49 protein-coding genes and 4 pseudogenes are annotated in these 43,816 nt (G+C 35.7%); 2 read left to right on the top strand and 51 right to left on the bottom strand.

The features are described 5' to 3' along the window. Positions 1-274 precede the first annotated feature (274 nt). The 4 genes and pseudogenes from ESP02_RS06120 to ESP02_RS13305 form a co-directional block, all read right to left on the bottom strand. A pseudogene (locus ESP02_RS06120) lies at positions 275-496 on the bottom strand (DUF2786 domain-containing protein); the annotation flags it as partial. 9 nt (positions 497-505) lie between these two features. Further along, on the bottom strand, positions 506-712 hold the full coding sequence (locus ESP02_RS06115; protein ID WP_002311003.1) for a hypothetical protein: 207 nt from the start codon (positions 710-712) through the stop codon (positions 506-508). Between the two features lie 41 nt (positions 713-753). Further along, positions 754-1,149: a hypothetical protein gene (locus ESP02_RS06110; RefSeq protein WP_002293546.1), complete on the bottom strand. Its 396-nt coding sequence runs from the start codon at positions 1,147-1,149 to the stop codon at positions 754-756. A 74-nt stretch (positions 1,150-1,223) separates the two neighbouring features. Continuing rightward, positions 1,224-1,394 (bottom strand): hypothetical protein, encoded by a 171-nt coding sequence (locus ESP02_RS13305; RefSeq protein ID WP_002330428.1) that lies wholly within the window; start codon positions 1,392-1,394, stop codon positions 1,224-1,226. Positions 1,395-1,491: 97 nt separating this feature from the next. Here ESP02_RS13305 and ESP02_RS13590 point away from each other — a divergent pair, with 97 nt between their 5' ends. Continuing rightward, positions 1,492-1,719, top strand: a complete 228-nt coding sequence (locus tag ESP02_RS13590; RefSeq protein WP_306173746.1) for a hypothetical protein — start codon at positions 1,492-1,494, stop codon at positions 1,717-1,719. A gap of 110 nt (positions 1,720-1,829) precedes the next feature. Here ESP02_RS13590 and ESP02_RS06100 read toward each other — a convergent pair whose 3' ends face one another. The 5 genes from ESP02_RS06100 to ESP02_RS06085 form a co-directional block, all read right to left on the bottom strand. Beyond that, on the bottom strand, positions 1,830-2,102 hold the full coding sequence (locus ESP02_RS06100; RefSeq protein WP_002300801.1) for a hypothetical protein: 273 nt from the start codon (positions 2,100-2,102) through the stop codon (positions 1,830-1,832). Between the two features lie 21 nt (positions 2,103-2,123). Beyond that, the gene (locus ESP02_RS13300; protein ID WP_002330429.1) at positions 2,124-2,267 is read right to left on the bottom strand and encodes a hypothetical protein; all 144 of its coding nucleotides are present in this window, start codon (positions 2,265-2,267) and stop codon (positions 2,124-2,126) included. 15 nt (positions 2,268-2,282) lie between these two features. Further along, positions 2,283-2,534: a hypothetical protein gene (locus ESP02_RS06095; RefSeq protein WP_002311001.1), complete on the bottom strand. Its 252-nt coding sequence runs from the start codon at positions 2,532-2,534 to the stop codon at positions 2,283-2,285. Continuing rightward, positions 2,534-2,740, bottom strand: a complete 207-nt coding sequence (locus ESP02_RS06090; protein WP_002330430.1) for a hypothetical protein — start codon at positions 2,738-2,740, stop codon at positions 2,534-2,536. The genes ESP02_RS06095 and ESP02_RS06090 overlap by 1 nt, the downstream gene beginning before the upstream one ends. A gap of 448 nt (positions 2,741-3,188) precedes the next feature. Next, complete coding sequence (locus ESP02_RS06085) at positions 3,189-3,449, bottom strand: hypothetical protein (RefSeq protein WP_002295623.1); 261 nt, start codon at positions 3,447-3,449, stop codon at positions 3,189-3,191. A gap of 173 nt (positions 3,450-3,622) precedes the next feature. On the opposite strand from ESP02_RS06085, the gene ESP02_RS13465 reads away from it, so the two are divergent. Next, complete coding sequence (locus tag ESP02_RS13465; protein WP_008274030.1) at positions 3,623-3,727, top strand: putative holin-like toxin; 105 nt, start codon at positions 3,623-3,625, stop codon at positions 3,725-3,727. Between the two features lie 140 nt (positions 3,728-3,867). On the opposite strand, the gene ssb is transcribed toward ESP02_RS13465, so the two are convergent. From ssb to ESP02_RS05885, 42 genes and pseudogenes are all read right to left on the bottom strand, one after another. After that, the gene (gene ssb, locus ESP02_RS06075) at positions 3,868-4,353 is read right to left on the bottom strand and encodes a single-stranded DNA-binding protein (RefSeq protein ID WP_002310999.1); all 486 of its coding nucleotides are present in this window, start codon (positions 4,351-4,353) and stop codon (positions 3,868-3,870) included. A gap of 2 nt (positions 4,354-4,355) precedes the next feature. Further along, positions 4,356-5,255, bottom strand: coding sequence for a nucleotidyl transferase AbiEii/AbiGii toxin family protein (locus ESP02_RS06070; RefSeq protein ID WP_002310998.1), 900 nt, complete (start codon positions 5,253-5,255; stop codon positions 4,356-4,358). Between the two features lie 12 nt (positions 5,256-5,267). Next, the gene (locus ESP02_RS06065) at positions 5,268-5,861 is read right to left on the bottom strand and encodes a type IV toxin-antitoxin system AbiEi family antitoxin domain-containing protein (protein WP_002310996.1); all 594 of its coding nucleotides are present in this window, start codon (positions 5,859-5,861) and stop codon (positions 5,268-5,270) included. A gap of 74 nt (positions 5,862-5,935) precedes the next feature. Then, positions 5,936-6,085: a hypothetical protein gene (locus ESP02_RS13295; protein WP_002295632.1), complete on the bottom strand. Its 150-nt coding sequence runs from the start codon at positions 6,083-6,085 to the stop codon at positions 5,936-5,938. Positions 6,086-6,100: 15 nt separating this feature from the next. Continuing rightward, positions 6,101-8,305, bottom strand: a complete 2,205-nt coding sequence (gene topB, locus ESP02_RS06060; protein WP_024634928.1) for a type IA DNA topoisomerase — start codon at positions 8,303-8,305, stop codon at positions 6,101-6,103. Between the two features lie 10 nt (positions 8,306-8,315). Continuing rightward, positions 8,316-9,776 (bottom strand): toprim domain-containing protein, encoded by a 1,461-nt coding sequence (locus ESP02_RS06055; protein ID WP_002336698.1) that lies wholly within the window; start codon positions 9,774-9,776, stop codon positions 8,316-8,318. 60 nt (positions 9,777-9,836) lie between these two features. Continuing rightward, positions 9,837-12,209 carry an ArdC-like ssDNA-binding domain-containing protein gene (locus ESP02_RS06050; protein WP_002310993.1) on the bottom strand — a complete coding sequence of 791 codons (2,373 nt, stop codon included), beginning with the start codon at positions 12,207-12,209 and terminating at the stop codon, positions 9,837-9,839. A gap of 12 nt (positions 12,210-12,221) precedes the next feature. Beyond that, positions 12,222-12,416, bottom strand: coding sequence for a hypothetical protein (locus ESP02_RS06045; RefSeq protein ID WP_002293517.1), 195 nt, complete (start codon positions 12,414-12,416; stop codon positions 12,222-12,224). 145 nt (positions 12,417-12,561) lie between these two features. Beyond that, the gene (locus tag ESP02_RS06040; protein WP_002310991.1) at positions 12,562-12,897 is read right to left on the bottom strand and encodes a hypothetical protein; all 336 of its coding nucleotides are present in this window, start codon (positions 12,895-12,897) and stop codon (positions 12,562-12,564) included. Between the two features lie 11 nt (positions 12,898-12,908). Then, the gene (gene mobP2 / locus ESP02_RS06035; RefSeq protein WP_040118399.1) at positions 12,909-14,501 is read right to left on the bottom strand and encodes a MobP2 family relaxase; all 1,593 of its coding nucleotides are present in this window, start codon (positions 14,499-14,501) and stop codon (positions 12,909-12,911) included. 18 nt (positions 14,502-14,519) lie between these two features. Then, positions 14,520-14,942: a hypothetical protein gene (locus tag ESP02_RS06030; protein WP_002310988.1), complete on the bottom strand. Its 423-nt coding sequence runs from the start codon at positions 14,940-14,942 to the stop codon at positions 14,520-14,522. A gap of 1 nt (position 14,943) precedes the next feature. Beyond that, positions 14,944-15,240 carry a hypothetical protein gene (locus tag ESP02_RS06025; protein WP_002293513.1) on the bottom strand — a complete coding sequence of 99 codons (297 nt, stop codon included), beginning with the start codon at positions 15,238-15,240 and terminating at the stop codon, positions 14,944-14,946. Between the two features lie 297 nt (positions 15,241-15,537). Further along, positions 15,538-15,726: a hypothetical protein gene (locus ESP02_RS06020; protein ID WP_040118398.1), complete on the bottom strand. Its 189-nt coding sequence runs from the start codon at positions 15,724-15,726 to the stop codon at positions 15,538-15,540. A 17-nt stretch (positions 15,727-15,743) separates the two neighbouring features. After that, positions 15,744-15,974: a hypothetical protein gene (locus ESP02_RS06015; protein WP_002304981.1), complete on the bottom strand. Its 231-nt coding sequence runs from the start codon at positions 15,972-15,974 to the stop codon at positions 15,744-15,746. 22 nt (positions 15,975-15,996) lie between these two features. Further along, on the bottom strand, positions 15,997-16,803 hold the full coding sequence (locus ESP02_RS06010) for a hypothetical protein (protein WP_040118397.1): 807 nt from the start codon (positions 16,801-16,803) through the stop codon (positions 15,997-15,999). Positions 16,804-16,813: 10 nt separating this feature from the next. After that, positions 16,814-17,458, bottom strand: a complete 645-nt coding sequence (locus tag ESP02_RS06005) for a hypothetical protein (protein ID WP_002325549.1) — start codon at positions 17,456-17,458, stop codon at positions 16,814-16,816. A 15-nt stretch (positions 17,459-17,473) separates the two neighbouring features. After that, on the bottom strand, positions 17,474-18,679 hold the full coding sequence (locus tag ESP02_RS06000) for a glucosaminidase domain-containing protein (RefSeq protein WP_040118396.1): 1,206 nt from the start codon (positions 18,677-18,679) through the stop codon (positions 17,474-17,476). Continuing rightward, positions 18,679-20,703: a VirB4 family type IV secretion system protein gene (locus ESP02_RS05995; RefSeq protein ID WP_002314418.1), complete on the bottom strand. Its 2,025-nt coding sequence runs from the start codon at positions 20,701-20,703 to the stop codon at positions 18,679-18,681. The genes ESP02_RS06000 and ESP02_RS05995 overlap by 1 nt, the downstream gene beginning before the upstream one ends. Next, entirely contained in the window at positions 20,703-20,876 is a 174-nt protein-coding gene (locus tag ESP02_RS13290; RefSeq protein ID WP_002314417.1) for a hypothetical protein, read from the bottom strand. The genes ESP02_RS05995 and ESP02_RS13290 overlap by 1 nt, the downstream gene beginning before the upstream one ends. A gap of 123 nt (positions 20,877-20,999) precedes the next feature. Continuing rightward, a complete protein-coding gene (locus tag ESP02_RS05990; protein WP_010728919.1) occupies positions 21,000-21,650 on the bottom strand; it encodes a hypothetical protein in 651 nt (216 codons plus the stop codon). 280 nt (positions 21,651-21,930) lie between these two features. Continuing rightward, complete coding sequence (locus ESP02_RS05985) at positions 21,931-22,179, bottom strand: hypothetical protein (protein ID WP_002332281.1); 249 nt, start codon at positions 22,177-22,179, stop codon at positions 21,931-21,933. 59 nt (positions 22,180-22,238) lie between these two features. Then, the gene (locus ESP02_RS05980; protein WP_002307538.1) at positions 22,239-22,832 is read right to left on the bottom strand and encodes a hypothetical protein; all 594 of its coding nucleotides are present in this window, start codon (positions 22,830-22,832) and stop codon (positions 22,239-22,241) included. Next, the gene (locus ESP02_RS05975) at positions 22,833-23,165 is read right to left on the bottom strand and encodes a hypothetical protein (RefSeq protein WP_002295656.1); all 333 of its coding nucleotides are present in this window, start codon (positions 23,163-23,165) and stop codon (positions 22,833-22,835) included. It abuts the gene before it with no gap. A gap of 51 nt (positions 23,166-23,216) precedes the next feature. Further along, complete coding sequence (locus tag ESP02_RS05970; protein WP_040118395.1) at positions 23,217-25,613, bottom strand: pLS20_p028 family conjugation system transmembrane protein; 2,397 nt, start codon at positions 25,611-25,613, stop codon at positions 23,217-23,219. Beyond that, positions 25,610-28,219, bottom strand: a complete 2,610-nt coding sequence (locus ESP02_RS05965; RefSeq protein WP_040118394.1) for a VirD4-like conjugal transfer protein, CD1115 family — start codon at positions 28,217-28,219, stop codon at positions 25,610-25,612. The genes ESP02_RS05970 and ESP02_RS05965 overlap by 4 nt, the downstream gene beginning before the upstream one ends. Further along, positions 28,219-30,282, bottom strand: a complete 2,064-nt coding sequence (locus ESP02_RS05960) for a hypothetical protein (RefSeq protein WP_040118393.1) — start codon at positions 30,280-30,282, stop codon at positions 28,219-28,221. The genes ESP02_RS05965 and ESP02_RS05960 overlap by 1 nt, the downstream gene beginning before the upstream one ends. Before the next feature lie 69 nt (positions 30,283-30,351). Then, a complete protein-coding gene (locus ESP02_RS05955; RefSeq protein ID WP_002295662.1) occupies positions 30,352-30,654 on the bottom strand; it encodes a hypothetical protein in 303 nt (100 codons plus the stop codon). 17 nt (positions 30,655-30,671) lie between these two features. Next, positions 30,672-30,914: a DUF5415 family protein gene (locus ESP02_RS05950; RefSeq protein ID WP_002305229.1), complete on the bottom strand. Its 243-nt coding sequence runs from the start codon at positions 30,912-30,914 to the stop codon at positions 30,672-30,674. Further along, complete coding sequence (locus ESP02_RS05945; RefSeq protein ID WP_002310966.1) at positions 30,911-31,375, bottom strand: hypothetical protein; 465 nt, start codon at positions 31,373-31,375, stop codon at positions 30,911-30,913. Before ESP02_RS05945 ends, ESP02_RS05950 begins: the two co-directional genes overlap by 4 nt. Positions 31,376-31,401: 26 nt before the next feature. Further along, the gene (locus ESP02_RS05940) at positions 31,402-33,492 is read right to left on the bottom strand and encodes an isopeptide-forming domain-containing fimbrial protein (RefSeq protein WP_002314406.1); all 2,091 of its coding nucleotides are present in this window, start codon (positions 33,490-33,492) and stop codon (positions 31,402-31,404) included. Beyond that, positions 33,489-33,749: a hypothetical protein gene (locus ESP02_RS05935; RefSeq protein ID WP_002314405.1), complete on the bottom strand. Its 261-nt coding sequence runs from the start codon at positions 33,747-33,749 to the stop codon at positions 33,489-33,491. Before ESP02_RS05935 ends, ESP02_RS05940 begins: the two co-directional genes overlap by 4 nt. A gap of 12 nt (positions 33,750-33,761) precedes the next feature. After that, complete coding sequence (locus tag ESP02_RS05930; protein WP_002320589.1) at positions 33,762-34,517, bottom strand: pilin N-terminal domain-containing protein; 756 nt, start codon at positions 34,515-34,517, stop codon at positions 33,762-33,764. 15 nt (positions 34,518-34,532) lie between these two features. Next, positions 34,533-35,285: a class C sortase gene (locus ESP02_RS05925; protein WP_040118392.1), complete on the bottom strand. Its 753-nt coding sequence runs from the start codon at positions 35,283-35,285 to the stop codon at positions 34,533-34,535. Next, the gene (locus tag ESP02_RS05920) at positions 35,282-37,276 is read right to left on the bottom strand and encodes a pilin N-terminal domain-containing protein (RefSeq protein WP_040118391.1); all 1,995 of its coding nucleotides are present in this window, start codon (positions 37,274-37,276) and stop codon (positions 35,282-35,284) included. The genes ESP02_RS05925 and ESP02_RS05920 overlap by 4 nt, the downstream gene beginning before the upstream one ends. Positions 37,277-37,328: 52 nt before the next feature. After that, positions 37,329-38,000, bottom strand: coding sequence for a class A sortase (locus ESP02_RS05915; protein ID WP_040118390.1), 672 nt, complete (start codon positions 37,998-38,000; stop codon positions 37,329-37,331). Between the two features lie 81 nt (positions 38,001-38,081). Then, positions 38,082-38,731: pseudogene (locus ESP02_RS13285) on the bottom strand (EpaQ family protein). A gap of 354 nt (positions 38,732-39,085) precedes the next feature. After that, positions 39,086-39,324: pseudogene (locus ESP02_RS05905) on the bottom strand (hypothetical protein). A gap of 65 nt (positions 39,325-39,389) precedes the next feature. Further along, the gene (locus ESP02_RS05900; RefSeq protein WP_002316050.1) at positions 39,390-39,629 is read right to left on the bottom strand and encodes a hypothetical protein; all 240 of its coding nucleotides are present in this window, start codon (positions 39,627-39,629) and stop codon (positions 39,390-39,392) included. 25 nt (positions 39,630-39,654) lie between these two features. Next, complete coding sequence (locus ESP02_RS13460; RefSeq protein WP_002293478.1) at positions 39,655-39,777, bottom strand: hypothetical protein; 123 nt, start codon at positions 39,775-39,777, stop codon at positions 39,655-39,657. Between the two features lie 18 nt (positions 39,778-39,795). Further along, positions 39,796-40,137 (bottom strand): annotated as a pseudogene (locus ESP02_RS13455) (DUF5406 family protein). A gap of 618 nt (positions 40,138-40,755) precedes the next feature. Continuing rightward, positions 40,756-41,088, bottom strand: coding sequence for a type IV conjugative transfer system protein TraE (gene traE / locus ESP02_RS05890; RefSeq protein WP_002322486.1), 333 nt, complete (start codon positions 41,086-41,088; stop codon positions 40,756-40,758). A gap of 824 nt (positions 41,089-41,912) precedes the next feature. Further along, on the bottom strand, positions 41,913-42,953 hold the full coding sequence (locus tag ESP02_RS05885; RefSeq protein ID WP_146926015.1) for a replication initiator protein A: 1,041 nt from the start codon (positions 42,951-42,953) through the stop codon (positions 41,913-41,915). Positions 42,954-43,816 lie beyond the last annotated feature (863 nt).

Raw genomic sequence — 43,816 nt, 5'->3', positions numbered from 1 at the left:
TCTAATTTTCAGAACATTTTTGCAAAATTTTCATAAATAGTATCTTTAGTGTCATAATCGTCACCAATATTCTGTAAGATCAATCAAATTTTATCTCACTAATAATAATAGTCTTAATAAATAAAAAATGGTCTTCACTTTTCGGAATATTTATTATAAAAGGAGCTTGCTATAAAAAAGAGAAAAATTAAAACACAATAAAACATGTACAAACATATCAAAAAAGGCCAGTCGACAAACCTGTTAACTAGCCTTTTTTATCTTAATTTCTAAATAAACGATACAGCCATTTTTGCGGACGTCCACGATAGATCACGTGCGTTTCTACTGCTTCTATCCGTTGCTGCTCATGATAATTGAAAATCTCATCTTCAGTAAGATCATAGTCCATCATCAATTGCTGGGCTTTGGCTAATGCGCTCATTGATTCCTCATCATTTACATCCGCCGCAAGCGCCAGTAATTTTTGAATCTTTTCTTTTCTCTTGTCTGCCATTTTCTACTCCTAAAGGTAAGTGTATGTTAAGTCTACTTCTTTTTTCTGAACGCTACTTTCCAGTGTTGCTAGTTCTTTTTGTGCTTTTTTCGTTCGTTTTAGTCCTTCTTTATACACCGTTGAAGTCTTATTATGACCTAACAATTCCAACTGTTCTAAGTCTTCCTCTAATTTCTCTACCCACATTCGCTTATGGTCTAATAAATTGTATTTCATGGTGATCTTCCTTTCTTCCTTTACTTGCACTAGCACTCTGTCTATAAAGCCAGTTCCCATGCCAGGTTTTTATCCTCATAGAATTTTGGATCGATATATCGGGTTAACTTATCGCATTCAAGCGTAAAGCTTTCTTCCTCGAATACAATAGAGATATTGTCCAATACAGTTCCTTCAAAGGCTAGCGCACCTAATTCTGTATGATTGTTTACCCAAACGACTTTTTCTTCAGTAATTCTAATTCCAAAGTAATCACGTACCCCATCGTAGCCACAAAGGCAAATGACCTTTGCTTGGTCAAAAAAGTAAGGCATTTTAAAGTAACGATCATCTACTACCGAAATTTCAGATCGTTCAAATTCTACAACACCATCTTCAGTTGCGGTTAACTGTGTTAAAATATCTGCTAACGATAGTTTAGTTTGTTTTTTCTTCATCTTATTTCCACCTTTTCCATTGTCTAAAAGTGATATCACTTTTAGGTTTTAGTATAAAAAGTGACGTCACTTTCTTAGTGCTGGTACCTCAAATCCTGCTTTTTCTTGGCAATCAATAAATCTAACGCAATACACATAATCCTGGATTCACTTTTGTCGTACTTCTGCTTTAGTTGCTGCAATTCTTTTTGTCTCTTTTCATCTAATGTCACGGGTAACCGTTTATTTCCTATTGCAATTGGCATTGGTACTCTCTCCTTTCATCGAAATAACCCCATGAAAAATATGGCTGCAATCATCTTGAATAGTAGACTCACGAGGACTAATACAAACCGCCAAAAGATCAAACAAAACACCAGTATTACCAAAAATACAGCGAGGTTTAACTGTACAGCTGCACTATCTCGCATAAGTATTTCGCCAACAAACAGTACTAACAATAAGGGAATAATCTTGTTCAAATGGATCACCTTCTTTCTCTTAAGTTATCGGGCTTTGCCCGTTTATTTCGCACCACCTAAGCGGCGGGGGCGGTTGGTGCGAAATAAGAACCATTCCCTTAGTTACTAGGCTTTTTTTGTCCTTATTTCACACATTCTCACTTTTCGGTATAAATGATTATTGACCTTTTTTTCTTTCAAATCGTTGATATGGAATCCGTTGTTAGTTGATAAATCACCTTATTCATTTTCGTTGTCTTCCTTTTTCATGGTGTAATATGCGCCATACTTATTGATATTTTCAAAATAATCTAACCATTCACTTGAAACAGTCTTGGCTTTTTTCGTTTCGATAAATTTCGCATACGTTAGTTCTAAAGCTTGGTATTCAGAAGGTTTAATAGTGCTTGGTTTGACACCTACTTCCAAGCATAGTAAGGCTTGGAAAAACCATTTTGCATTTTGCTTTTTCAGTTCTTCCAGTGTTCGATAGTACGTCGCAATAAGATTCATTTCGACACCTGATTCAATCATTTATTCCACAGCTACCGACAATTTTTCTTTATAATGTTTTTTTGGAACACGTGTTTCGTTGTATAGGAACGTCATATCCTCCATTTTTTGTGCCATTTTATCCAAAGGTAATTTGACAAATTCGTCATAGTAATTTTGAGCCATATTTTTTTCTCCTTTTTAGTTCTCTAATTTGGTTAACCAATATTCGTTTTCATAAGTTTCCAATTTTTCTTGATAATGCAGTTCACATCCTGCAATCTTCACTAAGTCTTCAAATAGCATAGTCGGTGCATCCTCTACTAAAGGGGTTTCTATCGTCCAGTACCGCGGAATAAGTAAAGCTTCTGCTACTTTTTCAGAAATGACTTCTTTGTCCACCAAAATTTGAACGACTTCTTTTACAGTCAATAATTTGTGTTGTGTTTTCATCAGCGTTTCTTTCCTTTCTCCTCAATCAAAATATAATCGCCATAAGACAAGGTATATTTTTTCCCGCATGTTGGACATTGATACAAACAATAGCTTTTGATACATTTCGCTCTTTCTCCACAATCGCATTCGACAGTATGTGGTGCATGATAGTTTGGGAATAATTCGCTGAAGGGAACACCCCAATAATCAAATTTCTTTCGCATGATTGATTCTGCCTCCTCTTAGGAAAGGTTTTACTTCCTTTCGTTAGTTCTTTCTTTATTGATTTGTTGGCCAGAATGAATCAACGAAAAGCGACAAGGACAAGGGCGCGCAGCGTGCCATTTACCCTTGTCCTTGTCGCTTTTTGGTGATAAAAGGCAACTTGTTGCCGGTCTGGCAAATCAATAAAGAGATAGCGAACAGGAACGAACCTTTTGGTGAGAGGAAGCTTTTCCTATTTTGTCTTACAAAGCAAGACCCCTTATCTTAGTGAACGTGCAACGTTCACTTCCTTTCTTCTCGAACGGCGGTGGCGGTTGGAGTGAGAGAAAGGTTTTTCAATTGAGAAGGCGCTTGTGCCTTCCTAAATAGGCCTTTCCCTTTCTTCCTGTTTCTATGTAAAACAAAAAGAGCTGCAGTCCTACATTAGGATTGCAGCTCTTCTTTTATTTATATGCCCATTGATCGCGTAAAATGATCAGGGTTTCTAATTTGCATCGATTCAATGACTAATTGATTCCGTTTATTGAAATGACCTGTGACGGCAATATTGTATTTTCCATCATCCATAATTAACAATTTATCGATAATTTCAATATCTGCAACTACACAATTAATCGATTCATGAATTGTTTGTAAAGTAAAGCGAACCAATAATGGTTGTGTTTTTATTACTCGGATTTTATCAAGCAAACCAACATATTTGTTCATCACGATCACCTCGCTAAAATTATAGCAAAAACAGTTAAAATTGAGAATTTTTATTCGATTTTAGATATGCTATAATGATCAAGACAGTAAAGTTTGTGACGGTGGCTATCCGATTGAAAGTGAGGTGGTGCGTATGTGCGTACTTCCAAAATCTTACAGAAAGGAGAAGCCTTTTGCCTGTTGAAACGGCGCTAGGATTAATGATTAGTTTCGGTTCTTTGATCGCAACAATCATTTTTGGAATCTTAGCAGTTGTAAACAACAATCAAAAAAAATAACCGTCAGCTTTAGCCGGTCGACGATTATTTTTCAAAAATAATATTAAGCTGGTCACCGTCTTAAACGGTGCTGTTAGGGGAGTTGTTAGCGCAACTCCTCTTTTCGTATCCATTATAACAACTTTATTGATCTTTTACAATCAGAATGGTAAATCATCATCACTAATATCGATTGATTGTCCGCCAAATGGATTTTGTGAAGCGTTCAATCCATTGTTGTTAGGCGTAGCTACATCCCGTTGTTCAAAGGTGGTAGGGCTTGGACTGCTGGACGATTGATCAGCGTGCGCACGGCTCTCTGTCGTTGCTTTACTTTCTAATAGTTGAAAGTTATCAGCTACAACTTCTGTCACATACACACGTTGTCCTTGTTGGTTATCGTAGGTTCGGGTTTGAATCCGTCCGACAACGCCAATCAAGCTGCCTTTTTTAGCTAATGTCGCCATCGTTTCTGCTGGTTTGCGCCAAATCACACAGTTGACAAAATCGGCTTCTCGATTGCCGTTTTGATTCGTGAAATTACGATTAACGGCTAAGGTAAAAGTGGCCACTGCTGTGCCACTTGCGGTATAACGTAAATCTGGATCTTTGGTTAACCGTCCTACTAAAGTTACATTATTAATCATCTTTATCTCTCCGTTTCTTGATTCATTTGTTGTGATCTTTTAAACTGCCTTTTTCTTTCTTGATTTTCAATTTTGATCACACTTTTCATTAGGTGATCAATTTCGTTGACTGTATCTGCAAATGAAATGGAATTCGCAAACGTGTTAACTGAGCGATATTTTTCCCACTGCTTTTCCAAATAGTCGTTTCCCCTGATCTTATCCATTTCTCTTTCATAATAAAAGGATAAAGGCTTTGTATCTCCACGTTTTGTAAATGTATTTCGAACACTTTTGTATAACTCTTTCGTATCAATATTTTCTAGTTTCGGAATGGTAAATAAGTCGTAGTAATCTTTTGCTCTCGAATTATCTGTGCCAAAGCTGAACGTAGCACTTAGCTTTTCTGCAATAATTTGTTCTGTTGGATAAGCTGGAATCTCCACTTTTTTATCTTCAAACATTAATTGGTGATAGTGTGTATCTACTTCAGGATAAATAGAATCTCCTGTTGTCACGTCCATTTTAAACGGTACACGTACTTTCTCTAAATTAGCCACCAATTTAATTTGAAATCCAGGATAAAAATCGGCTTCTCTTGTTTCCTTCATTCCTTGAATAGAGAAAACAATGCCTTCTTTTGTGGGTTTTCTAGTTAAATCATTAAAAATGCTCTTCAATTTTTCTTCAGTTAATTTGCTATTTCTAAATGTCGTATCGATATCAATTGTTGTCCTTCTATCGATTCCATATTTTGATCCTAATAAAAAGCCGCCTTTCAAAATGAAGTCATTTTTGTACTTTGATTCAGAAATTTGTTCAATTAGACGATCCATCATAAAATGCCGTTGCACTAACTGTGCATTTAATCCTGTACTCTTTGCTAAATTTCTTGTTTTTGCTGCAAATTGTGTCGGTGTCATCTTTTTCCTCCATCAATATAAGCTTTGCATGTGGTATTTCATTTCTTTTTCTACATGTAGTTTTGTCATGTAATCTCTTAATTTACTTGGATCTCTCAATGGGTCTTCCATGTACTCTTTTAATGCTTCTAATTTCATTTCATATTCAATTTCATATCTCGGATTCCAAATATCACAAAGTGTACGCTCTTTATCATACATAGTAATAGGATTTCCTTGAAAGGAAGTTCCCTCTACTTTTCCTAGTTCATAAACTTCTTTCTTCACGAAATGAAATTGTAACTGCTGCTCTTTTGTAATTGAACGATCAACGTTATAGCCATGGGGAAAAGTTAAGTGAATGAATTTCGGCATATTCGTAGAAAGCTGGTAAATATCTAAAGTCGTTTCATGAGAGAAGATTCCCCTGGAAAATCGTTGCTGAAGCCAAAATAAATCATCTATTCCATGACCATCCTCTACATAATAACCACGATCAACTTTGATCAATTTTCCTTGATTCACCAATCTTTGTACAGTGGTTGCTGCGATTCCTAATTTTCTGGCTTCCTTCATAGATAAATTTCCATCGCGAATAGCCAACAATTCTTTCAGTTTCTTTTGCATTTACTTCCCCCCTTTCGTTACAAATACACTACATTAAATGTATCATGATAGTGTATTTGTAACAAGGTTAATGTCTATCGATCTAATTCAATTTCTTTTTGAATCCGCTGCTGGTTCTTTAATTGCTGCAGTCTTCGTTTGCTGGCACGCATTTTTTCCTGTTCTGAACGAATTTTGGCTTTTTGATTTTCGATTTCTTGTTGTTTGTGTGTTGTATTACGCATAAGATTAACCCTCCATTATTTTGTCGTGCGTCGTGTTCTTTTCTTGAAGTTCGTTTTTTTCTTTTCAGAAAATTCAAAGCCTGTAGTGAAGTCTTCTTTTAAAACAATCGTTGCTTCAAACGAACCCTTCTGACCTTTTAACCCTTTCACTGGTTGGCTTGTTCGGCTATTTTGAATAATCTCCTTCAGCTGTGTCGCTGTGAGTTTCTTTTTGGCAATCGTTGTCCATAATTTAAAATCACAGACTTCAGACGTACATGCTGCCACCTTTTGATAAAGTATGACTTCTTGTTCCTGGCATTTTGGACAAATTCCTAAATGACGCGCGGCTTCTTGCTTTTCACTGGCTGCTTTCACTTCTTGTAACGTCGATCCAAAATCAGTGGATTGGATTTGCCCTGGTACGACTTCCAATAAGTGAGAGACAAATTTTTGGATATTAGCTAGAAAAGTGGTTTGTGTTCCTTTTCGTTCTCCAATCTTTAATAAGTAGCTTTCCCATTTGGCGGTCATTTCGGCGCTCGTAAGCAGCGGCTCTTTTTCCACGGCTTGGCAAAGCAAAATCCCTTTATTCGTCACCACGAGCTTATTTTTCTCTACCTTGATATATTCCTTTTGTTTCAAGATTTCAATAATATTTGCCCGTGTCGCTTCTGTACCGATTCCTTCTACTTCTTTCAATATAGATTGCGCTTCTTCACTATCCACGGTTTTCCCAGCTGTTTTCATTGCAGTGATCAACGTGCCTTCGGTATAAGGTTTTGGTGGCTTTGTTTCTTTTTCAAGGACTTGTAGATCTACCGTCACCATTTCTCCTTTTGTCACTTTAGGAAGTAGCGGCTCTTCTTCCTTCTCTTTTCCGTCGCTCTCTTTTCCAAATAACTTCTTCCAACCTAGATCTACCGGCACTTTTCCGATTGCTTTTAACTGAAGCTGCTGAACTTGCGTCAAGATCGTTGTTTCTTCATAGGTATATTTTTCCGCAAACATGGCCACCGTTGTTTTTAACACTTGTTCATAAATGGCCTGCTGCAGTGGACTTAATTGTTCAAAAGCCGCTGCCGTCATGACCGTTTTTGTAGGAATGATCGCGTAATGTTCCTGGACTTTCTTATTATTCACATATCGACTATTAGGTGTATGAATAGGAGTAGGAATGGCTTCGGCCTTTAAAAAGTGTTTGTATTCGTCTAAGTGATCCAACAGATACGCATACTCCCCTTCTGTAATATAAGGGGTATCTGTTCGTGGGTAGCTTAGATATTTCCCTTCATACAACCCTTGCATAGCCTCCAAAGTGTCTTTGGCACTAGCTTTCATAAGCTGATTCATTTTAGACTGAAGGCTGGATAGAGAAAAAAGACGTGGACTTGCCGCGCTTTTTTTCTCGGTTTCAACTTGGTGGATCGTACCTGGCTGTTTTCCCAATTGAACCCCCTTTTCTTTTAAATAATCTTCAAATGCTTCTTGCGTCGCTTGGGTTTCATTCGGATCAAGCTTCGCATCAAATGCGCCATTTTGAGCGATTACTTGGGCTTTTCCTTCAAAATATGGTTCTTTTTGGAAGTTTCTAATCTTTTCCTGTAATTGATAAATCATGTAAAGCGTTGGGGTTTGGACTCTGCCTAAGGAAAAACTTCCTGGTATGCCTTTTTGCTGCAAGAGTAAACTATACAGTGGGCTACCGTTCATGCCGATCAACCAATCGGCGATCTGGCGTGCTTGTGCTTCTTCAAATTTTGGGTAGGTCTCTTCTGCATCTCGTAACTGCTGGAATCCTTGATAAATGGCTTCTTTTTCTAAGGAGTTGATCCAAAGTCTTTTAAAGGTCTTTCCATGATCGGCGCCTGCTTGTTGAATGATCGTCCAAGCGATCAGTTCCCCTTCACGATCGCTATCTGTCGCAATAATAATGGTATCGGCCGATTGAAGTTGCTGTTTCACCACGTTGAATTGCTTTTTCTTATCTTTAGGAACATGATAGTGATAATGTGTAGGGAAAATAGGCAAATGCTCTAATGACCATTGTTTCCAATTTTCATCGTACATATCGGGCGAATCTAACTCGACTAAATGACCAAAACCATACGTGATCACAGTTTCACCAGGAAACAATCGATCTTGGATTTCAAAATACCCGTCTTTTCGAGTGGATTTAAAGAAGCTATCGGAATAAGCTTTCGCTTGTGACGGCTTTTCTGCTAAAATAACGGTTTTCATCATGACGATTTCACTCCCTTTCTTGTTGTCTGCCTTGTTGAAACAACATCGCACGTTTTTGCTTTCTGATCTCTTGTTGGTGGATTTCATGCTTCAATTGATCATTCCAATCCTTTTTTACTTCAGGTACAAATTCATGTTCATGATTTTTATAGCCTTTGTAGTATTGTTCTGCTTTATAAGAGAAAAGAATCTGAGCATTAATATCCCCTTTTTCTTGATAAAAACGATCAAAATCGTACGTACCATCCACGCGTTCACAACCTTTTAATTCTTTTGCGACTTCTCTACAAATATCTTTCAAATTAATAGCTTCTATTGAATCGTTAACAGAAAGCTGCTGACCAAAAGACGCATTTACTTTGTGAGCGGAAACCAGTTGGTCCGTTAATTGCAGATTGTTTTCTGTCTTGTGTATGGCCATAATTGCTTCAGGTTCAACTTTCATTTCTTTTGCAACTTCTTCATAAATGACTTTGTATTCTTTTGGCACTTGCCAATCATTAGCGATTCCTCGTTCACAACGTACTTTCTGATTCGTAAATGGATCAACTGCGCCCATTAATTGTTCTTTTTCGTAGAAAATATGTCCTGCACGGTCATTATCCACACAAATCTCAATGGATTGAGGAAAGGCTTGTTTCTTTCTCAATTCAGATACTGCCTCACCAAAATAATGACTGATCACATGGTGTTTTAATCCTTCCATAGAGACTAACCACGTATCGTTTAACTGATCACGATTCAGTGCAGCATAGCTAAGTAAATCAATACTACTCTCAAAAAATTTTAACTGTTTAGGGTCACCGATCTTTAGGTTAAATCCATGATTCGCTGTCGAATTTTTATCTATATGCTTATATGTGCCTCTCTCACCAAAACGTTCATAATCAATGAATGTTCCTTGATAACTCGCCCCTACTGTCTCTTTTGTCTGTGGATCTTTCCATAAAAAGGCGACCGCATGATCCAAACGATCGTCTCGAACTAAGAAATTTTGCCGTTCATGTTTTGGCTTTAGTTCGGCGATCAATCCTTCTTTTTCTGCATAATCAATCAACCAATCGGGCAGTTTTCGTTCTTCCTTCAAATAATTCCTTCCTTTTTCTGTGAGTGGTTGATAATCAACGGGGTGATCTTTGTACTTTTCTGTCTCAAAATGAAGATTTTCTACTCGTTCTGTTTTGTCTTCATTCTTTAGAATAAAATCTGTGGCTGCTTTAAATTGTTGCTTAGAGTCTTGAATCTCTTTGTCTATGAAAAAAAGTTTAGCTAATTCAATAATGTCGCCACTAATATTTTGACTGTTCCAATAAAAACGTTGTTTTCTTCGATCAAAAACAAATGAATCATGGTCTTCTAAGCGATAGTCTCGTCCTTTATTGACTACAGCCATTCCATTGTTTCGAGCAAAATCCACTATATCGATCTGTTTACATCGATCAATAAGACTCATTTTTTTCTCGGTCATTTTCAAACCTCCCAAAAGAAAAAAGACTATCCGTTTTTCAGATAGTCTTTTTTACTTATTTTATACACGTTCTTTTTGTGACAATTGTTGTTCATAATAGATTTCATTTTTTCGTTTGGCCACTTCTGACACTGTTTCAAGTGAAAATCGGAATGGATTTCCTAGCGCAAATTCTTCTGAAGGTAACGCCGTTTGGATCTCTTTTCCATAACTTTTTCCTTTTAAAATCACTTGATTATGCTGCGGATCTTCAATAAACGCCGCATCCTTCAAATGTAACGTTCGACCCGTATCTTCTTCCATTACTTTCCCGTCTTTCTTGTCGATCCAAAGTGAACCAACGGGCACAATATTCTTATTCTCTGGCGTTTCTAAAGTATTTTTATGCTCCTGCTTCACTTCTGCTGGCTGGATCTCTGGTTCTCTTTCTCTGTATTGATTGATTTCATTAGAAATGGTTTGAATGAATTCATTTGCGACACGACTGACATCATTCATGATTTTCCCACGTTCCGCAGCTTCCTTATCATCCAACGTCTGACCATTCTTCGTCCATGTCGCAATATAAGGAATAGCTTTCTCCGAGGTGTCCATCCCAAAATGCTTGCACACAATATAGGAGGTCATTTCTGCCTGTAGTTCTTTAGTTGCGGTATCTAATTCTGAAAATTTGTGCATTCTAGCATGGGCTAATTCGTGAATACTTGTGGCTAAATGCTGCGTAGGAGTATTTCGAGTATTCATGACGATTTCTTCTTCGCCAGTAAATTCGTTACGAACGTACGCCCCACGTGCTTGTCCTAATTCTCTTTGATAGACTTCACTTTCTGTCATATCTCGAATTTGAATTCCAATATTTTTGGCTACCGCTTGAATCCCAACTTGAAGTTCTGTCTGCCCTGTTTTATCCAATTGAAAATCAAAGACGCGGTTCGGGAAGATTTTCGGATAGTCTTCAGGCTTCAATTGTGTTTGTGTGATATCAAACACTTTTTCAATCGTGTAGTAAGGTTTTTTGATCACTTCGATTTGACCACTTTCGATTCGTTTTTTATCTTCTGGTGTAGCTTCTGTTTCTCGAACAAAGCCACGTCCTTTCTCATAAAATCCTTTGACCGTTTTTCTGACAAAGATCTTGTTCCCTTGTTCCCCTTTTTTGATATAGATTCCTTCTTTTTTCAACGCGGCACGACCTAAACAAGCCGTTGCACCTGGAAATTGTTCCTCAATCAATAATTGATTTCTAAAGGATCGTTCTGGAAAACGAGACATAAAGTTCAAAAGTTCTTTGACGTCTTCAGGAGAATGGGTATGCTTTTTCACCGCATCCAGTGCCTGTTGCGAAAGGGATTTAACTTCTTGTTTAATCTCTTCTGCCGTTCGTTTTTGATAGCCCTTTTGTTTTGTTTTTGTTTCTTTCGACTGCATTTCTTCTTTCGAAACAGGTTCATTTTTGACCGATTGTTTTTGTTCCTTCTCAGGTACTTGTTCGCACAATTTTGCTAACTCTAAATAGATGGGTTGATTACTGTTGACGCCATCCCCTAGATCCATTCGGATCTGATCGACTACTTCTCCGTTCTTCACTTCTTCAAAATAGAATTTATAATAACCTGCTTCTGCGGCGTATTGGTTATCCAACGTTTTGAGTTGATCGATCAATTCGAATGTTACGATCTCCCCACCATAACTTTTCAATCCTTTTTCTGGATCATTTTCGTTGAATTCTACTCGATAGAAATGATCGATTTCTTTCTCTTTCACAGAATCAATTGGTCTAGCCTCTTCAAGTAATTCACGAACAGCTGCCTTTTCTTCTTCCGACGTGGCTTGGTATTTTTTTGACGCTTCAAATTCGCCGTTTTCATTGAGTTCTAAAGCGACTTTTCGATAGCCTTTCAGAAAATAGATAGTTGGATTCTTTTTCCATTGCGTCACTCGTCCGCTGTCAATGATCGCTTGTACTTCAGGAAGAATATTTTCTTTTCCTTTCTCTGATTTTTCTTTCAGCTGTTCTAATGTTTCCAATTTTCGTTGGTATTTTCGGATCGTAGCGGCTGAAAAAGTCGATTCACCTTTTTCAAAGCGTTCGATTTCTTCTTTGATTCTTGGAATATTTTCGATTGTCATATCCAGGCCGCCGTACTTGTTATAGCCCATTTCCTTTAGCTCTTCTTGTCTTTCAAGTTTTTCTACCTGTTTTTCTTGTTGCTTGATCTCTTCTCTCAGACTATGCACTTTGTTTTCTAAACGTTCTTGTTGCCTAAACCAAGAATGCCCATTTCTCTTATCGTTCATTGGCTGACCGTTTGTCTTTCTCTGGTGTTCAAACATCTTCTCAATTTGTTCGTTTAATTCATTTTGCAATCGTGCTAATTTTCTTTTGGATTTTCCCAAACGACTATTGTCTAGTGGTTCTTTTTCTTCTGCCATGTCCGTTTCCTCCTAAACAAATGGATAATTTTCTACTGCATCAACGAACGTTTTTGTAATCAGATTTAACGCTAAAATATCGCCACTTCGATAAGCTTTTGCCGCTTTGTCTGTGACGACAAAAGATCTACCTGTTTGAATTTCTGTCACAAAAACGAGATTGTCTCTGCTTTTTTCAACAACAACTCCAATAGTTGAATAAGCCATTTCTTCTTCCTCCCTTCTCTTTCTTTTGATATAATGTAGTCGGAAATCGCACCACTCATTGAATTGGCGGAAAACAATTCATTGAAAAAAAGAGTCTTGGACAATTACGTTCAGGACTCTTTTACTTCTTTTATTCACTTAACAACTAACATTCTGTGAGTGAAATAGACTCTTCAATGCTTTTACACGGGAAGTTATTGATCCCCTCCTCATTCATTTCCCAAGTAGTATAATAAGGCGCTAACTTGCCTTCATATTCTTGAATGATAAAATATTTTTCACCCTTCACATGATTACAACAGTACACACCAGTAGCTGGGTACTCAACGACTAAAAATTGATTTGGATCAAACTGTTCGTTTCTCAACATTTCTCTTATCTGAAACAAATGCTCTTTTTCTAAACAATCGGGAAGTTGTTCGATTCGTTCTTCTCTTAATGATCCTTCTATAACTTTCCATTGATCTAAATATTGTTTCATTGCTATTCCTCCTACTGTCTTTCTTGTTCCATTTGAATTCTTCGTTGTTGCTCTTCGTATGCTTTACTTGCGTGGTATTTTTCTTCATGGGCATTAATCGTTCGATTTAATTGACGCAAACTCCGTTGCGTGACAACTCTTTGTTGGAATTGTTTCCTTCGCTTCATGAATTCTTCGTAACTATACTTGTATTCATTTGTTGGCAACTGTTTAAGTGTTCGGAAGGATCGTTCATTGTAAATAGATTGCATCTGATCGACACCTTCTATTAATGGTTTTATTTGACTATCTTGTCTCTTCAGTTCTGTTAGGATGGCATTTCCTGTGCGCTTTTTTAAATCAAAGAGGGCGTTTTTTTCTGCATCCTTTGATTCTCTTTTGCTTTCCCCATAAAGATTTTTTGCTTCTTCTTTCAATGCTTTTGAAATCTGTATATATTCTTGATATTCAGGTTCTTTTGTTAAAACATATTTGGTTAACTCATCTAGTTTCTCTCTTGTGTATGGTGAAAGTTTGGTTCGTTTTTCATCCCCGTAATTCCATTCTGAACGTTTGTCAGGTAGGGTTTTATATACTTCATTTAATAAGTTCATTGCGTGTCGATCGTAACGCGCTGGCTCTTTTACCACTTTTGTTAAGGTGTTACGCAAATCACTTTTCCGCGTCAATAAATTTCGTTTCTCCATACCAATCATTCGATCCTTTTCATAAGAAAAACGTTCTAACTCATGTACATAATTGGTCTTCATTGCGTCTAATGTTGCTTGTCTTCTCTTACCTTTCGGTACGATATAACTCACACCATTTTCAACCTCCGTGTAAGGTTTACGCGTATTTTCTTTTTCAACAACTGCAAAATGAATATGGATATGTTTGGTATTACGGTGAATCGTTGCCATCCAGTAGCCTGTTTCGTTCAGTTGCTCTTTCTCGAATAATGTCTCCATCATTTTTCTTCCAGCTGCTTTTAATCCTTCTTCATCTAAAGTATCTGTTTTGGGATCGTACAATCCTATTTTTTCAAGATACGAATTATCATGAGAGACAACATCTTGATAAATGATTGAGCCTTTTTGTTGTCCTCTTTGGAAGATTTGCTTAATCTCCTTCAGATCACTTCCTTTCACTTCGTCTGAAGCCATAGAAAAAACTCCAGGAAGGTTTCCTGAAGCTTTTTTGTGTGGCTCTGTTTGATATTTTTTTATTGCTTGGTTCAAGCGTTGGTATTCTTTTTGTTCACTTTGCGTCAGTTCTTTCTTTTGTTCTAACGCATAGTGACGGGTCATATAAGAAAGATATTTGGTAAAATCTTGTTCCTCTAACTTGTCAAAGTTGATTCCATTTCCCATCAAAGATTGAGCTTCATTCGACGTTTCGCTGAATTCTTTATCCGTCTTACTCTCCGAAAAAGTTTCTCCTTCAGGAATATAAAAATCCTCTAAAGCATTCTTGATTCGTTGCAGTTCCTGTTCTTCTTCAGGCGTACGTCGTTCCATTTCTTCCAGCGCTTTTTCTCTTGTCATATAATCAATGTATGTTGAAAAAGATTTTTTATTGGGCAAGGTAAATTGACAAGTGAGAATGACTGCAGGCGATTTATTCATCATGTTCCCCTTCTACTTTTATCTTTTTAGAATCTTCGTTGGATCAAATGGATCTACTCTGGCATGAACAGATTCATTCACAGGTTTCTTCAACTGAGGGGAATATTTTTTGGTTTGATTAGATTTAATTTTTCCTTCCACACGTTCTTTTGCTTCTTGGTAAACCGTTGAATTTGTACCAATTAGTATTCCTGTATCTTTCAAATGAAGATCTGCAAACTCTGAAACCATTTCGGTTAAAATAGAAATTTCTTTACTCATTCCATTCAACTTTGCTTGATTGGAATTTACTTTTTTCTCCATTTCTGGATCATAATTCATACATAGAAACCGAACGGCTTCACTATAGTTTTTAACTTCTGCATGAGTAGAAATAATCTCATCCAACACATCGATATGTGTTTGGTGAAAGTAAATGTGTTTGTCTATAACCTTTGCCATATCAAAGTTCACTTCCTCTATTTTGCTCGATCAAGATTTCTAAAATACGATTGTTTTGGCTAACATATTCTTCTAATATCTTTGTGTTATAGCTTTGAATTTCTGAAAACTTTTCTAATAACTGATCAAACTTTTCTTTTTTATATTCCATCAAAGGACGATCAAAATCATTTTCTATTAGTAATTTTAAATAATCGTTACGACTCCATTTATTACCCGTACGGTTACTTAGTTCGTCACATCTTCGATCAATTTCTCTTACGATTTTCTCATCCACATTTCTTATTCTTACTTCCATATTAATTCCTCCAATTTAAAAAGGATAGCGAAAAGGAGCCTATCCTTTTTACTATCCTACTACCCTCCTTTTACTATCCTTCACTATCCTTTCACTATCCTATTTTTAAATATTTTGTTCCCACATTTATTTTTGAGAAACGTAATAGGCACAGCCTATTGGAACACTTTTTTTAAAAAGTGTTCCCACGTTTCCTTATGCTCTTTAAAAATTAAGGTTATTTGTGTATTTAGACAATAAAAAATCCTTCTAACTTTGTCGATCAGAAGGAAATATTTTGTCATATGAAAAATGAATTTAAGAAAAAGTGTATGCTATAATTGATACGCTTTCTTCCTGTTTGGTTGAAATCTTCAGCCAGAAACGAATCAAGAATGCTTTGATGTTTGTGTTAGAATCGTGGTTAATGTTTTCTCCCATCTCATTAACAGCTATACCTAAGGTGATATAGCTGATCCATAAACATTTTTGATATACTTTTTTCACATAAAATCCTCCTGTTTTTATTTTCTTTCAGCCGTAAAATATTTTTTAGCAGCTAAATACAAAGCTTCAAATGATCTGAATTTTAAGGTATCTAAACTCTTTCTACCATTCTTCAACTCAGATATTGTTGTGTTAGATAAATTCACTTCTTGACATATTTCTTTAGCTTTTACAACTTTGAGATAGGCTTTAATCAATACTTTCTGCTCAGCGAAAGTATCTTTGCCGACCAAGTTCGCTCGCTTCATTTCTTTTACTCCACCTATTCTTCTAAATATTTTCTTTTGTCATACGATCAATTTTTTCTTGAAGTTTTTGAATGATCTCTTCTTGATCTTTCATTTGCGTTTTCGATGTTTCAATTTCTTGCTGGTAACTATTAATCTTATTTTCAGTATTTTCCTGATCGTCTGCAACTTGATAAGGCAATTGATCTTTTAGTTTCTTCACTAATTCTTCATTCAAATCAATGGTTGCTTGGAAGGATTCAATTTGTTTTTGTGCTGCTTTTTGTTCTTTCTTGTATCCTTTCACTTTGTAATTCATCGCATGTTGTTCATAATCTTCATCTTTCACTTGATCTTTAACCTTATCTTCGTGAACGTAATAAATCAGATCTTGTGGTTCTTGCATATCCACTTTTGGATCAATTTTTTCAGGAATAATGGTTAAACGCATGGCAATATATTCTTCTGGTACATGCGATAGCTTCACTGCAAAATAATCATCAGACACCTTAATCACTTTGGCTTTTATTGCTTGATAATCTCCTTTAGCTGTCTTTACTTCTACGCGATAATTAAGATTAGCCAGTTCTTTTAATGAGCTTTGATCTTCATCGTCAATCGCAAATTCAAAAACTAATTGCTGGTTCGCTCCTTTTTCTTTTGAAACCATCGTCAGTTCCTTCGTGTTTAAAAATGCGTTCGTGCTTACTTCATCTGGTATGTCTACCTTTTTATGTGTGTAAATCGGACTAGCAAGAATCAAAAAGCCGAGAATCATAAAGATTCCCAGCCATCTAAGATAACTTTTTCGTTTTTTGAAACGTTGTCTTGCTCCTCTTTTCTTACTCATTTTCTTCCTCCTAACGAGTGAAATAACTAAAGTCTGTGACTTTCCATTGACCATCTACTTGTTTTTCAGTGACAGTTAATCCACCTTTTATTTTTTGCGGTTTGACATCTTTAAATTGAGGATTGCCGATTGTATAATCAACAAATACCACAAAATTTTGTTCCTCTTTTACACTGCTTGTTTGAGCGTAAGTTTGCACGTCACCTAATGTAAAAGAGTAACTTCCGTAATCATCATGTTGGTGATCATCGTCTGCAGGACTTAATTTGTCGATCACTTCTTGGGTTGCGACATCTTTTAGTTTTTCCGTTAATTCATTTCTGCTTAATGATTTATCAATGGCCAATTGACCGAACTCTTCTGCCGTCTTTCTTTGTGCTTCAGTGACTTCCTCTTTTGCTTTTGTGCCATCTTGTTGCTTCAGCTGATCGATTTCTTGGTTTTTCTCATTGATGGTTTGATTTAACTTGTCGATCTTCACCTGTGCCTCAGAGGAATTTTTTTTGAGCTTCTCAGACGCGTTTTTAGCCACTTCTTCAATTTTAAAGGTATTTGTCTCTTGTTCTTCTTTAAGCTGCCAAAACAACGCGATATTGCCGATTAAACTAACGCTAATTGCAGCTGTTAAGACGATTTTTAAAGTTTTATTTTCCATATTTTTTCTCCTGATCTATTTTTTGCTGCTATTCAAAAATGGTAATGGATCAATCCATGTACCATCATCTGTGAATGCGTGTCCTTGTGCTTGACGCCAATCCATGCGAGTGAACCCTAAATGCAAGTGTGCTGTATCTCGTATCCCGATTACTTGACCAACTTTTACTTGATCGCCTACCTTCACACGAGAATTTCCTGTACTATTCGCAAATTCTTGATACACCATATTCAAATCGTCGTAATTAATCACGATCACACATGCACCTAAACCTGAAATACCAGGATTACCAACGTACACGACTTTTCCTCCATGCACCGCGTGAATTTCACTTCCTGGATGATCGACTGAACCAAAATCTAATCCGTCATGGAAACCATTTGGTCGGAACTCTCCCCATGGATTCGTTCCAAATAATTGCCCACCGCTAAAGGAACTTTTATCTAAACTGCTGCCAGGGAATGGATTCGTCCATTCACCAGTAATTGTGCCATTGTTATTGTTACCTTCACCCCAATGTTTGATCGCGAATTCATCATATTCGGTTAACTTATTAGAAGTAATAATTGACATACACCCTGTATAATACGGACTATCTTCAGTAATTCCTGCAGCGGCATAACCACCTCGTCCTAAGATCAATAAGCTTGCGCCAGGGCTTTTATTTCCTACACATGCATTAAAATTTGATTGTGTGGCTACCATAAAGCCGTAATAGGAGAATGCAGCTTTTGAGTTGGGAAACTTCATGTACCAGCTCCCTTCAATGCCACCAATTCCTCGTGCAGTTCCTTTAGGAAACAAACAACCATCAAACCAAGTAATCCCAAAATAGTTGAGATCATTTCTTGCGGACGCCGACGTACCAAACGCTGATTCATAACCGTATTGCGAAAGAATCACACTTGGTAATAATTTATATTTCACTGCTGCACCTACAGCATATTGCGCAATTTCATCAGAAAAAGGGCCTCTTCCTTTGATTTCTTTATAAATGGGTAATCCTTCCGAATATTCTCCTGTAAAAGCTTCGCCACCACTGCTTGAATCTGAATCCGAATTATCAATCGATCCCGCGGCAAGTATTAGAAATAGGGTCACAAACACAGTGATCAAAATAGTCATCAAACCTGCAGAAGTACCAAACAACCACAAAAATAAGCGCCGCTTTGCACGACGCTTAACATACTGCTTGATTAAACTTTCATTTTGGTTTTCCATTATTTTCCTCCATCAAACAATTTTAATTGACGTTTGTTCGGACTAAAATGAACACGAATGGTTTCTTTTGAGCCAAAGTTGATCACAGCGTCTCCTTGATTTTGTTGAGGAATGGATTCTAATTCTGAGTTCGTCATTGATTTACCCACTAGTCCTTCTATATGACGTAAAATAGATTCATCCATACGCATGAAAATCTTCGTAGAAGAAAATTCAAAGACTTTCTTCAGTTTCGAAAAGTTATCAGAAGACATATTTTCTGGTACCATTTCTTGTGGGGATTGTGTCGCTAAAACAGTCATTGCTTCTACTTTACGCATTTCTCGTTGAAAGTTTGTGACATAATTTACCGTTTCAATGAAATCTGGATTAATCGCATTATGGCACTCATCAATCATGGCCAAGAAGCGTTTGAAGTCTTGTTCTTCCATTTGTTTTTCTTTAATTAAGCGCCGTTGTCTTCGTCCTTGAATCAATGCCTGATTCCAAATCAACGTCATGGCCATGTACATCTGACATTGTTGTACCCCACGATCTAAACCTGTAATAGAGTCAATATCAAAAAAGACCAACTGTTGTTGGTCAAGGTGTCGAATCGTACTATGACCATCAAAAATCATGCCATACGTCTCACATAAGGATTCTACGATGGATTCCATTTCTTCTTTTCGATTCTTTTTCTCTTGGGAAGCACCTGGTAATTCCAGTTGTCCTAAAAAGTCTAAAAATTCTTTGAACGTCGGATAAGCTTCTGGATCTTTACCTGTGACTTGCGTCTCCGTATTTGACCGCGAATTTGAGGAAGTAAAGCCGCGTGGTACTGTTCCATATTCTTCATAAAAACGATTTAAGTAGGTCTTAAATTCTGCTTTCATCGTTCCTTTTAGCTGAGGACTCACTAACTGTACCTGATAGACCACTTTGTCTAAGTGTGTTTGATAGGACGCTGCTTCATTGATCTTCAAATCTTTGACTGATCCATCGTCATATAAACTGGATGCTTCATCATACGTCCGTGTGGCAAATATCTCTAAAGGATTGATCATTCCGTCAGATCCGTCTAAACGCACCATAATACCGTTATATTCCTTTAAGAAAGGAATAAAGTCTTTTCCCTTTTCAAAGCCCCAAATAAAGTCTCCTGCAGCTAAATGGGCTTCCGCGATCATTTTAAGAACGGTCGATTTACCAGCTCCCATCATTCCTAGAAGCAAGGTATTAGTAGACAACCGTACACTATTTTTATACGTCGCATTCCAGACAAATGGGCCGCCTGTCATGGTTTCCCCATATTGTGTACCTCCTGGATCTTTTAGCGTTTGGTGGTGGAACGGGAAACCTCCGCCAATGTTTAACGATGGTAGTGATTGCCCTTTGATATTTCCGAACCATTCAGCTTGTTCATCGAACATGGTAAACATCGATTGCCAATCTCGTTTGGTTTTATGCAGATAAGTCACCGCACGATAATCCATCCCTTTGAGATTTTCGATCAGTTCCTGCGCTCGTTCATCTACTTCTTGAATCGTGTTTCCGTAAACATGTACTCTCACTTTGACTTGTTTAGAAATTTCCCCATTAGAAGTCAATTTTCGGGCATATTCCGCTAGTTCCAGGTATTCTTCCGCGCTTTTATTTCGGTCAGTCGCTTTTCGTTCATTATCTGATCGATCATTTAATTCATCTAATGCGCGATTGATTTGATCAATCACTTTTTGCTTTTCATCTGTGCTAACATCGAGTGTGGCCACTGTATGAGGATTGTTCATGAGATTGGCCAACCAAAAAAGAGTAGGATTTTTTGTGTAGTGATAAACTGTCACACACCGTGAATAACCATTTCCATAGGTCACATACTCTTCATCGAAATTTAATCCACCTTGTGGCATCACTTGTTTTAAAAAATCTAAATCATACCCTTTGGATTTTAAAATTTCGATTTCCCGATTTCCTAGTTGTTTTAACGGATCAAGTACCTTTTGATTATCCTGTGGTGCAAAAACTGATTTGATTGTCTCTAGCATCAACGTTCACCTCGTTTGGATGGATTCATTCTTAAATTCACAGTGTTTCCTCTTCCTAATTTGCCTAGAATGAATACGTGTGGATATTTTTTATCCAATTCTTCTTTTGAATCGACTACTCCCCCACTAAATTTACAGTCTATTACATCTAACCATTGAAAATGATTATTCATCTACTTGCTTCCTCCATTCTTATTCATCACCTATCTAAATAGGCTGGGCAATGAACGCCTAAATCAATAAAAAAGAAGCCTATTTAAAATAGACTTCGCTGACTTCTTTTTACGAGTGATTATTTATTTTGAGATATACAAATGAATCATATTCTTTGCCAATTTTAATAACTCTTGATTTCGATTGTCTTCATATTTTTTAGATGAAGCTAAATTTGAAAAGTACACTGATTCAATAGGCAAAGTTTTACTGAATATTATGTCATCTTCTTCCAATCGATTCTCTCTAAAAACTAAAAAATCCATCGTTTCATGTATTTCTTCTTCTACAACGCATTTTTCGTGGTTTAAAAAGGTAAAATACAGTGTAACAAACATTCCTTCCTGATTCTTTATTTGAACGTAATCAGAAGAAAAAGATGCAGGTACGAATTGAACTTCTGGACAATTTTCTTGAATTACCTGATGAAGCTCACTATTTTTTTGAATCATCCTTCCAAATAGAGGAATCGCAGGACTACATTGTCCAAAAATCCATGGAAGATTGTTTAAAGTTGCTTCCTTGTATAACCACCCTTCGTTTTTTAAGTAAGTGATAAGCATCTCTTTTGCTAATTTTTTGTTGATAAGAAGACCAGTTTGTTTTTTTAATATATAAATAATACGATCAAACTGTTCTTCTAATGTTAAAAGAATACGATTTGCTAGTGGGCTACTTGTACTTCTTCTTCCAGACGTTTTTTTCCACTTAGAGTTAGAAAATGGACATTCCAAATAGTCTTCTTCTGAATACTTAGCTAAATATGGAATTGTACCTTTATGATGCTTGCCATATGGTTTTCTTCCAGATTCCCGTGTTTCTTTATATAATCCAATAATTTGAATTGGATTATCGCACTCCGGACAAACGGCATAATAAGAATCCCTTCCTTCTCTTTCTAGTACGTACGGTCTTCTTTTTTTGTTTGTTTTTCATAGTTAGCAGGCGTTATCCTATACACTTTACTAAATCCTACTTTAGTTTTAAAAGAATCCATTCGATCTCCCTTTCCCATCAAATTTGACGAATTTGAAGCCACCAATCATCTGACAAAGGCGGAACATACCCTTCTTTTTCTGCAATTGCTAAACACTTTAAAACAGTTGATAATCCTAAAGAAAATTCATGATATTTATCTTTCATCATAAACATCAATTCCTCCACACATTCTTCACCTTGTGTATGATCCTCTACTTGCCACATTCCTTTTTCAATTTTAGGCATTGCTTTGTTATGATAGCTATTATTCATTTTATCTGACATGTTTTCCTCCATTTTATCACATCCATATAATTGTTGTTATTTTTATATTCAGTCAACTACTACTCATCATTCATATTGTTCATTCGATAAAGAATCTTGATCAATTCTTTTTTGTAGAGCGGTTTTAACCCTAAAATGCCACTGGATCGCATTAATTGACGGTTTCTGGTTTGTAAATCCTTGATTGTCTTTCCTTCAATGATGAAAAAGAAGCTTAAGTCAGGACGTTCCTGTTCTGCTCGTTTCAATTCCTGGATTTCCTCTACTAATTTCTTTTCATATTTTCTTAATCGCTGTAGATTTCTTCCTAAGGATTGTTCCATACGATTCTTATCTAATAACTGCCGCTTTTGTACGATTTGCTCCGTTAGATCCGTTTCTGTGGTCAAACTAACTAACTTAATTGTTGGCACATACGTACGCATGACGGTGGTCAACTGATTCATTCGTTCCAGTTTCTCTTGTTCATTTAATCCCTCCACGTCAGTGGAAACTACACGATAATAACGTTGAAAATGATCTTCTTTAGTAACTAAGACCCCCTCTTCTGTACAGGATTTATAAGGAAATAAATCCAAGATCGATCGTTCTTCTGGTTTTCCAAACTGAAAAATGGATTTCTTATCAACAGAGTTTTGTCCTTTGACTCGCATTTATTCATCCTCCTTATACGTACCATGATAATTTCGGTTAGGATCTAGGGCATGGTAATGGTTCTTGTCCGTAAAAAAAATAGATTCGATAATCGCAAAAATCTGGCGTTGACCTGGGTTATTATAGGGTCGCCAAACAATCACTAGAGCTATCGCAATCCATAAGCCATAATTCAAGAGTGCAAAAAAGAGTGGTAAGTGGACAAGATTATTGACTATTTTCGCCCAAAAAAAGCAACCACCAAGCGTTAATAGATCTAAAAAGAAAAAGGCGAAAAACTTCCATTCCCCACTAAATCTTGGAGGATTTTTCATGTTAATATATTTATCCATAAATGATTTCTCCTTTTCATACATAGAAAAAAGGCCTAACTTGTAGGCCTTTTATGGTTTGATATCCTGTTTGATATCCCGCAATAGTTGTTCTTTCAATTCATTGTTCCTGTTTTTAGTTTCTCGTGTCACATTTATTTTTGTTGGTGCAGTAAATGCCACATTTGCTGGCTTGTAACCTGTGTGAACTTTTTGAATAGGTTGTGGTGCAGCTTCTCTTGTCACAACATTTTGAACGGACGCATTCCCTGTCTCCCCACTTTCAGATAAATTGTAAGAAACAGTTGTCAGATTTCCATTTTCAGGCAAACGACTTGGTTTCATTTGAACATTACCTGCAGTTGATTGGTGAACAAAGCTTTGATCATTCTCCTTGAATTGATTCCAACGACTATCTTTCATTGGTAAATTTTGTGTCTTAGGCAAACCAATTTTAGTTGATTTTTCAGTTCCAACTTCGATGCCATTATCATTTGGCAGATCGATGGAATCCTCATCCGTTTGTACTTCTTGATTTCGTTTTGGTAAATCTGAAATGCGTTTTTCGTTTTCAGAATTAATGTTAGATTTATAACGATATTGTTCTGGATCGGTTTTTGGTAACTGACCATGTTGTCCTTCTTCTGAATCTTTTTCTCCGATCGAATTTTCGTTAGAATGTAACTCATCTTGGTGATCTTTGGCTGAAGGAATCGCTGCACCTTCTTGATTTTCTTTTTCACTTGTTGTATTTGCCTTCACTGCTGCATTGACTTGTCCTTCACCATACGCATCTTTTAGTCCTTCTTTGACTTCTGAAGCTTTTTCTTTTTGTTTTTCTAGTGCTTCGGACGGATTCTTCACAGCTTCAGCCAATTCTTTGGCTCTCGTGCCGTCTAATTTTTCTTCTAAGGTGTCTTTGGCTTTTTCTGTAAGATCTTCAGCTGTTCCTTTTAACCCACGTTCATTGACGTAACCAAGACCTTCTGCGGCTTTAGAAACACCATTCTTCGCTTTCCCGAACATTTCGGAAACTGTCTTTTTACTATTAGGTACTGTTGTAGCTTTATCGTCTGGTTGTTCTTCCCCGTTATCAGGAGTACCATCTTTTCGATTGCCAAATCCATTTTTACGAATATCATTTAAATTGCTTAAACCACTCTTACCAGCACTTGCAAGGTTTTTAGCCCCACTACCCACATTTTTCGCAATATTTCCTAAGGCAAACATGCTAAGAAGAGAATTGCTGCCGTTTTTCAGACTCGTATCAACGCCGAAAATTTTCGTAACTGATTGAGAGCCTTTGAATAGCGCAATGGTTAGTACAATTAAAGCGACAACATACAAGAATCCATTGATCTTTCCTTCCGCATGCAAATCACCGATACCTGAAAGCATTAATGTATAGATTCGTAATTCTAAAATCGTAAATGCCAATAACAAGAAGGATTGAGAAATATCTTCTATCGCACTTTTCATCCGTTGTCCTGTCTCAAAGTCCGTTGACGCGGCAATCACTAAATAGAATTTTTTAAATACCAGCTCAATAATGCAAGTAACAATCGTAAACAAGATAAATAAATAGGCCACCGCCAAAGAAGATTCACCAGCTAAAATAATCCCTGGACTACTAATGTATCGACGATACCCTGAAGTATAAACATATTTGGCTAAGCCTTCATCACTGATTTGCACAGGAATTTCTTTTCCATTATCATCCAGTTCCAGTCGGTATTGTAACGCTCTTAACCGATCCTTTTGTAAATCTGATAAACCACTCTTATCTTTATCCGCCATTTCTTTAGCTTGTTTAGGAGTAATAATCCCATTGATATTCGCTGTTTTAAAATTTTTCGCTGTTAAAGCATTTCTTTTGTCTGTTGGCAGGGATTCTACTTTATTCGGGTCAGTTGCTAGTAATGTACTGACATCGATCACATTATTTTGAATAATTTGAAAAGCAGGTGAACCCGTTTTATCTGCTTTATTTGCTGCAGTCACGTCTCCGTAAAAGTTTTTACTAATATTTAGCCCTTCATCGATTAAAGAATTACCACCAAAAATCAAAATCATGGCCATAAATAGATTAACCAAGATATTTTTGATTTTTGGTGGATGTTTACTCATAAAAAATTTTAAGCCTAAATAAATTAATGTGACGACACAAAAAAGAGCCAATACCTTACTAATCAAACTTTGAAACAGTTCATTAACACCAGCGGCGTTCAATAAGTCTTTTAAATCAAAGCTTTGATAAATTGTTTTTTCTAGTAAAGTATTGAGATTATATAACCCTTTAATCAAACCCCATAAAAAAGTATTACAAATCCAACTGAATACATCTTGATACTGCAGATAATTACCATAATCTTGTAAGACTTTCGTTACGGTTTTGGGATCTGCATCCCCATCTCCAAATAAGCCTGACCACCAGTCGGCAATGCCGGAAAATATTCCTCCAATGATCATTCTTTCACCGCCTTTTCAGCTTCTAGCAAAAGTCGTTTCCTTATAACCTCTGTAATTTCTTCATTTTGACGCAATTTTTCAAGGTATTCTTGCAAACGATCTATTTGCTTCTCTTCATAAAATTGAATAAGTAACTTTTGTGCCGTTGAGTTGTCTAAAGATTGAACGATTTTAATAAAAATGTTTTCTTTAGCTTCCTCTTCTATTTGATCGTGCATATTGTGATAAAGTCGACGTGCATAGATATCAGGTAGAAAATAATCGTAATCAATTTGTAAAGCCTTAAGATCCAAGTCCGCATGTGTACAATGTATGTCTATATCATTGATATCCCACGATGGATTGAAATCTTCAATATATTGATAAGCATAAGGAAGATTCGTTTCCCCATGATTAAAAATAGGATACGGCCGTATTTTATGACCTTTCAAATCTTGTCGTTTTAAAGGAGCGAGTACAATCGTTTCACCTTCTAAAAAAGTAGAAATTCTTTCAGGAGTTAAGATACGATCTGAATCAACATTGCGATTGATATGAGTATTCATACCTAATGAATTGATGGTACTGTTTTCTTGTTCAACCGTCTTATTCCCCACTTTTTTGGAAAATTCTTCGATGGTATTATCGTCTGTCGACATAATATAAATATGTGTCTGACAATTTTCTTTGATAATCGCTGCGTTTTGTTCCCCATACTTCGCATAAAGTTGCTGATAAGATTGAATAAACAGATCCCACAACATGTTTCTACCATCTGTGACTGTCATGATTCCTTCCATATTATCCATTGGTGGCATATTCCCAAATTCATCTAAAATAAAATGAATCCTACGGTGACATTTATCTCCTTTAGTCTTAACACATTGCGTAGATAATTCTTTATACAACTGACTAAGAAAAATACTAACAATGATATGGTTAGATGGATCATAATCAGGTGTGAGCATAAAAATAGCCATTGGTTTATCGGTATAGTGCATCCGAATAGACTCTACTAATAAGTTACTTTTATCCTCATCTAATGTTAGAACGGCTTCTTTTTCTAATTCTGGCAAATGGGTTTCTCCTCGTTTTTTTCGATAAACGATATTTCCCTCTTCGTCTTTCAATACTCTTTGAGAAAACTCATACCAAGCAACATATTCTTTTCCTCGATGATCATATTTTAAGCAAACATGATCTCCCTGTTCTAAATGACAATCAAAGTTAATTTCACAAAAACCTCTATAGCCTACTTTGACACGTTCCTCATGAAATTTTTTTCCTTGATGATAAAACTCTACAACAATTCGCTGGTTTAACAGACTCTCGTGTAGTTTGAGATCCAAATACTTCGGAAAACCAATGGACTTATAATCAATGGTTGATTGAGAAGTCATTTTCGCAATTTTCGTCAGTGTAAATGGATTTAGTCCTGTGATCGCTGTCGATAGAATGTTGCCTTTCGCTTTATCAGAACCAATTTTTGTTGCCCCATATTGTTTTTTTGCTATGTTTCCAGGTGGTAACTGATTCATAAATTCATCTAAAGCATTGAGCTGCTTGAATTCATTATCAGGATCTTGGTAATTAAAACCACCAATCTCAGAAAGAAGTTCGACGAGATTATTCGGTGTTAATTTGGAGTAATCCCCTGTCTGATCCGCTTGTTCCAATAACGCAAAAATAAGCGCATTGACAGCTTTTTGCGCATTTTCGTTAAAGTATTTATTGTCTGAAGCGTTGGCATCATAATAAATCGTATTCGTGAAAGTATTGGTTAACTGTGTCGCTGTGTCTATGTCTCCTCGCTTCCAGTATTTCACGATGAGTGCCAATGGATTATCACTCATTGATTGCAGTGGATCGGTGATATTAAATGCATACACATCATACCCTCTAGCTTCTAGTTCATCTTTACTAGCAACATATAATTCTGTTTTTGGATCATTAACAACCATTGAACTTTGTCTTTCTGCACGAGACAAATTGTCAATGGTTGCTAAAACTTCTATCTGTCCTTTCCCTGAACGGGAAGTACCAACAATACAAGTATTTACTGTATCCGTCTGAATATACCAGTACTTTTTATAATGAGTAATTGGTATTCCGCCATAACCAGGAAAACCTCCCTTTGATTCTGGTATTTGCGGATAAATTTGTTGGATTTCCTTTAACGTTTTTAATCGGTTATCTCCTTTTTGCCCATCTGCTAGAGGACGAAACCACATGTCCATTTTCAATCCCATAAGTACAGCTGGAACAACACAAATCGTAGAAACAACTAAACGTGTGCCTAAACTTGTTGTTGGGGTCAAAGGATTCCAAAAACCAGTTGAATCAAAATGGAATAACTGCGGCATTTCTTGTAACTGAAAAATATTCACTCCTTGTAAACTTCCTGGAATAATCTCAAATCGATGAAATGCTTCTGGTATTCTTGTAACAACATAGTTTAAAGGAAGATAAGCTAAGCCACTATAAAAAATCTTTTGAGAAATACGTTTGTCATGTTTTTCTGGTAGCTCTTCTCCTGAAGGAGTATAGCGATAGAAATGAGAAAGATACCTATTCTTTTCTAAATTGAATCGTTTGTCTTTTCGTCTCGTTGTTTCTCTAACACGCATTATTTCACCTCATTTGATTCTGAACTTTCGGAAGTGTTTGATTGTACAGTTGAATCGCTTGATCCTTCTTTAGCCTTACTAGGATCACTCTCTTTGCTATTTTCCATACTTGACTCTGTTGTTGACTGATTGGTACGATTCAATAATTCTTCTAATTGTTGTTCATACTCTTTTCTTGCTTGTTCTTGGGCTTCTTCCTTGATTGACGTCGTTGTGGCTACAGAATCAGCCTGTGAAGATTGATTGATATGATTAAAAGCAAATACTGTCCCTCCACCTAGAAGCAAGCTTAAACTTGCAATACATCCCACCATCCATCCGTTAAAGGAACGCTGTGGTGAAGGAGTTAGATTTGTTTGGTTGTTCATTGGGGTTTGAACAGCAGCTACTGAAGGCGTTGGTTGAGGTTGTGCTAGATAATTTAACTGAGCTTGTCGCAATGTATCCATTTGTTCTTGACGTTCCTTACGAGCAGCTGCTTCTTTTTCCTTTTCTTGGTTTAACCGTTGTTTTTCTATTGCCATTTGTTGTTCCGCAAGATCCTGTTCACGTTTTTTTAGTTCTAATTGTTCGCGCTCTTTTTCTTTTTGCCGTTGTTTTTCTTCTTGTTCTTTCAATTCTTGTTGTTGAATTTCATACTCTTTTTTCCATTTTGGAATTTGTACTTGTAATTCTTGCTGGATCTGTTCGTGTTTTTCCATAAGAACTTCAGTCGTTGTTTGATATAGCTTATTCAGTTGTTCATTTAATTCTTTGCTAATCTTTAGCTTATCTGTACGCAAACCTCGGTAAAATTCTTCTTTTCGTTCTTTAATACGTTCTTTTAACAAGTTTTCTTTTTCTTTCGATAACGCTTCTTGATTCGTCTGAGTAAAATTATTGATCTTTGCTACACACAAGGAATACGCATTGTCGCGTTTCTTTTCGTATCGCTCTTTAATTTTTTGTACTTCTTCTTCAATCACTCGCTGTTCTTCTTTATTTAGTTTCTCTTTTGCTTTCTCCCAATTAGACGACTGTTCCGTCGCATACTCATTAATTTCTTGATCTGTTTCTTGTTGACGTTCTTCAAAGGTGGCTAATAAATCTTCTTGTGCAAGCTCATGCCAATTTGTTGATTGGACAGACTCTAACTGTTCTAAAAGTGTGCCTTTACCCTGTGAGATTAATTCTTCTTTACTCTCTAAAAATGCTTGATAGGTTTGGGGTAATTGATATTTCGAATAAAGCTCATTTAAAAATAATTTGTTTTTTTCTTTCATCCATTCATGCTCTGGCGGATATTGATCCAAAATATAATCAAATACAGTTGCCTTTTGTACCTCTATTTCGTTTTTTTCTACTTCTTCACTGATAAGTGGTTCAATATATTCCTGAGAATCCCCTTCAGTCCATGTTGACTCTTCATTAGCTTCAACTGGATCAACTTCTACTTCGGCCGTCTCTTCATCCTCCATTGTTTCTTCAAAGGGATCTACCTCCAATTGACCCATCACATCGTTCTCTTCCTCAAATATCGATTTCTGAGTCGGAATATCAGCTTGTTCGTCAACATAGACTGTCTCTTTTTCTTTTGACTCCTTCTTTGGAAATATTGGTCGTTCCCATGGTACTTCTTCATTTACTTCGACTTCACTCCCTTGATTCACTTTTCTTTGGTCGCTCTCTAACTCTTCTTCTAAAACTTGTAAAAGTTTTTCGTTTCGATAAGACTCTTCCACACTCATAGTTTCATCCGTTTCTTTAAACACATCAAGGCGGATTAAATCCATCAATGTAGGATAGAAACCTTCTGAAATTTGATAATCCAGTTGCCCAAAAACGTATTCTGTACCAGCTTTCTCTATTTTTCCTTCTGTGTCATGTAACGTGAGAGTCAACTTAACAGAAGATCGACTTTCGTGTTCCAGTACTTTCCCTAACACATGTAGCTGTTCTTCCGTTTCAATGACAGAATATTTAATTGTTTTCGGTAAAAAAGAAGTACGCTTTCCTACTTCCTTCGTTGCTTTTTTTATTAACTCTTTATCTGTTTTGGTATTGCCTGCAATCGTAAAGTACATGAGTATTCTCCTTTCATAAAAAAGGAGTAAAAAGTATCGACTACTTCTTACTCCTACTTTTTTACTTTCTTATAATCCTTGAGGTGTTTGTCCAAACAATCCAAATAACGAAACCACAATAGAAGCTGCTGCTAAAATAACTCCTACCCCCATCAATACATAGCCTACGTGCATCTTCCCATTTTCAGCTCCTCTTCGTCCAAATAGGAAGAAAAGACCCCCAATAACAATGGAAGCAACGGCCGCAGCAGCAGCAAAAATCATCAGATTGTTTTTTAAACTAGTTGCGGCAGTTTGTAATGCTCTAAAAATATCAACCGCAGCTACTACTTTCGGTTGTGTTAAAAAATTCATTGTAATTGATTCAAACATAAAATTGTTCGCTCCTTTTAGTGTTTAATAATTTCGTCGAAAACAAGCTTTTCACGTTCACGTTGATAGATATATCCTTCTAAGTCCTTGTCTTTTCCCCGTAATAGGTCAAATTGTGCTTTTTCAAGGACTTCTTGTTTCCACTGTGTTTCAGATACACCGCGGCGTTCTAAGATTTTAGACGCGGCTTTTTCAAATGGCGTTTTAGCTTTTGCCACTGTGATTCCTCCTTCAGGACAAATAAAAAGACTAGCAATCACTCGCTAGTCTTTTGTAACTTATATTTATTGGATTGTGATCCATCGTGAATCAATTTCTCTTTCGTTCGCTTTTCATCCTTGCTAGATCCAAGAAAAATTATTTTTTTTACGCCATTCTTCTCATAGGGAACAACAATAAATAAAGAATCAGATTTGTTTATAAATTCCCTAACACCAGCTGAATCTACTATTTTGTATCTTTCTAAACCTTTATAGTCTTTTTGCCTCTTGACTGTTATTTGTACAGGATCTGGATGCCATACACTCTCAGAGTATTCCCAGGTAGTCTCGTCTATAATTTTCAAATTATAAACAAGACCACCTACTTCTTCTTTCCACATAGTTCCTGATTTCAATACGCCATTATCTTGATTAGTTTGTTTATTTTTTTCATTACTACATCCGACTAAAATAACAATCATGGCAATCAAGGAAGTAACTACTATTATTAACTTTTTCATTTTATTCATTCTTTCGTTTTTTTATTTTAAATGTATCTCAGAACCGCATAACTAAAAGTTGCTAACACAAGTAATAGTAAGCTGACCGCTGAAATCGTTACTAAATGTGTAGAACCTGTTTTAGGAACAATTACCTGTGGCAAGTTAGGATCAACCCCAATTGTCACAACATTTGTTTTATTAGAAACATTATCTACTGCTACTACGGCTTGGTTATCAATATTTTTTTCTGATTGTAATGGAGTTTTAGCTGTAAATATCAGCTGAATTTCTCGTCCATCTAAAAGATTGTTACTTAAGAAGTCAGCGGAAGCTTCCCACTTCAGCGTTCTTGAATTGCTATCATAAGTTAGTGTGCCTTCAGAAGTAATATCTTTTCCTTTACTCTTATCTATTACTTGCGCAGAAACTTCTTTATATGTCAAACGAGCTTCAATTGGATCTTGAATACTAAATTGTTTGTAGTGATCTGACGCAGCGTCTACGCCTTTTGTGTGCCATTTTTGTGTGACTAGATATTGTACTTCAGATCCTGCGTTTAAAGGAGCTGTCGGCGTACCCTTCTTACCGTCATTTCGTCCGTTTACATCTTTTCCATTTTGTTGTACTTCTTTCACTGGAATTTTAGGGAAATAAACGGTAATGATATTTGTATCCTTTTCTACTTTATTAATGATCGACGTTCCCTGATTTTTGGCTACACTATTTTGATTGGCCAATTCATTGACTTTTACATTGATCACTAATTCGTAAGTTTCGCCGTTATACTTCATTCGATTTTTTAATGTATCAGCTTTCGCTGCATATTTTACCTGGTGTTTTGTTTTGTCATAGGTCACTTCACCAGATACATCGAATTTTTTATTTGTACCACTTTCAACGTGTGCATCGACGTAATTTACTTCTTTTGGTAAATTATCGATTAACTCAAATCGATCGTAAACCGCTAGTAAATCCACTCCTAATCGATTCACCTTCTGTTTGATTCGATATTGAATCGTGTCTCCTACTTGCAACATTTTATCGTTCACGTTATTTCCATTTTTATCAACCCCTGTTTTTTCAGGTTGATCAGGAACAACACTAAAGATTGTCGCAGAAGATAAAGTAAACCAGGTTTGAACATTAGAAGAACCAATCACAAACGTCGGATTTGCTTCAGATATTTTAAAGGACACAGTACCTTGACCAAACTTCGGATCTCCTAATTTATCATGCAAATTATTGAAATCATTATCCGCTTGTGTCAGCTTAGAGCTTCCTCCTGGGTGGCCACCTACCACGTTCAGATTGTTGTAGAAAGATTTAAATTCTGAAAGAACCGTATCTTTTCTGACATACCAATCTGTCGTATTCATTTTGTCATAGTGGGCATATTCTCCTTTAAGATCCGTGCTTTTTCCTCCTGCAGGGTTCAAAGAGTTAAAACTGATAAATGTATCTCCTGAAAATTGAACGGGGCTACCGTCCTCATATGTGGCTACTAGCTGCACATTCATTTGTGTTGAATGGTAAACAATTCCTGAGAAAAGATTGTCTGAGATCCAAAGTACTGTTCTTTTTTTAGATTTACTCATTGCACCATTCGTATTTTTATAGCCATCGTCTCGAAAATGAGTTTTTGTATAGTTGTTATCTAGTAGATTCCACGGCAACGTATCCGAGTATAAGTGAATATTAGATAGAACTAGCTTGATATTGACTTTTTTCCCGTTATACGTACCGATTTTTCCATAGTCAATATTGACTTTGGTGTTGGTTGTTACGCCTTCTAAAACAAGGTTTGTTTCACCGTATTCTTTTTGGAAAGAAGGATAGCGTATATTTTTGTTTCCCTCCACTAATCCTACGTAGTCGTCTGTAAAACCACCTTTGTTGGCATCAACATGATATTTGTAAACTTTTGACGCTCCGTTTACAGTAATATTTGTTTTTGCATTAGGAACATCTTTTGGAATAATAAAATTATTCTTTACGTTCTGGATTGGATTTGACGGATCGACAATAACTTTTTCAGCAAAGACATTGGCTGTTTTTAACCCAAACAATGTACCTAACATCATCATTATGGGAAAAACATATTTTAACCGTCTTGTCCACGAGTGTTTAAAATTCATCCCTTCATCCCCTCTTTTTTATAAATGACTAGTGAAATTCCGACAATAACGATCAAATTGATCGTAGTAAATAATGGATTCCTAATGAGCTTTTCCATAATATCTAGCGGCATGGAAGCAGCTGGTATGTTTAAAATCCTCATTAGGTATAGTTGGTAGCTTGGCAAAATAGATAGTTTAGAAAATAATAAACCGCAGTACAAAAAGACTGCGGTTAAACAAGAAAGATTGAATAATAATAATTTGATCAGTTTCATTTTATTTCTTCCTTAATCTCTAGAAAACAAGTGAGTAACAAAATCCCAACAATTCTCAAAGAAGTTTTTCTTTACGCCAGTAGAAACGATTTTTTTTACTTCTTCTTTAGGTTGCGAAGCTTCTGATTTAGGATAGATCCACACATCCTTTAAGAATTCACCGTTTTTATCAGAAACAGGTGTTAATAGCAAAATATCCTCGCTATTAGAAATGTTTTCAGGACTTGATTCATTGACAATATAATAAGCTTGTTTCTGATTTGCCTGTACTTCTACCGAGAATTCAAAGACACCTGTTTGTTGATCAATTGTCTTTGTTTCTCCATTAGAAACTAGCTTCAATTGATCACTGGATAGTTTTTTCACTCGATCTTTTAATTGGGATTCAATTTGGTCAGTAGTGAGATCCTTAACATCCATCTTTTGTAAAATGTCCGATACATCATAAACAGAAAACTTCGCGCCATTTACTCCTTCTTGTTTTTCATGCCCCTGGTTGTCTAATTGTTCTGAAGAAATAATCTTTTGAACGTGAATGGTCTGTTTGACTATTTGATCGTCTTCAGCAATTTTAGGTTCTTCTGAAGAATCAACTGTTGACGAATCGACGGTTTCATCGCTGCTTTGAATCGTGCTGCTATCTGACGTTTGGATTGTTTGTTCTGTGCTATCCGTGCTTTCTTGTCTGTCTGCAAACGTCAACTGTGTGTAGGCAGTGAAAGAAAAAAGAGCGGCTGCACAAACAAATAGCCATTTTCTATTTCTCATGTTGGTTACCCTCCTTTATTTTTCCTTTTTATAAACAAATAGCGAACCAATGATCATGACTGAAAGAAAAACAGTACTTCCTAAAAGCCATTTCCAAGATAATTTTTGTTTCTTATTTTCTTCATCTTTTAATTCTGATTTTGTAAAGGTTACTCGCTTCCCATACACTAGAAAACGGTGTGTGTTGATCCCCTTAGGCGTACATGTCATTAGCGTTACTCGATCTTCATTGGGATTTGGTTCTAAGTAAGTGACAAAGTTTCTTTGTAGTTCGTCTTTTTGCACTTCCTCAATCCGATCGATTTGATAAGCGTGCTGCTCACCATCAACTTTGATATAAAACTTTTCTCCCTTTTTTACTGAAGGTAAATCATCAAAAAGATTATCTTTATAAAGTCCACTATGACCTGCGATTAAAGGATTTTTACCGTTTCCTCCTGTAATATCACCAGTTCCTTCCGTAATACCTACACCATTTTCTAAAATTTTGTCGGACGTTCCGTCATAAATTGGTAGTTTTAAAGAAATACTTGGAATTGTAAGAATACCAACAGGATCGCCTAACTCAATCTTAGCAACATCCAAAGAAGAATCCGTTTCTGCTGCCGTTCCTGTTCGATCGATTGCGGCAATCTGCTGATTTTGTTGGTATTTCGCCACGCTCGCTTCAGCAGGCATCAAAAGTAAGACACCTGCAGCTGAAAGTAACCAGAAAGCAATGATCCATTTACCCATGATTCGCTTTTTCTTAGGCTTCCTGATAATCATTTGATTTGATCCTTCTTGGCTTTCTTCTTAAAGTAAACAACTGCAGAAAGTGCCCCTGCTCCTAGCAACAAGCAAGAGATCAATACATACGTTTGGAAACCGTTACTACCAGTCATTGGTACGGAAGCTTTTTGATTGTTTTTGATCGTGATTCGGTTTTCTTCTTTGTATGAATCTTTGTCTACTTCGAAAGAGATCTCTTTCGTTAATTTTTGATAATTTTCAGGCGCTTTTGTTTCTTCCAGTGAATATTCACCTTCAGTTAAACCAGTGATTTCAAAGTGACCTTCTTTATCTGATTTTAGGATCGCTGCATTTGCTACGTCGTCTACCCATACTGCTTCTTTGACACCGTCTTTATCCGTATCAACTAATCCACCATAATATTTTCCTTCTGCGTTTTTAGCAGCAAATTCTGCGCCTTCAAGCGGTGTTGCTTTGATTCCTGTTCCAAATAGCCCGCTATCAACTTTTAAAAATTTTGCGCCATAAGTCACAACATCAGCTTTCGTTTTTTCGTGGTGTTCTTCCTGATTAAATGGGTTGTTGTTATAAACGAAATCCACGCTATTTGTTAATGGATTGGCAACAGCTGCGCTATCATTTACATACATGTTATAAGTCATTTGAAGATCTTGTCCGTGTAAACTTGCGACAGTATCACTTACTTGGCCATTATTCACGATAAAATCGATCACAAAGCCATTTTCTGAATTTTGGATCTTATAATCTGTATTTTCTTTTAATACCACTGATCCATCTTTATTTGTTATTTTGATATTTGCTTTAGCAGCGACATAAGAAAGTCCTTGCCCTGCTGTATCCCCCCATTTAAATACACTGTAAGGAGAAGTTTCGCTTTTCACGCCGTTTACTGTGATACCGTCTGCTCCGCCTGCAATGTCTGTTGGGATATGAATCGTTCCTTGATAATTTACTGCGTCACCAATTTGGAAAGAATGTTCTTGTCCTGTTCCATTTGTTACTGTTTTATCGATCACTGGTGCTTTATAGTTTACGTATGAAGCTTTTAAGTCACTTGTCACGCCATCATTCGTAATTTCAAAGGTTAATTTATTGTGCGCATCGTTGCGAGCGTCTGCGCCTAATAAATATTGATCTGCTGTTGGTTCTTTATCTGATCCCACTACAACTTCTGAAGGAACTTCCACAAAATAGTATTTTCCTAACGTCAAATCAGTAGCAGTCAGCTTTCCTTGATCATCTGATACAAGATCTCCTAATTTTGTTCCTTTTCCAGGTTCGCCCTTGTATAACTCAAATTTTGCCCCTTTTAAAGGTGTTTGTTTGCTTTGAGCTGTGCCATCGTCACCAAATTTCGTTAATTCAAAACTCAACTTAGAAACAATATTTTTAGGATATAAGTGAATGTCTTTTAAAAAACCTGAACCTGTATTATCAGTCATTGGCGCAATCACAACCATTGGTTTTGCTTTTTGTGTGACTAATCCAGCAGCGGATTTACTTTCATAAACCACATATACATTCCCTTTGGAATTGACATAGGCTGGTTGATCAGCAAAAGTGATCTCACCATTTTCATCTACAGCTGAAGTAATTTTATTGGTTGCATTCTTGACGTACTCACTGTTAGATCCCTTGTCTTCTACATCTTTAACGATTTCGTCCACTTTCGCGTTGGTTAGATCAGAATCTTCAGTCGGTAATACTTGATCCGTAATATTTCCTAACGTAAACTCAACATCACCATAATCTGCCTTGTTGTATTTCGTTACACCTGTAGGATATTGATCGTGCGTATAACCATCGTTTTTGATCCCGTCAATATCAACATTCATTTGCGTTCCTTGATCGTACATTAATTTATGAACCGTGATATTGACCTTCTCTGGTGGCGTTTTTTGTGTGACATCTTCTGCATATGCTTGATACCCCTGAAAGCAGCTTGCAATGATTCCTAACATTCCAACAAGCATTCCAGCTTTTTTTACATACCAATTTATTGCCATTTTTTTATCTCCTCATTTCATATTTCAACGACTCGCGTTGATTAAAACCTTGTTATTGTAGCTCTCCCTGTACCACGTATCTTTCTTTTCCTTGTGACGTATAAACACAAGTAAACAACGTTAATAAGGGTTTCTCTCCTTTCTTTGGCAAAGACAAGAAAGAGTTCTCTTCAGGAACGCCATCGATTAATTTAAAGTACTCAGGTACGATAAATTTACGCGTTACCTTGTAACGATAGACGCCATCGTTACTAACTAAGTCCATCACCTCCCCTAATGACAACTTTTGAATATCAGAAAATAAAACCCCTGGCATTTCCATGTTATGACCTGCTAGGACATAGTTTCCTTTGCCCATTTCGGCATCTTCATAAAAATAAGTAGCCGCTCCAAGACTCAAAGTGTATTGATTTGCCCCTTTAAAAATTGGAAATACTAAACCAAGTGCAGGAATCTGAATTTGTGCAAATACTTGTTTATTGACGCCCATTTTGATTGCTTCTTTTTGTATGGACAACATTTGACCCAAAGACATATCATTATTGACGTTCGTTGCATCCTCCTTATAACTCTTTGCGTGTGCATTGATTTGATCTACGGGCATCTTTTTTTCTATATTTTGCTTAAACACCTCTCCTTCATGTTTTTGGTAGCTAACATAGCCAAACACACTGCAAAAGACGATTAAAGCGACTCCTAAAAAACCAAATAACCATTTTTTCATCCATCTGCCTCCTTTCAGACAAAACAAAAAACACTTTTTCACAACGAAAAAGTGTTTTCTCTTATTACTATTCTATTTCATTTATCTGGTGGTTTTATATTGGTGTGTAGCCATTGCTAACATTAAGAATACAATTGGCACCCAACTGATTGTAGTTAATGTTTCTTCCATGAATGATTGACACATGATCGCTAAAAAAGCCCACAAGAATGTTAGTTGTCCGTTTGTCAGCTCACATTTTCTTACGAGCAACCATAAAAAACTAAGCAAAAGAATAATCGATAGAGCAAAACCAATCAATCCATAGTGATTGACGAGTGCGTGATACGTATTATGATTACCTAGAATCTGATTTCCTATATGGAAAAAGAAAGGTTCATCTCTACAAATATTTGTCCTGTTTTTTCGCCTAATGTTTCATAGAATTTGCGCCAAATTTCTTCTCGTCCTGTAAATAAATGAACTTTGTCTGACATTGCAGCAAAATAAGAAATCGGTAAAGCTAGAACCGAAACTGCTGCATACATCCAAAAGGACAAGTGTGTGTTTCGAAAAATCTTCTTAGGTAAAATTTCTAGGATAACGAAGATAACAAGCGCGTATAATGCTGCTTTCGATTGGCAAACCCAAATCGTTGCCCCAGCAAGAATCAACGCTGGTAATGATAGCAATCGCATGTACCATTTTCCAAATGAACTAGCAAATCCTGTGATAAGAAGAGCTAATGTCATTAAAGAACTACCTATCGTATTTGTATTGATCCAAATATCCGTTAAACTGGTTAAATTATCTTGATAGGTTTTAGCTTGTTCCTGAATATGGATTGTTTTTGTTACACCATCTACTTTTTCAGCGATTTTGTCCTTTAGATAACCTTGATAAGCAAAATAACTAAAAAGGAGAAAAACAATGATTACGCCCATGTAAGGATTAAATAAAGTTTTATTGTTTTTATTCATCTATCTACCTTCCATATTTGAATTAATTTAACTACATCTAACCAAGATAAACCACGTTAAATTTTACTATTCTTTTTATTCAATAACAATGCCACATCATAATTGATCATTTTCATATCATAATCGTCAAGAAACTTCTAATAATAGTTGGCAATTAGATCTTATTTTCACATAAGTTCGTCTCAACTGTTCAAAATTTTTCATTGATCCCAATAGACAGGCTTTCTCCTTTCCTGTTATCTGCATGTCACTGATATATTGCATGACAGATAACCTTTTAAGGTGTTTTTGTTTCATCGTTTTTAGTAACTTTTCTTCCATTTCTTTCGACACTTTTTTCTATTTTCGATTTCTTTACAATTCATGAGTTTTTCTACCTTCCTTGTTTTGATAAAAATAAAAAAGCCTATGATCACATACGCTCTACACTTCACTCTTGGGTTATCTTTTTCTTTCTTTTAACTACTGGCCTTGCTGGTTTCAAATCCTTGATTCCATTATAGGTTCTCCAATAATCAAACTCTTTTCGTAATCTTTCTTTTTCCATATCTGTTCCTTTGGATAAGGCTTTAAATACATCTTTAGGTGAATAACTACGAGCTAACAGCTGTACATACCTTCCTTTTGTCAAAGTATCCATATCCATCGCATCTAAAACTGGTCGCGCCATCTAATTTGCCTCCTAAATAAATTCTTTACTCGATGTCTAATGATAATACTAGCTTTTTATTATTCGTCGTAATTTCTGCACATTCTTCTTCATTATTTTCTGCGATTAACGCATAATAGCATGGTGATTTTACTTCGAAAAATTTCATGATCTATTCCTCCAATTTTTATTCTTCTTTATCCGCTACAAAGTCAATGATTTCAACACTGACAATATAATCACTCAAATATGACCAGGTATCTTCTACAGACAATTCGTCTCCTTTGTCGTTCGTAAGCGTCATTTTAAACCACTCATCGCCTTCATCATCTTCAGGTAGCAAGCCGAATCCAATTGGATTATCAGTCAATGTTTAATCGTATAAATCATCCTCGTCTAATGCTAAAACATCTAATCCTTTACAATTTCCGCCTCTTCTAAACGTCACAAATCCTTTGTAATCCCAACGTTGGAAAGAAACCTTAATAGTATGTGTGCCCAATCGTATATTCGGATCATAATTTTTCATTTGTCATTCCTCCATTACGTAAATTTCATTTTCTCTATGTTTTATATCAATTTTTTCACTTTATTCAGGACTTGTTCATATTTTATCGTTTTTCGTTTACTTAAAAATACATAAAAAATTTCGACTCGTTTATGGCGTCCGAAACGAGAAACCCTAGTAGACAGCGGTAAATGCTCGATTGATCCAATAATCAACGTCCTCGCAAGTATCTACATGTACTGCAGCACACGACACAATTTCTTGTGCGTCCTCCCCATTACGAGAAGACCTACTCCTTATTCCATGAGTTTGCGTTAAAGTCTAGATCCCTTAGTAGCTGCTCATGATTAATCTAGACGCTATTCTAACTTGTCTAACTTCTAAATTCCCTCTTGTTTACTCTGCGCTTATTATTTACACAAATTCATTTCACCACTATCCAAACAAGCGCATTTACTCGATTGACCAATTTTTTACGTTACCAATCGTTAAAACCTACCCCGTCACTCCCCGAAGGGAATTGTTGATAGATCAAGTCTACTCCTTATTTTTCTAGTGACTCTAAGTTCCTTTAGAAGTCTCGACAATATTTTCAAGCAAGCGAAAAACGATAAAATACAAGTTATGAGAATGATCAATTCAGCTGATCAAACGCCCCATCCCTTTTGCGGTACAACGCAAGACTCCATTTTTTCTTCGACCAATCAGTACACCGTTTTGGTCATAAACATGTTTGATTGTTGGATATAGCTCTTTTAAGGGGATAGGATCTTTTAAAATTATTTGCTTTTGTTTCCCAATGTAATAAATCATTTCCTCTGAGACTTTGTCTTTCTGGATTATATATTTCTTACACTGCACAACGGTTTTACTTTGGCCAGTTGATAGTTTCTTGGTGATTTTCTCTGTAGCGGTACACCGTTTACCGTAGTGACAAATATCTTTGAGACTCAAAATTCCTGTATATGACATAAAATAAACCACCCAATTTCTTTAAATATTTTTAACAAGTTTTTCTTGTTATTTTTCAAAAATAGAGAATTGATTTTCGTTCATGACAAACAAAAAAGAGGGAACGCATCCAAACATGCGTTCCCTCTAATTTCAGCGTTCGTCATACGGCAAAGAGCCACACGGACATTTTTATAACATTATGCTTAGGCATAGATTCATCGTAATATCACGTATTTTTAACCTTAACACAGCCAAAAAAAGTGGTATCACTTTTGAATATCTGTTATACTAAATCCGTTGCGGGTAATACCGTAACACTGAAAGGTTAACGCATTAAGGGCCAAATCTTAATGCCGTGTATGAACGCTGACGAAGATTACCAGCCTTCCGAGTTCATACCGCCTTTCTTTTTTTTGTATTTTCAATTGTCCAAATTTATCGTCCAAAAGTGCAGAACGAAAATCAATTCATCACAGGCATAGCAGACAATTAAATTTATACAAAAAAATGTAAGCGAATAATATTCGTATTGCCTGAAAAGAAGTAATATCAAGATTTTTAGCTTGTTTAAATAATGAAATTATCTCTCTTCGCGTATTATTATAACTCAAAAAAAAGGAGTATGCAAACATACGTTCCCTTTTCTATATTTGAAATTAATTATTTCTTTTAACACTTATGACGTAAAAGGCTACGTTTGTGATTTTTATCATAATATTTTAACTTATAAATTCTATTAAAATAGCTATTATTTTGTAATATTCGTAATATAATTAGAATAATAAAAAATTTTTAATTTTAATGTTACTCCATGAAGCAACAATCACTTTGTCAGTAAAGTTTCACTCTAACCAGTCTTTCGTAATAGTGCTTGGGGAGCTTTCATAATTCAAACGTTTTTCACTTGATACTTTAGCAGCTATTGGTTTTTCGATAAACCAATTTTTTACATAGACAAAAATCAGGTTCTGGATATTTTCGACTTTTTCGGTTTTTAATTTTTGATAGGCTTTTAACAGTGTCGTGTATAATTCTTGTTCTGCATTGACATAATAACTATCGAGTTCTTCAAAAACTATCGAAATACCACTTTCTATTTCAGCTTTTTTCTTTGCATTATGAATAGTCTGGACGGTTTTTTGAGCTTCACTGTAACTTGAAGAAAATGTTTTTATCAAATTTAATACTCGTTCAGGGACAAACGTAGCAATGCTGTCGTTTGTCATAATTGTCTCAAAATTGTCTAACAACAATTGATCTTGTAGGCGGTCTTTTTCAGTGTCTATATTGTGTCTATTAGTGTCTAATATATTATTATTAAGTTCTGGTATGATTTTCATACCCTCTGATTTATCAACGTTTTGGCACGGTATGATTTTCATACCCTCTTGAGCCCCAAGGGATTCAGCGTCTGATTTTTCGTCGAGGGTGGGTATGATTTTCATACCCACTGATTTATCAACGTTTTCCCTATTCTCTCTATCAAATTTTTCGAGTAAGTAGATATCATTTTCTGAGACTTTTAATTCTGCTAGATATAGTCTATTAGGATTATTTTTCCCTAACTGTTTGTTAAATCCCATCTGCTTTTGTAATAATAAACCAAAGGATTCCAACTCTTTTTTGATTGCTATCGCTTTTTGTTTTTGGCAGTTTAATACGCTACATAGTTCATTTGTCGTATAAGTAAAATAAACATTACCTTCTTCATCGATTTGCCGTTTGCTGATTGCGATCTCTAATCTTGCTTTTAAAAGCATATAGGCAATCTTAGTTGAATCTTTCATTTTTTTGTATTCGTCAGAAACAATAAAGACTTTTGGAAATTGATAAAATAATTCGTTGTAAACTCTATCCGCCTTAAAAAAATTAAAATCAGTCATTGTAGATCCTCTACTTTCACGTTGTTTTATTTATGTAAAATTACCTACTCTTTTCGAAAATAGCAAAGATAAATAAAAAATGCAAACGCATTAAAACTGTTTTTTAATTAAATACTACCTAAAATCAGAAATAAAATGAATTATGTACTACCTTTAAAGTCATTAAGAACTACTTTAAATAAATATTATTTATAATTAAATACTACCAGAAGAACGTATGAATAAAATTTAGTTTTAAAATTAAAGATAATTAAGTACTACCAGTGTCAAAACAAAAAATAAATTAAGAACTACCTTATGCATATAAAACATACTACCATTACTAGTGATATATACTACCTTATTTCAGTAGTATATATTATATTATTCTTATAAGACAAGGCTTTAGGCTAGAAAAAAATAGATTATATACTACTAAAAAATACAATAAGTACTACCAATGTCAGATATATATAATAATTATGTACTACCATTAAAATTAACTTATTTAATAAGATACTACTGTGTTAATCTGAAAAAAATTACTTTAAAGTAGTTACATACTACCTGTTAAATTAGATACTACCATTAATACTTAAATTAGATACTACCTATATTTATATTAAGTACTACCGTTCTAGGAATAAGATAATAAAAAAATACTACCAAATTGCAATTAAATACTACTTAAAATGTAAAAAATAAGAACTACCCAAATTAGGTAGTTCTTAATAAGAGAATATCAGATAAATTTGTACAAGTCATAAAAAAATTAATCTTAAATTTTTAAATATATATACTTGTTAATTATAAACTAATTTATTTAGGTAGTACATAATTAACAGATAAAACTACATGCTTGTAGTTTGTCTAGCTAATGAGGA

The organism is Enterococcus sp. NBRC 3427, from assembly GCF_007996925.1.
In the GTDB taxonomy this organism is placed as follows: Bacteria; Bacillota; Bacilli; order Lactobacillales; family Enterococcaceae; genus Enterococcus_B; species Enterococcus_B lactis.
Note: the sequence above shows the minus strand (reverse complement) of the source record. Positions and strands in the feature narration are given on the sequence as shown.

Bases quoted from the DNA above. Each gene is read 5' to 3' on its own strand.
- ESP02_RS06115 (WP_002311003.1), bottom strand. From the start codon at position 712: ATGAAATACAATTTATTAGACCATAAGCGAATGTGGGTAGAGAAATTA.
- ESP02_RS06110 (WP_002293546.1), bottom strand. From the start codon at position 1,149: ATGAAGAAAAAACAAACTAAACTATCGTTAGCAGATATTTTAACACAG.
- ESP02_RS13305 (WP_002330428.1), bottom strand. From the start codon at position 1,394: ATGCCAATTGCAATAGGAAATAAACGGTTACCCGTGACATTAGATGAA.
- ESP02_RS06100 (WP_002300801.1), bottom strand. From the start codon at position 2,102: ATGAATCTTATTGCGACGTACTATCGAACACTGGAAGAACTGAAAAAG.
- ESP02_RS13300 (WP_002330429.1), bottom strand. From the start codon at position 2,267: ATGGCTCAAAATTACTATGACGAATTTGTCAAATTACCTTTGGATAAA.
- ESP02_RS06095 (WP_002311001.1), bottom strand. From the start codon at position 2,534: ATGAAAACACAACACAAATTATTGACTGTAAAAGAAGTCGTTCAAATT.
- ESP02_RS06090 (WP_002330430.1), bottom strand. From the start codon at position 2,740: ATGCGAAAGAAATTTGATTATTGGGGTGTTCCCTTCAGCGAATTATTC.
- ESP02_RS06085 (WP_002295623.1), bottom strand. From the start codon at position 3,449: ATGAACAAATATGTTGGTTTGCTTGATAAAATCCGAGTAATAAAAACA.
- ssb (WP_002310999.1), bottom strand. From the start codon at position 4,353: ATGATTAATAATGTAACTTTAGTAGGACGGTTAACCAAAGATCCAGAT.
- ESP02_RS06070 (WP_002310998.1), bottom strand. From the start codon at position 5,255: ATGACACCGACACAATTTGCAGCAAAAACAAGAAATTTAGCAAAGAGT.
- ESP02_RS06065 (WP_002310996.1), bottom strand. From the start codon at position 5,861: ATGCAAAAGAAACTGAAAGAATTGTTGGCTATTCGCGATGGAAATTTA.
- ESP02_RS13295 (WP_002295632.1), bottom strand. From the start codon at position 6,085: ATGCGTAATACAACACACAAACAACAAGAAATCGAAAATCAAAAAGCC.
- topB (WP_024634928.1), bottom strand. From the start codon at position 8,305: ATGAAAACCGTTATTTTAGCAGAAAAGCCGTCACAAGCGAAAGCTTAT.
- ESP02_RS06055 (WP_002336698.1), bottom strand. From the start codon at position 9,776: ATGACCGAGAAAAAAATGAGTCTTATTGATCGATGTAAACAGATCGAT.
- ESP02_RS06050 (WP_002310993.1), bottom strand. From the start codon at position 12,209: ATGGCAGAAGAAAAAGAACCACTAGACAATAGTCGTTTGGGAAAATCC.
- ESP02_RS06045 (WP_002293517.1), bottom strand. From the start codon at position 12,416: ATGGCTTATTCAACTATTGGAGTTGTTGTTGAAAAAAGCAGAGACAAT.
- ESP02_RS06040 (WP_002310991.1), bottom strand. From the start codon at position 12,897: ATGAAACAATATTTAGATCAATGGAAAGTTATAGAAGGATCATTAAGA.
- mobP2 (WP_040118399.1), bottom strand. From the start codon at position 14,501: ATGAATAAATCGCCTGCAGTCATTCTCACTTGTCAATTTACCTTGCCC.
- ESP02_RS06030 (WP_002310988.1), bottom strand. From the start codon at position 14,942: ATGGCAAAGGTTATAGACAAACACATTTACTTTCACCAAACACATATC.
- ESP02_RS06025 (WP_002293513.1), bottom strand. From the start codon at position 15,240: ATGGAAGTAAGAATAAGAAATGTGGATGAGAAAATCGTAAGAGAAATT.
- ESP02_RS06015 (WP_002304981.1), bottom strand. From the start codon at position 15,974: ATGAAGCGAGCGAACTTGGTCGGCAAAGATACTTTCGCTGAGCAGAAA.
- ESP02_RS06010 (WP_040118397.1), bottom strand. From the start codon at position 16,803: ATGAGTAAGAAAAGAGGAGCAAGACAACGTTTCAAAAAACGAAAAAGT.
- ESP02_RS06005 (WP_002325549.1), bottom strand. From the start codon at position 17,458: ATGGAAAATAAAACTTTAAAAATCGTCTTAACAGCTGCAATTAGCGTT.
- ESP02_RS06000 (WP_040118396.1), bottom strand. From the start codon at position 18,679: ATGGAAAACCAAAATGAAAGTTTAATCAAGCAGTATGTTAAGCGTCGT.
- ESP02_RS05995 (WP_002314418.1), bottom strand. From the start codon at position 20,703: ATGCTAGAGACAATCAAATCAGTTTTTGCACCACAGGATAATCAAAAG.
- ESP02_RS13290 (WP_002314417.1), bottom strand. From the start codon at position 20,876: ATGAATAATCATTTTCAATGGTTAGATGTAATAGACTGTAAATTTAGT.
- ESP02_RS05985 (WP_002332281.1), bottom strand. From the start codon at position 22,179: ATGTCAGATAAAATGAATAATAGCTATCATAACAAAGCAATGCCTAAA.
- ESP02_RS05980 (WP_002307538.1), bottom strand. From the start codon at position 22,832: ATGCGAGTCAAAGGACAAAACTCTGTTGATAAGAAATCCATTTTTCAG.
- ESP02_RS05975 (WP_002295656.1), bottom strand. From the start codon at position 23,165: ATGGATAAATATATTAACATGAAAAATCCTCCAAGATTTAGTGGGGAA.
- ESP02_RS05970 (WP_040118395.1), bottom strand. From the start codon at position 25,613: ATGATCATTGGAGGAATATTTTCCGGCATTGCCGACTGGTGGTCAGGC.
- ESP02_RS05965 (WP_040118394.1), bottom strand. From the start codon at position 28,219: ATGCGTGTTAGAGAAACAACGAGACGAAAAGACAAACGATTCAATTTA.
- ESP02_RS05960 (WP_040118393.1), bottom strand. From the start codon at position 30,282: ATGTACTTTACGATTGCAGGCAATACCAAAACAGATAAAGAGTTAATA.
- ESP02_RS05955 (WP_002295662.1), bottom strand. From the start codon at position 30,654: ATGTTTGAATCAATTACAATGAATTTTTTAACACAACCGAAAGTAGTA.
- ESP02_RS05945 (WP_002310966.1), bottom strand. From the start codon at position 31,375: ATGAAAAAGTTAATAATAGTAGTTACTTCCTTGATTGCCATGATTGTT.
- ESP02_RS05940 (WP_002314406.1), bottom strand. From the start codon at position 33,492: ATGAATTTTAAACACTCGTGGACAAGACGGTTAAAATATGTTTTTCCC.
- ESP02_RS05935 (WP_002314405.1), bottom strand. From the start codon at position 33,749: ATGAAACTGATCAAATTATTATTATTCAATCTTTCTTGTTTAACCGCA.
- ESP02_RS05930 (WP_002320589.1), bottom strand. From the start codon at position 34,517: ATGAGAAATAGAAAATGGCTATTTGTTTGTGCAGCCGCTCTTTTTTCT.
- ESP02_RS05925 (WP_040118392.1), bottom strand. From the start codon at position 35,285: ATGATTATCAGGAAGCCTAAGAAAAAGCGAATCATGGGTAAATGGATC.
- ESP02_RS05920 (WP_040118391.1), bottom strand. From the start codon at position 37,276: ATGGCAATAAATTGGTATGTAAAAAAAGCTGGAATGCTTGTTGGAATG.
- ESP02_RS05915 (WP_040118390.1), bottom strand. From the start codon at position 38,000: ATGAAAAAATGGTTATTTGGTTTTTTAGGAGTCGCTTTAATCGTCTTT.
- ESP02_RS05900 (WP_002316050.1), bottom strand. From the start codon at position 39,629: ATGGCGCGACCAGTTTTAGATGCGATGGATATGGATACTTTGACAAAA.
- ESP02_RS13460 (WP_002293478.1), bottom strand. From the start codon at position 39,777: ATGAAATTTTTCGAAGTAAAATCACCATGCTATTATGCGTTAATCGCA.
- traE (WP_002322486.1), bottom strand. From the start codon at position 41,088: ATGTCATATACAGGAATTTTGAGTCTCAAAGATATTTGTCACTACGGT.
- ESP02_RS05885 (WP_146926015.1), bottom strand. From the start codon at position 42,953: ATGACTGATTTTAATTTTTTTAAGGCGGATAGAGTTTACAACGAATTA.